This is a genomic window from Arsukibacterium ikkense (genome assembly GCF_000987775.1).
Lineage (GTDB): Bacteria > Pseudomonadota > Gammaproteobacteria > Enterobacterales > Alteromonadaceae > Alishewanella > Alishewanella ikkense.
On record NZ_LAHO01000015.1, the window covers coordinates 1 to 57,671 of the forward strand.

Below are 57,671 nucleotides of genomic sequence, written 5' to 3' on the forward strand. Positions count from 1 at the left end.
ACAGCTGTGAACTGTGTCCAGCTCGGCGGTGCTTAGGGGGGGGCTGGCCAGGTAACGCTGCACCAGCAACGTCCCCTTGTGCAGACTGGTCCAGCGCGACAGCACCTGTTGTGTACTCCAATCTTTGGCCTCTGCGGGATGCAGTTTAACCACCAGGTGCAAGTGATTGGCCATTACCGCATAGGCACAAATATCAATAGCAAACAGCGAGGCCAGCAGGCGGATACGCTGCTCAATCCAGGCGCGGCGGTGCTCGTAGCTCTGGCCGGTATGGCTGTCGATGCCGCACAAAAAGGAGCGGCGCACGCAGCGGGAAACCACATGATAGTAAGGCGTATCCTCGACGGCGATAAGGGCTTTGCGGGGTCTGGGCATATCGCACCTGCATAGCTGTTTAAATATACAGTGGTAAAGTTAGTTGTTGATTACCCGGCTGTCAAGATTCTGAAGATTGTCATTAAGGAGTGTTGTTGTGCCTGTCCATGTGATGGTCCATGTTTTATTGTCATGTTGCATTATGACCTAAATATAAATTAGCCACTTTAAGGTGTTATAAATATGCTTGGCTGCAAAATATGGGCAGGCGACCGGGCCGCCTGCTGTTTTGCTTAAAAACTACATTTATTTACGCCGGCGTTTGCCAGGACGTGCGCTTTTACCTGATTGGTGGGTAGCAGGTTAAAGCTGTAGGGCAGGTTTAGCACTGCCGTGGGCTGCACATTGGGGCCGGCGATAATGCCGCTGCCGGGGTTTTCCTGCCAGGTAACATTGCTAAAGCTGTTACCGCGAGTGTCCCAGTAACCAATATTGTTGGAATAAAACGACACTATTGGGTTTTTGGCATTTTCAAACAGGTTGTTTTCAATACGGATGGTGGCACCCATCCGGCTGTTAATGCCAGTGTCCTGAATATCGTTGTAGTAGTTATTGTAAATATGCCCCTGACCAAAGCGGAACAGCGGCAGGCGCGAATTTACTTTATGCCAGTGGTTGTGGTGAAAAGTGATGCGCCGGTTGTAGTTGTCCGAATCATTGCTGCCCCATAACGAGGTTTTCCAGCTGTCGTGCAGGTAGTTATAGGAAATAGTGACATTATCAATATCTTTTTTACCGCTGATCAGCTCGTCATAAAAATCTTTATCAACATTCAGCCGGTTATAAATTTCGTTATGGTCAATCCAGATATTGCGGGCCGGACCTTCAATGGTGATGGCATCTTTATCGCCGATGTTCACGTAGCGAATGCGCAAGTTGCGGATGATCACGTTATTTGCGCGCCAGATTTTAATACCAATACCGTCAAGCAGCGCATTGTTGCCTACGCCGATAATACTGACGTTATTCATATCTTTAATATCAAACTTGCTTGCACCACCTGAATTGCCAGGCGTAATAGTGCCATTGACCCGGATCGTCAGCGGCCGGTTTACATCTCGGTTATTTAAAGCCGAGACCAGCTGGCTGCCGGTACTTACCGTGACCGTTACGGCATTACTGCCAGCACCGCCAGTGGTGCCGCCATTTAGCGAGGCATAACCTTGCGGCGATGACGCGCACGCATTAACGGGGCCTGGCTCAACCGGGTTAGCGGCATTGCCGTACACTTCAAACTCGGCAATCCTTGGGGCGCTGCTGGCAGTGAGAATTTCCAGATTAAGCTTTTTGGTACTAACCGGATTAAAGTTAACTGTGCGGCTACTGCCAATGCCGGTACCGCTAGCCAGTACAGCCCCGTTATCATGATTTACCAGCCGCCAGCTGGTGACATTACTACCCTGTTCCCTCAGTACCACCTGACTGGCTGTAACCGCACTGCTCCATTTCACCGACACCCGCTGGCCGTTATTGCTGGCTGGCTGCCAGTAACTTTGTAAATTACCATCTTTTACATCACCATAGCTGCTGCCGCTCACTTTGCTGGAGCCATCGGCACCGGCGCCAGGGCCGGTAAGCGCCAGGTTATTGGCTTGCGCCACAGCGCTGATCGCCAGTGCTGTGTTTAAAAGAGATATCCGGAATATTCTGCCAAATTTCATTTGTTTTATCCTCTGTTAAATTATTGTTTTTACACCACCTGGGGCAGGTAATGCCGCTTTAGCCTGCTGCATGGCCGGTAAGGCGGCTATGCCAAATATGGAAGCTCGCGCCGATATCAGAACTTTTTTATGCTATATCACCTAATGCATTGATATTTTAAGGTTATTTTTATGTGAAAAATAATGATGTAATAAATTTATCAGGCAGATATTTTCGCGGTAGCGGCTGTTCTGTTGATTGATCTGTCAGCTGGCTGACATACAATAGCGCCAGTTTAGTTTTGAGGTGCAGTATGAGTAGTAACGCCTTACCAGAGGTAAGCTCTTTTCGATACAAAGCAGGCCATTTCTTGCAGCGTACCAGTGTGCAGCGCAGCTTGCTGGCGCTGATTTTACTTAATGCCGTGTTACTGGGGCTGGAAACATCGTCTGCACTAATGCAGGTTGCCGGCACAGCGTTACGCTTAGTTGATAGCGTTATTCTGGCGGTATTTGTGGTTGAAATTGGCTTACGGATTTATGTGCACCGGTTGGCATTTTTTAAAGATGCCTGGAGTTTGTTTGACTTTATTGTGGTCGGTATTGCCCTGGTACCTGCCAGCGGGCCTTTTGCGGTACTGCGGGCATTAAGGGTGCTGCGGGTGTTAAGGGTACTAACTTTTGTACCGTCGATGCGCAAAATTGTTGGCGCTTTGGTCAAGTCGTTAAACGGCATGTTGTCAATTGCCATGGTGCTGGGGCTGGTGTATTACGTGGCGGCGGTAATGGTCACTAAGCTATTTGGTGAAGCCTTCCCTGAGTGGTTTGGCAGCCTGGGGGCCTCGTTGTATACGCTGTTTCAGATCATGACGCTGGAAAGCTGGTCGATGGGTATTGCCCGGCCGGTTATAGCCGAATTTCCTTATGCCTGGGCATTTTTTGTGCCTTTTATTCTGATTGCTACCTTTACCATGTTAAACCTGTTTATTGCGGTTATCGTTAATGCCGTGCAAAGCATGCACGACGAAGAACATCAGGAAGAACATGATGCAGCCCAGACTGCTCAGCAGCAATTGTTATTACAAATGCAGCAGTTGCAACAGGAGCTGGCGGCGTTAAGAGCGGATTTACATAAATCTACTGCAGAATAAACTCTTCCAGCGGCTGGTTAGTTAATTTGCCTATTTGGGTAAACATATAATAAATGGCGCCCATCAGCATCACCATTACCGGTAGCACTATCACCGGGTAGCTTAGCCAGGTCATCCGGCCCAGTTCTTCGGCATACGCCGTAGTGCCGGGCTGGCTGACAACGATGGCTTTGGCCAGCACATAATTCAGTACCGCCGACACAAAAAACGCCGCCGCTACGATATAACCTGCACGGTTTACCCGCTGTTCAAACAGCTCGCGATTGGCCGCGGCGGCCAGTGCCTGATACAGCTTGTCAATATCCAGTAAATCGGGGTTAATCAGCAGCTTTTTCACCAGCGGAAAAGGGGTGTACTGGCTTGCCAGTACCACTATGCCAATAATCGCCGGGATCATCGCTTCTTTAATCGCAATATAAGCAGGGTCGAGTTGCAGCAGGCTGATGCCACCGGTTAGCAGCACACTGATAATACCCAGAATGGAGTAAAAATTTACCTTGCCCAGCTTCACCAGCTCCCACAGGCCAAACAGTAATGGAAAGGCCAGTGCCACCACCACCCCCCACACCGGGCCCAGCGCGTCTTCGCCGCTAAAGCGGCTAAGTATCACTGCCGGAATCACAATATTAAAAATCATATTGCTTAAAAAGCCGGATTTTTTCTGCTTAACAGGGCGGCTTGGGGGGCTTGCAGGTGTGGTCATGTGTTTCCTAGTGTTTCAAAGTGCTGACGCACTATAGCATGAGTTTATCCTGGAATTTTACGCCATAGTTTACCGGATGAACAGCGATGTCAGCGCGTGGTAATTTGGTCTTACCAATTTCGTTGCTGCCTTGGTAATCTGTCAGTGTTGAGTACCAGTTGATAACAGGCTAGGGTGAAGGTATTCGTGATACTTAATCAAAACAGAGATGCTGAAATGGACCATTACGCTGCACTAAAAACCAATGTTGGCTTGCTGGGTACCCAACTGGGTGAAACCATCCGCCAGCAACTGGGCGACGCTGTCCTGGAGCGGGTAGAACAAATTCGTACCCTGGCCAAGGCGGCGCGCCAGGGCGAGGAATTACAGGCCGATAAGCTAAAGCAGGTGCTACGCGGTTTAAGCGACGACGAGCTATTGCCGGTGGCGCGCGCCTTTGCCCAGTTTTTAAACCTGGCCAATTTAGCCGAGCAACACCATACCATCAGCCGGATTGGCCATGCCAGCATTGAAAAGCCCGAGCCACTGCAAGAGTTATTTAGTTTGCTGGACGATAAAAAGCTCGATGGCGGTAAAGTAAAACAAGCGGTGGCCAATTTATCGATTGAACTGGTATTAACCGCTCACCCCACTGAAGTGTCACGCCGTACCCTTATTCATAAACTGACCGAAATTGCCGGCTGTTTAGCCGAACTGGAGCAGGAGTTAACCGCTGCCCAACAACAAAAAGTGGAGCTGCGGCTCAGCGAGCTGATTGCTCAGGCCTGGCATACCAATGAAATTCGCGAACAGCGCCCGACGCCGGTAGATGAGGCAAAATCGGGCTTTGCGGTGATTGAAAGCTCCCTGTGGCAAGCCATTCCGGATTTTTTACGCGAGCTGGATAGCAAGCTGCTAACGGCTACCGGCAACGGCCTGGCATTAGACGCGGCGCCGGTAAAATTTTCTTCCTGGATGGGCGGCGACCGCGACGGCAACCCCTTTGTCACCGCCAAGGTAACCCGCCAGGTGTTGTTACTCAGCCGCTGGAAAGCCGCCGATTTATTTGCTGCTGACTTAGATTTTCTCAGCAGTGAGCTGTCGATGTATCAGGCCAATGCTGCGTTGCGTCAAATAGCCGGCGAGGCCAGTGAGCCTTATCGTTTGGTGCTGAATCAATTACGGGCAGGCCTGCTGCGCAGCCGTGACTGGCTTACCGAAGCACTGAAACATGACCGCTTACAACGGCCGCAGGAATTAATCTGGCATAATCAGCAGTTACTTGAACCCTTGCTGCTGTGTTATCAGTCGCTGCTGGAGTGCGGCATGGCCGTTATCGCCAATGGCCGGCTGCTGGATACTATTAGGCGCGCCTATGCCTTTGGTTTAACCTTGTTAAAGCTGGATATTCGGCAGGATGCCGGCCGTCATGCTCAGGTATTTGCCGAGTTAACCCAGCATTTGGGCCTGGGTGATTATAGCGCCTGGGACGAGGGCGCCCGCCAGGCCTTTTTGCTGGCCGAACTGGCTAATAAACGGCCATTGTTTCCAAAAAACTGGCAGCCGTCAGCAGATGTGCAGGAAGTGCTGGATACCTGTGACATTGTGGCCCGCCATGGTAGCGAAGCGCTTAGCACCTATGTGATTTCCATGGCCGGTAAACCGTCTGACGTGCTGGCGGTACAACTGCTTTTAAAAGAAGCGGGTAGCAGCTTCCGGATGCCGGTGGCACCACTGTTTGAAACGCTAAGCGATTTGCAAAACGCGCCAGATTGTATGCGCAAACTGCTCAGTATCGACTGGTACCGCGGCTATATTAACGGCAAGCAGGAAGTGATGATTGGCTATTCTGACTCGGCCAAAGACGCTGGGGTGTTTGCCGCAGCCTGGGCGCAGTACAGTGCGCAGGAAGCCTTAGTGGCCATTTGCCAGCAGGCTAAGGTACAACTTACCTTATTCCATGGCCGCGGCGGTACCATTGGTCGTGGCGGCGGTCCGGCGCACGCCGCGATTTTATCGCAGCCACCAGGTTCGTTGGCGGGCGGTTTGCGGGTAACCGAGCAGGGCGAGATGATCCGCTTTAAATTTGGCCTGCCCAAATTGGCCGAGCGCAGCCTGGCGCTGTATGCCAGCGCCGTACTGGAAGGCTTATTACTGCCACCGCCGGTACCCAAACAACGCTGGCGCGAACTGATGCAACAGCTGGCCGACGACTCGTGCGAGGCTTACCGCGCCGTGGTGCGTCACAATAAAGACTTTGTCGCTTATTTTCGCGCAGCTACCCCCGAGCAGGAGCTGGGCCAGTTGCCACTGGGTAGCCGGCCTGCCAAGCGCAACCCCACCGGCGGTGTGGAAAGCTTACGGGCGATACCCTGGATTTTCGCCTGGTCGCAAAACCGCTTAATGCTACCGGCCTGGTTGGGTGCGGGCTCTGCTCTGGCCAAAGCCGTCGAGCAAGACAACACGGCGCTGCTGGACGAAATGCAGCAGCAATGGCCGTTTTTCGCGACCCGCATGTCGATGCTGGAGATGGTGTTTTTAAAAGCCGATAGCGAGATAGCCGCTTACTACGATAAGGTACTGGTACCGGACGAGTTAAAGCATTTAGGCAAGCAGTTGCGCTCTCAGTTAACGGCCGACCGCGAGCTGCTGCTAAAGCTGATCCACAGCGATACCTTAATGGCGCGCGAGGGCTGGATCCGCGAATCGATAATGCTACGCAATACCTACGTTGACCCGCTGCATATTCTGCAGGCTGAGTTGTTGTACCGGGTAAGGCACCAGCCCGAGCGGGTAAACCCGATGATCAGCCGGGCGCTGATGGTCAGTATCGCCGGTATAGCGGCGGGTATGCGCAACTCTGGTTAAAAAAAGCCGTTAAATCATCTCGTTAGTGGTAAATAAAACCGGCATAATCAGCCGGTTTTATGTTGGAGTAAACTTATGGGGCGCTATGCATTGTTGGCGTTGGTTTCGGCAGTGGCGATGGCCAGCAGTGGCATTATTGCCCGTGTTAGTGGTTTGGCGGCTGCTGAGCTGACCTTTTACCGGCTGGCAGTGGGTGGTTTGTGCTTATTGATTTTTGTGTTGGCAACCGGCCAATTGAGGTCGCTACGGGGTAAGCCCGACTGGCGGATGGCGGTAAACGGCGTGCTGCTGGCCAGCTTTATGCTGTGCTTTTTAACGGCGATCAACTTTATCAGCCTGGCCAATGCCATTATGCTGGTGTATCTGGCGCCGCCGTTATCGGCCTTTGTCGCCCACTGGTTGCTACATGAAAAACTCGACGTGGCCGATTCCAGCCTGATCGCGCTGTCGTTCTTTGGTTTTGTCATGTTGCAGCAGTTTAAGTTTGATTTGGTACTGGACACCAGCCAGTTGCCAGGGCTGCTGTTTGGTTTGCTGTCGTTACTGGCTTACAGCAGCTTTTTACTGCTGAACCGCCGGTCACTGCCGGCACATTCTCAGCTGCAACGCACCTTTTATCAGCTGCTGATTGGCGCTTGTTGCGTGCTGCCGTTTTTAACTGGCATCAATCTGCCAACGACAGATAAGCTGATCTGGATAGCATTGGCTGGCCTTTTTCCTGGGTTTATCGCCATTTACTGCGCCATTGTTGCGCTGCAACATCTGCCTACCCGGGTTTATGCCACCCTGGCGTATCTGGAGCCGGTTACCGTTATTCTGGCCGGCTGGGTATTGTTTAATGAAAGTTTAAGCCCATTGCAACTGGCCGGGGTGCTGCTGATTATCCTCACCGGATTAACTCTGGCTATTCGGCATAAACCCGCGCCTGCAGTAGTGGCCGCGGCTGAAGCCGTCAGGTTGTAGCCAAGATCAACACTTAGCCGCGCGGCATAAAATCCAGCACGGTAGCGTTAATGCAATAGCGGGGCTGGCCTTTGGGGCCATCAGGGAAAACATGGCCTAAATGAATGCCGGAAATGGCGGCACGAATTTCAGTGCGGCGCATGCCGTAGCGATTGTCGGGCCGTTCGGTCACAGCGCCGGCAACGGCTTTGGTAAAGGATAACCAGCCAGTGCCGGAATCAAAGCGGTCGCGGGTATCGAACAGTGCAGCGCCACTGAGTTTATCGACAAAAACGCCATCGGGAGTGTTTTTAAAAATTTGATACTCTTTGCAAAACTGCTGATCGGTGCCTTTGTCAAAAGCGACATTAAAGGCTTCGCTGTCACCCAGTTTAAATTTACCTAGCAGCAGGTAAAACTCGTCCGGAGCCAAATAACCTCTGAATGCAAAAACTTCCTGGCCGTCCTGCAGCAAGATGATAGTCGGGGTTGCGCTGGTATCGGTTTTAATGGCTAAGCCGGCAAGCTGGCGGGCAAAACGAAAATTCAGCGGAATATCGCCCTGATAATCATTAGCCACCTCGGCTTTAAACTTTTCGCAGTAAGGGCAGTAACTTTCGGAATCAATCACGACTATCTGCTTGCCGGTTAGCAGCGGATTGTTATCAATTGCCGCAGTTTGTATTGCGCTATCGCGGTTAAAGCGCACGCCGGTTGAGTGGTCCGGACAATAGCCGTTAGGGTTTTTGGCAATATAATCCTGATGATACTCCTCAGCCGGGAAAAACTCAGGCAGTGGTTTTAGTTGGGTCACTATTTTGCCATAACCGGCCGCCGTTAACAGCGGTTGATATTGCTGCAGTACTGCTTGTGCGCGGGCTTGTTGCTCAGGGCTATTGGTCAGAATAATAGAACGATACTGGGTACCAATATCATTACCCTGGCGGTTCAGCTGAGTTGGGTCGTGGCTTTCAAAGTAATGTTGCAGCAAGGCTTCCAGGCTGATTTGTTGCGGGTTAAAGGTAACCTGCACCACTTCAGCATGGTTATTGGGGTTATTTTTATTACTGCGCTGGGTAATGGCCCGATAAGTAGGTTTTACCCCTTGGCCATCAGCGTAGCCCGACACCGCATCAACCACCCCGGCTAGCCGCTCGTAGCGCATTTCGGCGCCCCAGAAGCAGCCAGAGCCCAGTACAATGCTGTCAAGCTGGGCCGTCGACGGTAGCTTGTCGTCGGGCTGCTGCACGGTATACCTACTGCTGACGGCCTGCTCTTGCGCCGGCGCGTTTAACGCCGAAAACACCAGCAACGATAAGAGTAAGGCGACAATAAAACTCAGGTATTTCATCAGATGTTCCTGCGGTTGCTTTGGTTACTGAAACAGTTCGGTTACTGGATCAGACCGGTTAATGGGCGGTTTGCTTGCAAAGGCAGAGCTTAATCTTGACGACAAGTATAAATTACGATGTTAGACCGGGTTGGGATCATAGCCAGTTTTTGCGGTTGCTAGCTTTAAGTTTATGTTGCTCTTATGTACGTTTTGTTGATAATGGCATGTCAAATTATTCCTGTATTAGCCACAACTTAATACGGGTAAGCCTAAGTAACATCATAAAGTGCAGGGAGCCTGATGGCATGATTAGCAAGAACCATGGAATCAGCAGTGTGATATTACTGCTTTGTTGTCATTTTTTGCAGGCTGATGAGATAGTTATCATCGATCAGCTGCCTGTTGATCTGGTCAATCCTGTTAGCCTGGCGCTCGGAGACCAGGCTTTTGCACTGCGTGAAATGAATGAAAAGCGGCTGCAACTTTGGAAATTGTCTGATAACGGCTCGCCTGAATTAACGGCTGAGCTGACTGAGGTTGTTCCGGGTTCTGGTGCGACAGTACAAATGGTTGGTGCCTATGCCAATAACTGGTGGCTAGCGGGTTTGGAATGGGACTATTTTGCTACGGGCAAAGCGAGTCTCATTCATATTAGTCAGTTAAAAGCTGATAACAGCAGAGTTAACATTAGTTTTGAGGCGCCCGCGGCGTTATCCAATAGCAGCATAAGTTTTACGCGCTGGCATTATGCGCCTGCACAGGACAGGCTGTTTGGTCTATTTGGCTTGCCAGGCGCTGAGTCTGTATTTTTACTTAGTTGTATGCAGGCACTGCAACTTGCTGCGGGTAACTGCAACATTACGGCCTTGACCTCAGGAGATTTTTTAGCGCTGGACGATGGATTTGTGCTGTGGGACCGTGGCCACACTAACAGCGGATTTAGTTGGTATCAGTTTGACCAGGAGGCGGAGAATGGGTTGCGTGAACAACACTATCAGCTCGAGCCCAGCCGGATAAGCCACTGGCCGGGAGCCGACAGGCTACAAGTTCAGGTAAGTTCAGTGGACAATGGCCAGATACACCATAGCAACTATGATTTACAACTTAACGGCCCGGCCCGCGGCGCACTCATCAGCCGTAAACTGCCCGGCGTTTACCCGTCGCAACGTTGCCATTATCTAAGCAGTTACCGGGCGCTCTGTCAGTCAGGCAGTTCAATGGTTTTTGTCAATATAACCAACGGTAGCTTGACCCCGGCGCTATTCGATTATATGGGCGAGGCGGCTGATGTCCCCTGGGGTGAAATAGTGGCGGTACAGGGCGACAATACCGTGGTTAAGCTCGGTACTGAGCAATTAACGGTTTATCGTTTACCTTTGCCGCAACTTAGCGTGGTAAGTTTCCCATCAGGCTTTGATCTGACTTATGGTGATACCGCCATGTTGCGATTAACGGATATGCTGGCTGATATTGACCTGAGTAATGTTGATATCCGGGTTATTTGGGATTCGCCACATCAGACCTTACCAACGACTATTTTAACTGAGCTGGCTTATGGTGTGTTTCAGTTTGATACCAGCAAAGCCATTTCCCGCTATAGCCCAACCGGGCAGGTGCTGATAGATATCCACGATAGTAATTGGCAGAGCACTGTGTCGTTGCCATTAAGTATTGCCAACATAAACGAAGCGCCTACTGCTTTATCTGCAGTAATTGACACCGAGCCTTTGGAAATAGGCGAGCGCTACGAATTAGCGCTGAATGATGTGTTTACCGATCCTGATGGCGATGGTCTGACGTTCAGCAGCACAGCGTTACCTGCAGGTTTTGTCCTGCAATCACCATTGATCACTGCAGCACCTCAAACCCCAGGTGCCTTTAGTTTTACGGTGACGGCTATCGATCCATATGGGTTAACTGCCAGCCTGCTGGTGCGGGGAACCGTTAAAGAGAAAAGTTCTGGCGGCACTATGCAAGGTTACTGGCTATTGGGCCTTTTACTGCTGTGGCGCCGCTTTAAAGGCTAACTACTGGCGAATTTGTCAGTTAAAGATAGCGTTCTGTCAATATCAGAACGCTTAATATCCAGATGACACACCCAGCGCAGGCGCATTAAGGCACCTTGTGCTGCCTGATAACGGCTGGCCGTGACGTTAATGCCATGGCCGGCAAGATAGGGCAGTAAGCGCTCGGCCAGAGCCGGGCTAATGTCGGTAAATACGATATTAGTCTGCGGCGCGATCACTGTCAGTGTCTTTAACGCCGGTTGCTCGCTGGCCAGTTGCTGCAACCCGTCGGCCAGTAAGCGGGCATTAGCGTGGTCATCGGCCAGCCGCTCAATATTGTGCTTAAGTGCGTATAAACCGGCAGCTGTCAGTACGCCGGTCTGGCGCATACCGCCGCCCAGCATTTTTCTAACCCGCCTCGCCCGTGCAATAAACTCTTTTGAGCCCAGCAGTAACGAGCCTACCGGGCAGCCAAGGCCCTTAGATAAACATAAGGATACCGAATCATAGCCCTGACAGAGCTCGCGGGCCATTTGCTGAGGGCTAACGCCTTGTTGCGGTGCCAGCGCCACAGCGGCATTCAGCAGCCGGGCGCCGTCGATATGGCAGGCCAGGCCCCGGTCTTGCGCCAGCGCCGCCACAGCACGCATATAGCTAAGTGGCAGCACTTTACCGCCGACGGTGTTTTCAATTACAACCAGCCGGGTGCGGGCAAAATGCGGATCGTCGGGCTTAATTGCCGCGGCAATATCAGTTAGGGCCAGGGTGCCATCAGCTTGCAGCTCCAATGGCTGTGGCTGAATAGAGCCCAGCACAGCCATACCACCGGCTTCCCACTTGTAGGTGTGCCATTGCTGGCCCACTATGGCTTCGTCGCCGCGCTGGCAGTGGCTCATCATCGCAATTAAATTGGCTTGTGTGCCGCTGGGGGCAAACAGCGCGGCCTCAAAGCCCAGTAATTCTGCGCCGTAGCGCTGCAGCTCAAGGGTAGTTGGGTCGTCATTAAATACATCATCGCCCAAAGGGGCGTTGTGCATTGCCTGGCGCATGGCGGCACAGGGTTGGGTTACGGTATCACTACGAAAGTCGGCCATTAGTGGTGCTCTGCTTCTTCAGTTACAGCGGGGTGCTCAATCTACGCAGGCTAAAACGGCAGCGGGGTAAAAAGCAAGGGCGATACGCTGAACGGCATTAACCATAAGAAATAAAAAACCGCCTGATTTAATCCAGGCGGTTTTTGTGAAGGCGGCAACGCTTTAGTAGAAGTTAATCCTAAAATCGACCCCAAATACCCTGGGTTCATTAACAAAACCGGTCATGTTATTAAAGTCGATGGCGCCTTTCAGGTTGTGCTCGTTGGTAATATTGCGACCAAACACGCCCACTTCGTAGTTATGGGCATAGTTGGTGTAAGCCACCCGTAGGCCCGCCTCAAAGTTGTTATTAGAGTTGAACTCGGCTGATTCATACAAAAACAGGTTGGTTTTGCCCTGTAACTGGTAATCCGCATAAACATATATTTCACCGCTTGGAATGGGGAAATCGTAACGGCCATTTAAGGTTAAGATGGTTTTGGGGGCCTGTGGAAACGGATTACCGCTAATAAAGGCCTGGCCGTCACTGTTTACCGGATCCAGCACAGTACACATGCCAGAGCCGCAGGGTGCTACTGTCAGGGTGTCGTCTTTTAATTCGGTTTTGTTGTAGCTGAAACCACCACCCAGGGTGAAATAAGGCGTGGCACGCCAGTCAAAGTCGATTTCAAAACCGTAGCCTACGCCCTTGTCTGCATTGATCAGCTGGTTGCCCTGAGTTTCACCACCAATGGCTGATAGCTGAATGTCATCGATAGTGTAGTAAAACAAAGCGCCGTTTAAACGCAGGGTGTTGCCGAGTAAGTCTGACTTGGCACCCACCTCAAACGAGCTGATGGTTTCAGCATCAGCAACCGATGGCGGTGCTTCAAAGGCGACATCGCGGCCCTGAATCGACTGGGCACGGAAACCTTCAGCCACCCGGGCAAATAAGCTGGTGGTCGGAGTCAACCGGTAGTTAGCACTCAGTTCCCAGCTGATATTGTCGTCTGATACTTTAATGGGGGCATAGTACTGCTCTTCAGCCACACCAATCACCAAGGCAAAGCCGTTTACATTCTGCTGGCCCACGTAGAAGGTTTTTACATCATCGGTGTAGCGGATACCACCGGTGATAGTAAGCTGTTCGTCTACCTGATATGAGCTCTGGCCAAATACGGCCCAGCTGGTATTGCCATGAAATACTTCAGTGGCGCCAAAAAAACCGTCAATACTGTTCACCGCGAAGCTGGAGTCAAAGTAGAAGGCACCGGTTTGCCAGCTCAGGGCATGGTTGGTATCACTGGCCAGTCGTATTTCCTGCGTAAGCTGCTTTAAGCCGCGCAACTGGTCTTCAGTCACGGCCTGAAATGGAATAAAGCCAGGGCCGGTAGGGTTGCCTCCGTCAATATCACCAATGCCGCCACCATTGGCTTTTTCCAGGGCTGAAATGCTGGTTAAAGTCATGCCATCCAGGGCAAAGTCCAGTTTGAGTGAACCACCCCAGGCATCATAGCTTTGCGGGTTATTGCGACCTTCATTGTAAGCTACGGTATTGCGGTCGTAGTTACTATTAAGCTTGTTGCTACCCTGGCTTAAAATGTTCGCGCGGAACAAGGTTGAGGTGCCGTCATAATTGCGGGCATGCAGGTTAAGCAGGGCATCGAAGCCGTCACCTTCATACAAAAACTGTAGCCGGCCAGCCAGTTCGTTGTAGCCACCCATCACATCTTTGTTGTCGTAAAAGCTGTTGCTGACCCAGTCATCCCGGTGGTTTGACATTAATGAAAGCCGGGCTGACAACTCGTCGGTTAAACCACCACCAACGGCGCCCTCCACATTCAGCATGCCCAGGCTACCAGCACTGGTTTTAAAGTAGCCATCAAATTCCTGGCGTGGCTTTACACTGTCAAACTTAATAATGCCGGCCGTGGTATTGCGGCCAAACAAGGTACCTTGCGGGCCGCGGATCACTTCTACGGCCTGCATATCAAACAGTGGAAAGCTTTTTAAGATCACGTTCTCCATCACTACTTCATCCATAATAATGGACACTGGCTGTGATGCCGCTAAGTCGAAGTCGGTGTTGCCTAAACCGCGAATATAAAAACGCGGCGCGGCGCGGCCGTTAGATGTTTCAGCGTACAGGCCCGGTACTTTTACTGCCAGTGCAGTAATATCATCCCCACCAGAGAAAATCGCATTAAACCGCTCCTGGCTGATAGTGGCTACTGAAATAGGCACTTCCTGAATACTCTGGCTGCGTTTCTGAGCGGTAATGGTAATGGTTTCCAGCTTGTTTTCTTGTTGCTCGTTTTCACTTTGTTGTGCTTGCACGGTGGTAGCAAAACCAACAACACCTAGCAAACCGGCGCGGATCGCCAGATTCAGAACAGACTTATGCATGCCTTTCATTAAGTTTAACCTTCATATCATCACTGGGGTGGGGTAAACGTCAGCCGGAGTGATCACGGCTGACTGCAAAATTAAGCATGGTTAATATAGCATTTGGTCGTAATTTTTGCTGCAACTGGCGTAATAAAAGCGCAACTTATGCACATTGTTGAACTTTAGTGGCTAAATAACGTATAGCAAGTTAAAGAGGGTTAATAATGTCGTTATTGTTACGCTGGCAAGCTTGGTTAACCACACTGCTGCTAATCCTGCTGGCTTTATCTGCACAGGCCAGCAGCACTGGCTGGCAGCAGGCGAAGCATATCCGGGCAGAACTGATCAGTGAATTCCAGACAGTAACGCCCGGTCAAACCTTTAGCATTTTACTGCACTTCGAACCGGATCCGGGCTGGCATACCTACTGGCAGAACCCCGGCGATTCCGGTTTGCCTACTACTATTAACTGGAAGCTTCCTGCTGGTGTAAACGTTGGCCATATTCAGTGGCCAACGCCACAAGCCTTTGTTATTCCGCCGCTGGTTAACTATGGCTTTGCCGGCCAGACTTTGCTGTTAACCGAGCTGACCCTGCCTGCTGATTATGCGCAAAATACCCTGACTATTGATGCTGATGTCGACTGGCTGGTCTGTGAAGAAATTTGCATTCCAGCCGATGCCAGCTTTAGTTTAACCCTGGCAGTGGCTGAGCAAGGCAAGTTAGCGACCCAGCAGCCATTATTTGCGCGTGCCCGCGCCAGCCTGCCGCTGCCATTAGACAGCTCAGGAGCGGAGTTTGCGCTGAGCGGTGGCGCTTTTTCGGCGGCCATACCTTATGGGTTACCACTCGCACCGGTAGCGTTTTTTGTCGCCGGAACTGAGCTGGTCGATCATGCGGCTAGCCAGCAAATTGTGTTGCAGGACGGCAACTTGCTGTTGCAGCAAGCTTTGAACACTTACTTTACTGCGGCACCGGCCGCGGTAGAGGTAGTGCTGGTTGATGCCTCAGGTCAGGGTTACAGCGTCAGCTTCCGGCAACAGCAGCAAACAGAGCAGGGCAGCAGTACTGAAATTCTGGTTACTGGCGGTACCCTTAACAGTAACCGGCTATGGCTGATTTTACTGATGGCGGCCGGCGGTGGCCTGATCTTGAATTTAATGCCCTGTGTGTTTCCGGTGTTGTCCTTAAAAGCGCTGAGTATTGCCGCCAATAGCCAACACCGCGATCAGCAGCGACGTGACGCCTTATTTTATACCGCCGGGGTGGTGCTAAGCTTTGTTGCTCTGGCCGGCTTACTGATAGCACTGCGTGCTGCCGGCAATGCTATTGGCTGGGGCTTTCAGCTGCAAAGCCCGTTACTGGTGGGGCTGCTGGCGTATTTATTATTGGCGCTGGGCTTAAGTTTATCCGGCTTGGTGCAGTTTGGCCTGGGCTTAATGAACGCCGGCAGCGGTTTGGCGAGTCAAAGCGGCGGCAAGGGCTCATTCTTTACTGGGGTGCTGGCAGTGATTGTCGCCAGCCCCTGTACCGCGCCTTTTATGGGCACGGCGCTGGGCTATGCCGTAACGCAAAGCCCGCAGGTGGCCTTGCTGGTGTTTGCGGCACTGGGGCTGGGCATGGCGCTGCCTTTCCTATTATTGGCCTATATTCCGGCATTGGCCCGGCTGTTACCGAAACCCGGCGCCTGGATGGATACGTTAAAACAACTGTTAGCCTGGCCACTGTATTTAAGCGCAGTCTGGTTGCTGTGGGTGTTTGGCCGCCAGGCGGGTATTGATGCCATGGCGCTGTTGCTGGTGGGTATGGTGGCACTGGCCGCCGCCTTGTGGCTGTGGGGCCGGGTGCAACTGGGCGCCGGCTGGGGTAACCGGCTGGCCGCCCTGTTGATGTTGCTGCTGGCCTTGGGGCTGGCCTGGCAGGTAACAGCTGTTGCTACAAGCGCTGACCAGCAAAGTAAAGCGAGCGCAACCGCGCAGCACTGGCAAAGCTGGTCACCCGCCAAATTAACTGAGCTGCGCCAGCAGGGGCAGCCAGTGCTGGTGAATATGACGGCCGACTGGTGCATTACCTGCCTGGTGAATGAGCGGGTAGCGTTAAATACTGAGCGCAGTAAAGCGGCGCTGAGTGAATACAATGTCAGTTACTTAAAAGGTGACTGGACCCGGCGCGACAGCGATATTACTGCTTATTTGCAGCAGTATCAGCGCGATGGCGTGCCGCTATATGTGTTGTACTGGCCCGGGCAGCCACCGAAGCTGCTGCCACAAATTTTAACGCCTGATACCCTCAGGCAAACCTTCGACTCATTGAGTCAGTGATCAGTAGTTATTAATTTATTGTTTAATTTACAGCCAAACAGGAGTGATAAAAATGAAATTAGCAAAACTGGTCGTCACCGCAGGTGCAATGTTGTTTGCCGCCACGCTGGCCGCAGCGCCACAAGTAGGTAAACCGGCACCGGATTTTACCGTCAAAGATGCCAATGGCCAGAGCCATAGCTTGCAGGATTTTGCCGGTAAAAATGTGGTACTGGAGTGGACTAACCATGATTGTCCGTTCGTGGTAAAGCATTACACCGGCAATATGCAGCAGTTACAAACCGAACTGACCGGGCAGGATGTGGTGTGGTTAAGTGTGATTTCTTCGGCACCGGGTAAACAGGGCCATATCAGCAGTGCCAAGTCAGCCGAGTTAACCAGCAGCCGCAACGCCAGCCCCACAGCTGTGTTGTTTGACGAAAGCGGTGCCATGGGTAAAGCCTATGATGCTAAAACCACACCTCATATGTATGTTATTGATAAAGCCGGTGTACTGCAGTATATGGGCGGTATCGACAGCATCCCTTCTGCCAAAGCAGAAGATATTGCCAAGGCCACACCGTACTTTGCCAATGCGGCCAAAGCGGTACTGGCCGGTAATACACCCGACCCGGCCGTCACCCGGCCTTATGGTTGTAGTGTGAAGTATTAAGCAAAAGCTGCTCAGCCAGTAGCCACTGGCTGAGCAGTGTTTGTTAGCCGGCTAGGGTTACTGCAGTGAAATAAATACTGGTTTTGCCCTCATGCGACGAGTAGTAGCTGATATAAAGCGTTGTATCACGCAGTACCATGCCAGCATAGCTGCAGTCGCCACCTGATGGCAGGCGTTGCCATTCGGTTAGTTTGCCGCTTTGCCGGTTAATCCAGCACAGGCTGGTGCGTACCGTCTCGTCATATAACCGTATACAAGCCAGCAGGCGGCCATCGGCCAGCTGCAGCCATTGCGGGCCGCCAATCCGGCAGCCGACATCCTGCCATTGCCACTCAGTGTAGGGCGGTTTGCTCTGGCCGAATAGGCCATGGTCCGGGTCGCGGCGCAGTAAACACAGCGCCGTGCCATCAGGCTCAAACAACAAGCCGCTTTCATTGGCGTAGCTGCTGCTGTGTAAATCGGTTAGTGGCGCAAGCTGGAACGGGCTTTCGCCCTTATATAAGCGGACCAGCCGGTTTTTGCCTACCCGGTAACCTACTGCGAAACAGTTCTGCTGCTGCCACGCCATCCGCCACAGCCAGATATTGGGCTCACCAATCGGCTGCGCCGCCGACCAGTGGTAGCCATCGTTCGATTGCCAGATATAAGATTGATGCGATTGCTGTTCGCGGTTATGCAGAGCGCCAGCGCCAAGTAACAGCAAGCTGCCATCGGGCTGAACACTCAGCTTACCATCCCGTAAATCCGCATCACTGGCGCTGATCAGTGCTGCACTGTGCCAGCTTTGGCCAAGATCCGCTGAACGCAACAGCCGGAAGGCGCCATCGGGCGACACATGCGCACTGCCTTCGCGAAACACACACCACAACGCCTGCCCAAACCAGATCAGATCGGTAAACGCATTATGCTCAGCCTGTTGCCAGATACAACGTGCAGTTAACATGGTGACTCCTGATAGCTGCCGGTGCGGCTAAGCCAACCTTGATTATAGTCTGGCTGGCACATTATTCAGTTTGCACTATTCACTCTGGAGGGCCGTGATCGGATCCAGCTCTGAGGCTTTAATTGCCGGATATACGCCAAAGGCCACGCCGATTAAGGCACAGATACTAAACGACAAACCAATGGCTAACAGTGACCAGCTAACGGCCCAATCGGAATAAAAAGCGATAAGTTCTGACAGTAAAATGCCAAACACTATACCCAGCAAGCCGCCAAGGATAGCAATAGCGAAGCTTTCGGCCACAAACTGAATTTTAATGTCGCGCCGGGTGGCACCAATGGCGCGCAGCAGGCCAATTTCCTTAGTACGCTCCAGTACTGTCGCCAGCATAATATTCATAATGCCAATGCCGCCTACCAGCAACGAAATGCCGGCTACGCACGACATCACAATATTAAAGATTTGCTGGGTTTGCTTTTGCTGCGCCAGCAGGGCCGCCGGCACAATAATATTATAGTCGTCGATATCGTTGTGGCGCTGCTTTAGTAAAAAATCCAGCGCCCGCGCGCTTAAGGCGTTATTGGCATCTTCAGCTAACTGTAAGCGGAATGAGGTAAGCTCAGCGCTTAGTGGCTCGGCTTTAAAGCGGGTTTGCGCGGTATTCAGTGGCATAAACAGCTGGTTTTGCTCGCCACCCAGTTTAATGCCCTGAAATTCATTACTGCCGGCATAGGGTTCAGCCAGTACGCCGACAACCTGCAGCCAGACATGGTTTACTTTCACCGGTTTACCCAGCGCGTCGCCGTTGGGGAATAAGCTTTGTGCTACCCGGGCCCCAAGAATGGCAACCTGGGCGGCATAGCGGTTTTCCTGCTCGCTAAAATTACGGCCACTGACAAACTGCAGCTTGCTCAGCGCCATATAGCTGGGCGATACGCCAATAGCGATGCCATCGCTTTTGCCGTCATGGCTGTAAATGCCATGGGTATCGATAGTGCGCTCGGCACTGTATGAGATAACGCCGGGAATGGTGGCCACTGCGGCATCAATATCACTTTGGTTCAGGCCCAGCGAATGTTTACGCTGCTCTTGCAGGGTTTTTTCGTCAAACTTGCGCCCTTCGACAATCAGGTTGCGCAGGCCCATGGTTTCAATGGTTTTTAAGGCTTCGCGCTCGGCACCCTCACCAATGTTCAGCATGGCGATTACCGCGCCGACACCGAAGATCATCCCCAGCAGGGTTAGAAAAGTACGGAGTTTATGCTGTGCCAGTTCGGCCAGGGTATCTTTAATTAAAGGCGTATGTTTCATGGTGTCAGCTTTCCGGATTAATAAGGGCAATTTCATCGCCAACAGCAACACCAGTACTGATTTCAGCATGGCTCAGGCTTTTGCTGCCGAGGCTAATCGGTTGTTTTACAAAGCGGCTGCCTTGGCGTTTATAAACAAATAACTGTTGTTGTTCGCTGAAAATAGCCTGCAACGGTACTTTTAACACTCCGGGTTTTTCATTCAGCCACAAGGTGGCAATGACTTTGATGCCCGGCATAAAGCGCGGGTCTTGTTGCTCGGGGGCGACGATCACTTCAATATATTTGCGCGGGTCGCGCCGCTCACGCGACTGGGCGATGGCGCCAACGGTCACGATTTGCCCAGTTAGCTCGCTGTCGGGCCAGGCCGCCAGATAAAAACTGACCCGCTGGCCGGGGGCCAGGCCAATAGCCTCCTGCTCTATCACCTGCAACTTTAAATGCTGCAAACTGAGATCGGGAATACTGCCAATTTTGAAACCAGGAAACACCATGCCGCCCACTTCCGGTTTTTCGCCGCGCCAGTTGCTCTCAAACAGTAAAATGCCGGCATGCGGTGCTTTCACTTCCAGTTCGGCCAGGCCACTTTCAGCCTGTTGCAACAGGTTTTGCTGCTGGCCACGTTGCAGCTGCAATAGCTCCAGCTCACCACTGCTGCGCTGACTGAAACTTTGCTCCTGCCAGCCCAGATACTGTTGTTTCTCGCCCAGGTATTCTTTGTTTTGCATTGAATCGAGAATTTCCAGCCTGGAGCGAATTTGCACGTTGTCGATACTGAAACGGTCGGCAAAGGTAAACTCCTGAGTGATCAGGCTTTGATCCAGGCCCAGGGCCCGTTGCTCATTTTGCTGTTCAGCCAGCTTTTGCTGCTCGTCAGCCAGCACACTGCTCAGGCCGGTATTGGCTTTGCGCTGCGAACGTTCCAGCTGGCTGGCATCGAAAGTAACCACTACGTCACCCGGTTCTACCCGGCTGAATTCCCGGGCCAGGCTGGCAATAAAGCGCGGCCCCTGTACATTGCGCGGGGCGTTAATATTGACCGAGTTCACCGCAAATAACTCACCTTCACTATGCACTTTATGCAGCAGAGTCGCGGGGGCAACCTGATAAACCGGCACTTGTATTTCTGGCTCATTGCAGCCGGTCAGGGCTGCAACCAGGCCGAGGCTGAGTAAGATGGGTAGCTGCTGCAGGCGATGTTTAGTTGGCATTGCGCGCTCCTTGCACTGGCGTCAGGCTGATATTCAGGCGAGCGGTCATGCCCGGGCGCATCAGTTCGGTATCTAAATCATTCAGGCTTACGCTGGCATCCACCACCCGGCGTAAATTATCGTTCGATTTATCCCGCACCGCATTACCCAGGCTTTGCAGCACGCCGTTAAAGCGCCGCTCGGGGTATGCATCCAGGGTTATTTCTACTGCCAGGCCCGCTTGTAACCGCTTTAAATCTATTTCATCAATTTCTGCTTTGATATACAGACTATCGAGTTGGCTGACCTCAGCCACTGGCTGGCCAAACTGGGCACTGTCGCCAGCCGAAAATTTTTCACCATTGAAACCCATGCTATAAACCATCACACCGGCAAAAGGTGCTTTGACCTGCATGCTGGCAATGTTGCGTTGCAGCAGGCCGACTTCGGATTGCAGGCGGCTGACTTTCGCCACCAGCATTTGCTCTTCTGCCAGGCGTTGCTGCTGATGGCTGGCCAGGCGGGCTTGCGCCAGCTGGTATTGGTTATCAGCAATGGTAAAGTCGATTTGCGCTTTGCGCCGATCGTTGGCTGAGCGTGATTGATCAACAATTTCGGCTTTGCGTTGTTCGCGGTCGTATTCCATTTTGCGCTCGGCCAGAGTCAGCTTAAGCTCTTCAAAGGTTTGCTCGTCGCTACGCAGGCGATTAGCCAGTTCCTGCTCGGCACTTTTTAGTTCGATGCTTTTACTGTTTAGTTCGTCCACCAGTCGCTGGCCATCGAAAGCCACCACCAATGCACTCTCGGTTAACATGCTGCTCTCTGGTGCCAGCTGTTTAATATTGTATTGCCACATATTGCTGACACTGGGCGGTGAGGCTTTAAAAGAATTGGCGGCGGTGAGCTCGCCGGTGGCGCGCACATGGCTGGCAAGCACGCTGGCGGGCGGGCTGGCGCTGTCTTGCTGGCAGGCGCTAAGCAGCAAAACGCTAAGCAACACGGCAAGGCAACGAATAGTGGGGGTAAGTGTCTGTTGTAGCATTATTGAGCCACCTCTATCAGCATACCCATGCCTAGCATCGGGTTGGCGGCCGGCAGGCTGCTGGCGCTAAACGAGGCTTTGTAATACAAGGCATTGCCCCAGCGCTGGCGCTTTTCGCCCTGTTGTGCCAGCTCGGTTAGTGAAATAGCAAAAGGTTGATCGGGAGCAATATCAAAACGGGCTTGCAGTGCTTGGGCTTGTTGTAAGCGCGGTAAATCGGTTTCATGTACCCAGGCTTCAATAAACAAATTGTCTTTACGGTTTACCTCGGCAATCAGCCAGCCAGGCTGCGCGGTAACACCGGCGTAAATCTTGGTGCCATGCCAGGGGTGGTTACCATAACTGATGCTGCCATCCTGGGTGGCATAGACGCTCATCCGGCTCAGCAGGTTTTCGGCATCGGCCAGTTCAGCCTGAGTTTGGCTGATTTGCAGCTGTTGCTTACTTAACGCTGCCCCGGCAGTGATGCGGGCCACCGCCAGCTGCTCTGCAGCTTTACTGGCTTCGGTGCGGGCCCGTTTTTGTTCCAGTTGGTATTGTTCGTAGTCGTACAGGCTTAAATTGGTTTTCGGTACGCTGGCATCAATACCGGCTTTTTCCAGTAGCAACTGGCGCCGGTTCAGTTCATATTCGGCTTCCATCACACTTTGGGTATGTTGGCTTTTTAATTGGTTTAAGCGCTCTTCGTGGTTAATCAGGCTGCTTTTTAGCTGCTCTATTTGCGCCTGGGTATTGCCGGCATCAAACACTGCAATTAAGTCGCCGGTTGTAACCGGTTCGCTTTCGCTTTGCAGCCATTGTACCTGTACCCGCCAGTTGTCGGTCATCGGCGCGACAATGCTTTGCCGGTCGGCCGATTGTAAGGTGCCGGTAAGCAACAGCGGTAAGTCACTGCTGCCAGGTGCGGCGCTAAGCTGGCTGGCAGCCAGCAGTGCTAAGCTGAGCGTGCTACGGAGCATGCGCTGTCCTCCATGATCTGGCCATCGCGCATCCGGATCACCCGGCCGGCATAGGCGGCTATTTCGTCTTCGTGGGTTACCATTACTATGGTATTGCCCTGCTGATGCAAATCGCATAGCAACTGCATAATTTCTTTGGAGGTTTTGCTATCGAGGTTGCCGGTAGGTTCGTCGGCAAAAATCACTTTGGGCCGGTTAACCAGGGCGCGGGCAATGGCCACCCGCTGCCGTTGGCCGCCCGACATTTCGTGGGGTTTATGGTCTTTGCGATGCCCCAGCCCCACCTGATCCAGCAGATCATTGGCCCGGGCAATGGCTTGCTCGGGTTCAATCTCGGTGTAACGCAGCGGCAAGGCGACATTCTGCGCGGCGGTAAGCCTTGGCAATAAATGAAATGACTGAAAAATAAAACCGATATGCTGATTGCGCATCGCCGACAGGCTAACATCATCCAGCTGGCCGATGATTTGCCCCGCCAGCTGATACTGGCCGCTGCTGGGCGTATCCAGGCAACCCAGAATATTCATCAGGGTTGATTTGCCTGAACCTGAGCTGCCCATAATGGCCACAAATTCGTTTTCGGCAATGCTCAGGCTAACATCACGCAGTGCCTGCACCTGGCTGTCGCCGCTGCCAAAGTTTTTATAAAGGCTTTTCGCCGTAATCATCCGTTTAACCTGCTTGTGGTTAGAATCGCTACAGTTTGCCATAAGCTAATGTATGCCGATAGCCGGTTATGCCCAACCAGGTTGATTAATTGTAAGCAGATGTAATATAGCCCAGCCCGTTTTGCCAGCGAGCATCAGCTGGTATGTTGATAACGCACCAGCGTCTGTAACTGGCTGATATTACTAAGTTCGCCGCGTTGCATAATCAGCTCGCGGCCCAGCTTTAATGCCAGTCGCTGACAATCTGCCCGCTTACCGGCATCGCTGATGCTGTCAAGGTCAGCGACATGCGCCAGGCCAACGGTACGGCGGATCAGCTCACAGCCGGCATAGCCAATAGCATCGCTGAATACCTGCTGTAAAAAGCGGCGCTGATATAAGCTGTTGTCCAGCGCCGGGTCCTGGGTTTCCCGGCTCATTAATTCAGTAAATGTTTGGCTAAAGTGTTGCCACAGTTGTTCGGCTTGTTGCAGCAGATAGGCTTGCTGCTCCGCAGCATCTTCGGCCTGATGCAGGCCGGGACAGGCAATGTAATTCAATAGCAAATTCCCCAGCAAGGAGCCGACATCAAAACCTATCGGGCCATAAAAGCCAAACTCGGCGTCGATAACTTTACAATTCTCCTCATCGATAAAAATACTGCCGCTGTGCAAATCGCCGTGCAACAAGGCTTGTGGCTTGCTCAGAAAATCTGCTTTTAACGCGGCGACTTCGGCTTTTAATGCTTCGTCGTGCCACAGAGTTTTGGCCTTTTCCAGAATAGCAGGCTCAATATTGTTTCGCTCGTGGTTGCAGTAGGGGTCGGTAAAAAACAAATCTTCGGTAATCAGGCACAGCTCAGGGTTTAAAAAGCGCGCCACTTCGGCTTTTTTGTGCTCGCTGCTTAGCACAAAGTCACTGGTATAAAATAAGGTGTTGGCCAGGTATTTGGCCATTTGTGGCGCTAAATGGTTAAACTTTTTGCCAGCGTTCAGCTCAGTGCGCAAAATGCGGTAGGCTTTTAAATCTTCCATTAAAATGGCGCAGGCTACCGGGTCAAAATAGCGTACCTCTACTGTATGCCCGGGGCAAAAGCGGTGGTGCATTTTCAGCACTTCTGCTTCTATCCGCGCCCGGTCAGTCGTTAACGGCCAGCTTTCGCCCACGCAGCGGGCATAGGGCAGCGCCTGTTTTACAATCAGCGAGGTACCTTTATCGTTCTCTACCCGGAATACCAGGTTCAGGTTGCCGTCGCCAAACTCCTTGGCAGTTAATTTGCTATGGTCGCCAAACAGTTCGCTATGCTTGTCGGCAAAGGCCATTGCTTCATCGGCACTAAAGGTTTTGTACTCGCTCATCAGGGGACACCGTTACTTGTAAAGACAAAAGCAGGGCTGCATAATCGCAAACCCGATAGCCGTCTGCAATATCTAACAAAAAGTTAAGCAGGAATAAGTCATGCAAAATTTAACCGCACTCAGCCTGAAAACCGAACAAGGTAAACTTCAGGTGCTGGACCAAACCCTGTTACCGCATCGCCAGCAATGGCTGAATTGCGCCACGGTAGCAGAGATGGTAGGCATGATTAAAAAGCTGCAGTTGCGCGGCGCGCCGGCCATTGGCATTGGTGCCTGTTTGCTGCTGGCAGTGCGGGCAGAGCAGGGAGTAAGCCGCGAGCAACTGCGCCAGGATGCGGAAATTTTACGCGCTGCCAGGCCCACCGCCGTGAACCTGATGAACAATATCGACAGTATGCTTAAGGCGCTAAGCGAGCCCGATTATGCCAACGCTGCTGTGGCCTGCGCCGAGGCACTGTTTTTTGAAGATGTAGCGCTTTGCCAGCAAATGGCCGGCCATGGCGCGGCCTTAGTGCAACCCGATGAGCAGCTGTTAACCCATTGCAATACCGGCGGCCTGGCCACTGCCGGGGTTGGCACCGCACTGGGGGTGATTAATTTAGCCCATCAGCAGGGGAAAAATATCCGGCTGTGGGTAGATGAAACCCGGCCGCTATTGCAAGGCGGGCGCTTAACCGCCTGGGAGTGCCAGCAACTGGGTATTCCGTACCAGCTAATTTGTGACAATATGGCCGCCATGCTAATGGCCCGCGGCCAGGTCGACCGCATTTTTGTTGGTGCCGATCGCATCGCCGCCAATGGCGACTTTGCCAATAAAGTGGGTACTTACTCGCTGGCGGTGTTAGCGCAGTATCATCAGGTGCCGTTTTACGTGGTAGCCCCCCACACTACGGTAGATTTAAACTGCCCCGATGGCAGTGTAATCCCTATTGAGCAACGCGACGGCAATGAAGTACGCGGCGTCAGCGGCGGCTTCGGCCAAAGCATTTGGGCGCCGGAAGATGCCCCGGTATTTAACCCGGCGTTTGACGTTACCCCCGCCAGTTTAGTCACCGGCTGGGTATTGGATACCGGAGTTTATAGTAAGGCAGATATCGCCAGTGGTGTGCTAAAGCAGTTTGCGTAAAGAACGACTGCCTATAATGGGATAAAAAAAGCCCGGTTAAATTAACCGGGCAAAGGACGAGGGTAAAACGGGGTAAAACTTGTTACAGTTAAATCAGGTTGCGCTTAATAACAGCGTAAAACAGCTTATTCAGCGCTGTTATACGCGAATTGATTGGTTTCGATGCCGTTAATATCGGCCGTTAAGCGCGCCAGGTTGTGCTGGTTAATATCACTGGTTTTTAACGATACTGCGCGTTTAAAATCGTCCAGTGCGGCAACCCGGTCGTTGGCCAGTACATGCATAACACCACGGTTGCTGTAAGCCAGGGCGCGCATTTCACGCTTGGCGTCGCTTGGTATGGCCGGGGTGCTTTGCGCCAGGCTGACTGCCTTGCTGCAAGCGCTTTGCGCCTGGTCAAGCTGGTTTAAGCGGCTGTAGGCTACGCACAGGCTCATGTGTAATGAAAAGCTGTCTGCATCTGCACCGCGATAGCTGGTTACTTCGCTGATACCTTGCTGCAACTGGCCGGCCTGAATGGTAGTAACGCCCGGGGTGTCTTCAATTAACACCATTTTGTAACCATTGCTCGCAGCTGAAGCGAGAAATGGACTTGAGGCCAGCACGCTCAGTGCCACGGCAGTAGCAAATTTTTTGGCTGTGAATGTCATGTCGTATTCTCCCTTGGTTTAAATTCGGGTCGCCGCTGTTACTGGTAAAGAGTATTGCGGCGACAGGGATACTTTAGCCAAGGCCAACTGGTCTGACAAACGAGATAAATCACACTGACAGGTTAAAAAAATTCACTTATGATCCGCCGATAGCAGCGCAGCCATTGTCATAAACAGGTGTTAAACGTATGCGGGTTTCAGCTATTCACTGGCTGAAAGCTTTTAAGTACCCATTCAATCAGCAACTGAATTTCCGGCCGGTTGGCATCGCCATCGTGCCTTACCAGATAATAGCGATCGCGGCTTAGCAGCTCTTGCTCAAATAAGCGCACTAAGCTGCCGCTGCTAAACCAGCTTTGGCTGATAGGCAGCGGAATAAGGGCTACGCCCAAGCCCTGCTGGGCAGCACGGGCCACGCTGAACATGCTGTCGAGCTGAATAATTTGCTTCGGTTTAAAGTTATGGTAACCGACATGCTCGGCCCATTGGTGCCAGGCATGTGGCCGTGCCTGATGCAGGATAAGCGGGGTTTTTTCCAATGCCCGGTAGCTTTTGCCATGAATTTGTTCATACAACTTAGGGTTGCAGGCGGGTACATAGCTTATCGGGAATAAATCATAGGCCTGGCTTTCATCAGGCTGTTTACCGGATAAAATAATCGATAAATCGGTGTATTTTGGGCTGTCGCGGCGCGATTTTACCGTTTCCAGCTTTAAGTTAATGTTCGGGTATTGCGCCGACCAGCCAATTAACTTCGGCACAAACAGTTCGCTGGCAAAAAACTCCGGCATCGAAATGCTGACTTCCTGCATCCGTTCTACCTGGCTGAACTGGGCAATGGTATCGGCCAGCTGCGCCAGCAATGGCTGAACTTCCTGGTAAAAGCGCTTGCCGGTCTCTGTTAAAGCAATAGCGCGGGTTTTGCGCTCAAATAAACTGAGGTTTAAGTTATCTTCCAGTTGTTTTATCTGGTGGCTAACCGCTGACGGCGTTAAGTACAGCTGCTTAGCGGTTTCTTTAAAACTTAAACACTCGGCGGCGACGCAAAAACAGCGCAAGCCACGAAGTGGCGTATGAATAGTCATAGTCGGTAATACCTGGTGTTCAATACAGGCTAGTATACTAGCCTTAAATGACAAACTGGCTGCAAAAGTTAAACCACTTTGCAGTATGAACTAAAGTTTAGCTAAAACAATAGCATAGCTTTTTGTTATTGGTGGTAGTTTGCAAGCTTGCACCAATCTGGCGCGGTAGCGCAGGCGCATTGCAGCAGTGAGACTACTGTGCTGCGCTAAGCCAATAGCGGAAACGTGGTGGCAATAGCGCTGCCGGTAAAATGAGCCACCCAGCCATCGGGGTTATTAAACAGCCGAATGGCGGTAAAGTCGGGCTCGCTGCCCATATCGAACCAGTGCGGGGTATTGGCTGGCACGCTGATTAAATCGTTTTGCTGGCACAGTACCTGATACACCTTAGTGCCAATATGCAGGCAAAACAGGCCCTGGCCGCGTACAAAAAACCGTACTTCATCTTCGCAATGGATATGCTCGGCCAGAAATTTCTGCCGTAGTAGCTGTTTATCCGGGTGGTTCGGGCTTAACGAAATGACATCCACCGTGATATAGCCATGCGCCTGTTTTAGCCGCTCGATATCATGGCTGTAAGCTGTCAGGATTTGCTCCTGGCTGCTGTCGGCATGAATAGGCGCGTTGGCCTGCCACTGCGCAAACTGCACGCCAGCGGCCTGCAGCTGTTGCCGGATAACCGTTACATCACTGCTATCGAGCAATACCTGTTCAGAGTCAGTGTCGCTAAATACCATTAGCCGGCTCATTGCATCATCTCCTGCAGCTGATAAAAATCGTGGGCGGTTGGATGCTTGCCAGCGCTCTGGCCGTCGCGGACAAGTTGCACTGTTGCGATCCCCAGCTGGCCGGCAGCATCAAGCTCGGCGGTGACATCAGATAAAAACAGCACCTGGCGCGGTGGTATTTGCAACTGCTGCAAAATAGCAGCATAGGCTGATACCTCGCGCTTGGCACCGATACGGGTGTCAAAGTAGCCACTGAACAGCGGCGTTAAATCACCAAAATCGCTGTGTTTAAACAGCAGCTGCTGCGCTGCGACGGAGCCTGAGCTGTACACATATAACTTAATGCCCTGGCGCTGCCAGTCGGCCAGCTTGGCGGCGACATCGGGGTAAATATGGCCCTGAAAAGCGCCGTTTTGATAGCCGTCGGCCCAGATCATGCCCTGCAGGGTTTTCAGTGGCGTTGCTTTCTGATCTGCAGCCAACCACTGCAGCAACAATGTAATGCAACGCTCGGTATCGGCGGTGGGTTCGCCACTTAGTATGCGAACTTGGTGAAGTTCGCTGGCAACAGCCGGCGTATGCTGCTCGCGGCGGATAAAATCGGGTAAATGTTTAGCCGCATAGGGGAACAGTATCTCAGTAACAAAGCTGATGCGGCTGGTGGTGCCTTCAATATCGGTAATAATGGCGCGGTAGTTCACGGTAAGCCTGCAATTTTAAAACGTTCCAGCTCGCAGTTTATAAGAAATTCCCAGCCTTCTAAATGCCTTTTTGCCTGCTCCAGGCTATTACCCCAGACATACAGGCCATGACTGCGCACCAGTAAGCCATAATGAAAAGAATCATTAAGAGAATGGTTGAGCGACTGGCTAAGCGGCTGTTTTTGCCAGCGGTGTTTAAGCTCTTCAGCCAGCGCCGGGATGTCCTGAGTATTGTCAAAAATCGGCAGTGACAATAGCTGTTGGTGGCTGCTGATGCCGCTGATGGCTTTTTGCATTTCATAGCCGGCAAACAGGTAGTTATCCTGACTAATCAGCCGTGAAAATACCGTGGCCTGCACCGAATGGGTATGCAGCACCGCTTTGCTGGCGGGGTTTAGCTGGTACAGCATGGCATGCAGGGCGGTTTCGGCTGACGGGGTACCGCTGCAACTCAGCTGCTGATCCTGCCAGCTAACCGGCAGTAAATCCTGCGGGCTTAGCTCGCCTTTGTCTTTACCCGAGGCGGTAACCAGGGCGCTGTTGTCGCTGGTGCGGATAGAAAAATTACCACCGGTAGCGGGCACCCAGTGCCGGCTGGCAATCCAGCGGCCAAGCGCACAGAGCGCAATGGCATTAGGGTTAAGTTGATGCAGCTGTGCCGTATTGTTCATAAATGCCTGTCATAAAAGCTCGTGATAAAAGCCTGTTATAAAAACCTGCTCTGCCAATAACGCTCCGACAGCTAAACGTTTAACCATTTAGATGTCTATACACTAAACAGGCTGAATGATAGCATTCAAGCTGGTTTTGGCAACTTTTTCTGAGCATATGGCCTTATTATCAAAACTGCCGGCAGTGGGCAGCAGTATTTTCAGCCAGATGAGCCAACTGGCAACTGAACAGCAAGCGATTAATTTATCTCAGGGTTTTCCTGACTTTGCGCCGGATAGCTACTTACTGGCGCGGCTGGCCTATCATAGCCAGCAGGGTGCTAACCAATATGCGCCGATGCCAGGCATTTTACCGCTGCGCCAGCAAATCAGCGATTTAGTGGCGCGCTGTTATCAGCGCAGCATTAACCCCGCTAGCGAGATCACGGTAACCTCGGGCGCAACTGAGGCATTATTTGTGGCGATTCAGGCCGTGGTGCAGCCGGGCGATGACGTTATTCTGTTTGATCCGGCTTACGACAGCTATGCGCCGGCGGTGCAGCTGGCCGGTGGCACCAGCATACATTTAAGCCTGCAGGCACCGGGTTTTAAGGTTGACTGGCAGCAGGTGGCGGCCGCTGTTACCCCGCGTACCAAACTGATTATAGTTAACAGCCCGCACAACCCCAGTGCTACCGTCTTTAGTGATACTGACTGGCAGGCGTTACAGCAGCTGGTGTGTCAGCATGGTTTATATTGCCTGAGCGACGAAGTGTACGAGCATATGGTGTTTGATGGTGCGCCCAGGCTTAGTGCCCATTGCTACCCGGCGCTGGCTGAGCGCAGCTTTGTGGTGTCATCTTTTGGTAAAACCTTTCATGTTACCGGCTGGAAGCTTGGCTATTGTATTGCGCCGCCAGTACTGAGTGCTGAATTTCGGAAAATTCATCAGTACGTTACCTTTTCCAGCTTTACACCGGCGCAGTATGCCATTACCGATATGCTGGCCAACTATCCGGCACACGTCAGCGGCCTGGCGGCGTTTTATCAGCAAAAGCGTGACCAGTTTGTTCAGGCACTAAGTGGCAGCCGCTTGCGCTTAGTACCCAGCGCCGGCACCTATTTTCAGCTGGCAGATTACAGCCTGATTTCTGACATGGCCGATGTTGAATTTTGTCGCTGGTTAACCATAGAGCACAAAGTCGCCGCCATACCGCTAAGTGTATTTTATCGCCAGCCACCGGCTGCGCGACTTATCCGCTTTTGTTTTGCTAAAACGCCGGCAACCTTAAGCCAGGCAGCGGAGGTACTATGTCAGTTGTAACAGTCAGCCTGCTGCAGACTGAACTGCACTGGCAGCAGAGCGCGGCGAATCTGGCGCAGTTCAGCCAGCTGCTGGTGACACTGGAGCCAACCGATTTAGTGGTACTGCCAGAGATGTTTAGCAGCGGTTTTAGCATGCAAAGCGCAGCGATTGCTGAAACTGAGCCGGGGCCGGGCTTAGCCTGGCTCACCGCGCAAGCTAAAGCGTTAAACGCTGCGATAACCGGTTCGCTGGCCGTTAAAACCGCCAGTGGTAGCTATGTAAACCGGTTGTATTTTGTGACGCCGGATGGCGCGGTCAGTTATTACGATAAAAAACACCTGTTCCGGATGGCGGGCGAGCACCAGGCTTACCAGGCTGGGGCCGGGCGGGTGATCGTGCGCTGGCGCGGCCTGCGGTTTTGCTTGCAGGTGTGCTACGACCTGCGCTTTCCGGTATTCAGCCGTAATCGCAACGATTACGATGTGCTGATTTATGTCGCCAACTGGCCGGCGGCGCGCCGTCATGCCTGGACCAGCCTGCTATTGGCGCGAGCCATTGAAAACCAGGCCTTTGTGTTAGGCGTAAACCGGATTGGCCAGGATGGCAATGATATTTATTACAGCGGTGACAGTGTAGTAATCGATTATCAGGGCCAGCTGCTGGCCAGCCTCAACAAAGGTGAGGCGGGTGTGCTTAGGGCAACGCTGGACGGCAACACGCTGGCGCAGTACCGCCAGGTTTTTCCGGCCTATTTAGATGCAGATAGCTTTACACTTGATTAACCAACAGGCTTGACCTGAAGCGGTTTCGCGGCAACACTGTACGGCCGTAATTAAGCAGGTTTGAACGCGTGACAGCAATTAACTGGGCAGCTCTGAATGCTGCCGCCAAAGCCGCCTCAGAGCAGGCATATGCTCCTTATAGTCATTTCCCGGTTGGTGTGGCCGTGCAAGCCAGCAGTGGCAAAATTTATCATGGTTGTAATGTCGAAAATGCTTCTTATGGCGGTACGGTGTGTGCTGAGCGCAACGCCATTGCCGCGGCTGTGGTGGCAGGTGAGCGCAAATTTGTTGCCCTGCTGGTGTATACGCCACAAAGCAAACTGACTCCACCTTGCGGTATTTGTCGCCAGGTCATCGCCGAATTTTTTATGCCAGAGGCGCCTGTTGCCAGCAGCAACCATTTAGGTCAGCAACAAAGCTGGACGTTACAGCAACTGCTGCCAGATGCCTTCACGCCAACTTATCTGGCCGCCAGCAATAAAATAAATAAGGATAGTTAATAATGGCCATTCCACAGGAAATTATTAAAACCAAACGTAATGGTCAACCATTAAACCAGGCTGAGATCCGCCAGTTTGTTAAAGGGTTAACCGACGACAGCTTCAGTGATAGCCAGGCGGCAGCGCTGGCGATGGCCATTTACTTAAATGGCATGGCAGTTAACGAAATTGTCGAGCTGACGCTGGCCATGCGTGATTCTGGTACTGTGCTGAACTGGCAGGGGCGGCTGAATGGCCCGGTGGTGGATAAACACAGTACCGGTGGCGTTGGCGACAAGGTCACGTTGATGCTGGCACCGATGGTCGCTGCCTGTGGTGCCTTTATGCCAAGTATTGCCGGCCGGGGCCTGGGCCATACCGGTGGCACTGTCGATAAACTGGAAGCTATTCCGGGTTACAGCTGTACCCAGAGCTTAAGCCGGATTGAGCAACTGCTGCCTCAGCTGGGTTGCCTGATTGTCGGCCAGAGCAGTGAGCTGGCACCGGCTGATCGCCGGCTGTATGGCATTCGTGATGTCACTGCGACGGTAGAATCTATACCGCTGATTACAGCTTCTATTTTATCAAAAAAACTGTCAGAAGGGCTGGATGCGCTGGTGATGGATGTCAAAGTAGGCAATGGCGCCATTATGGCCACTGCCAATGATGCAACAGCGCTGGCCAGCAGTATTGTCAACACCGCCACCGGTGCCGGTGTTGCCACCAGGGCCTTGATCACCGATATGAACCAGATTTTAGGTACTACGGCAGGTAATGCGCTGGAAGTGATGGAAACCCTCGATTATTTAAGCGGTAAATACCGCGAGCCGCGCTTGCATCAGTTAACGCTGGAACTGGGCGCCAATATGTTAATGCTGGGTGGGCTCTATAGCGATAAAGCGGCTGCCATCGCCGCGCTGGAGCACAGTTTAAGCTCGGGTAAAGCTGCAGAAATTTTCAGTAAAATGGTGGCTGAGCTGGGCGGCCCGGCTGATTTACTGGACAAGCCACAACAGTATTTAGCCAGTGCGCCGGTGGTGCAGGATATAATCGCACCACAAAGTGGCTATCTGCAATACCATAATACCGTTGGTCTGGGCATGGCGGTGGTGCGCTTAGGCGGCGGCCGTTCGCATCCTAGCCAGCAAATTAACCCGGCGGTTGGCTTTAGCCATATTCTGCCAACAGGCAACAAGGTGCAGCAGGGTGATCGCCTTGCTAGCGTGCATGCTGCCAGCACTGACGCTGCTGCCATTGCCTGCCAGGAATACCTGGCTGCATTAACGGTGTCGCAGGAAAATACAACGGCGCTGCCTCTGGTGCATCATACTATTGGCTAAGGTTAGCATGAACAATACTGGGGCTATTTATGGTAGTTAAAATGTTTCTTGGCAGTGTTTGCACCCTGCTGGTTTTTGATCTGCAGGCAAAGCCGATGCTGACCTGGCTGCAAACCGACTGGCCACCACATCAGATTGTCAGTGGGCCTTATCAGGGGCAGGGCACCTTTGATTTATTACAGCTGCAGATCACTGCACGGCTACCGCAATTTAATCATCAAACCCGGCTGGTGAGTCTGCCAAGGCTCGAACAGGTATTTGCTGAGGGCGAAGCGAGCCACTGTACTGTTGGTACCCTTTACTCTGAGCAGCGCGCCAGCAACCGCTTGTTTTCCCACCCCATTGCGGCCGGACCAGCGTTGGCGGTAGGTTATACCGGTGGCCGGTTAAATGAACATCCGGCCATGCAGGCCGACGGTGCTGTTATCGGGCAGTTGGTGCAAGACCCTGAGCTTAGCGGGGTGTATCAGCCAAACCGCTATTATCCGGATATCATTATGGCTGCTATGCGGCTAACCGATAGTAATCTAAATAGCTATCCGTTTACCGGTGAAGTGAATGCGGTGGCACTGCTGGCCAGCAGTAGGGTAGATTATGTGGTGGAGTATCCAGAGCGGTTAGAGTATTTCAACAAGCTGTTAGCTGAGCATGTTGCGCTGGAACACCGGGCAATAGTTGGCGCCAATATCGCCAGTGTCTCTTATGTCACCTGTACCCTCGATACTGCTGGTGCCGCCGCCATTGCTGCCGTAAACCAGGTATTGCCGGCGCTGTGGCAGCAAGCAAGCTATGTTGAGGCGATGCAGCGCTGGTTGGATAACAGCGCCCGGCGCAGGCTGAGCGCTGACATTAACCAGCTGCAGCAACATGCGTTAATGCAGCTTCAGCCGGGGCCGGACAATGCGGTTAATCCGGGCCACCAGTGAAATAACCAGCATTTTCAACCAGCCATGTAACGCTACCTGATGCATCCGGTACAATGAAATATACGCCAGACGGGCAATTCGGCCTTCGATCATCATAGCGCCACCCACCAGATTCCCCATTAAGCTACCGACAGTGCCAAAGCGGCTTAACGAGATCAGCGAACCATGGTCTTTATACTGAAATTCGCGCAACGGTTTCTGGTTTATGGTGGCAATAAGATTATGGGCAACCAGGCTGGCCATCTGATGCGCGGATTGCGCCCGGGGGGGAACCCATTTACCTTCTGCTAGCGGGCAGGCGGCACAATCGCCAAGCACATAAATATCGGGGTCACGGCTACTTTGTAGGGTCGGGCCCACCAGCAGCTGGTTAATGCGGTTGCTTTCCAATCCGGCCAATTGCTGCATAAAATCCGGCGCCTTAATACCGGCCGCCCACACCATTAATTCTGCATCCAGGTGTTCATTGCCCAGTTGCAGACCGTGGCTATCGGCGGCGGTAACCCGGGTGTTTACCCGCACATCCACGCCCAGTTTCTGCAGTTCTTTGTGGGCAGCACTGGCAATCCGCTCTGGCAGGGCCGGCAGAATTCTTGGGCCGGCTTCCACCAGCCGGATGTTCAGCCGCTCAGAGCGCAAGTCAGCAAAACCATATAAATTGAGCTCTGCCGCCGCATGGTACAGCTCTGCCGCCAGTTCAACTCCGGTGGCACCGCCGCCGACTATGGCGATGTTAAGTTTGTCTTTAGGGTGCTCAGGTGAGTTTAGCTTCAGGTAAGCATCCAGTAAGCGTCGCTGAAAACGATGTGCCTGGCCCGGGCTGTCGAGGAAAATACAATGCTCAGCAACGCCCGGGGTATTAAAGTGGTTGGAAATACTGCCAATGGCTATCACCAGATAATCGTAGCTGAGTTGGCGTTCTGGCAATAGCTGCTCGCCATCGCCTGAGGCTATAGCCGCCAGGGTAACGGTATGGTTATGCCGATCTAAGCCGGTAAACTGGCCGAGCTGAAAGTCAAAACCATGGCTGGCGGCGTGCGCCCGGTAGCTCAGCTGGTCAATCTCAACATCCAGTGTGCCAGTGGCTACCTCATGCAGCAGCGGCTTCCAGATATGGGTGTGGTTGCGGTCTACCAGGGTGATATGGGCGCGGTTTTTCCGGCCCAGTTTATTGCCAAGCCGGGTAGCGAGTTCCAGGCCGCCGGCGCCACCGCCAATGACCACGATGCGAGGGGGTGTCATGTTACACTTTCCTTTTATCAATACAAAAATCGGCTGCTGATTTCAGGTATAAAAAAACCGGCGCGAAGGCCGGTTTTGGGAGTCAGGATTTTTGCCGTTTCATGGCATCAAAGAACTCGTCGTTGGTTTTGGTCATCGACAGTTTGTCGATTAAAAACTCCATGCAATCACCTTCATCCATCGGATGCAGAATTTTGCGCAGGATCCACATTTTCTGCAGCTCTTCCGGTGAGGCCAGCAGTTCTTCACGGCGGGTGCCTGAACGGTTAAAGTCGATAGCCGGGAATACCCGGCGTTCGGCAATTTTGCGCGATAAATGCAGCTCCATATTGCCGGTGCCTTTAAACTCTTCGTAAATAACTTCGTCCATCTTCGAGCCAGTATCAATCAGCGCAGTGGCAATAATGGTTAAACTGCCGCCTTCTTCCACGTTACGGGCTGCACCAAAAAAGCGTTTTGGCTTGTGCAGGGCGTTAGCATCAACACCACCGGTTAATACCTTACCTGAGCTTGGAATTACTGTGTTGTAAGCGCGGGCTAAGCGGGTGATGGAGTCAAGCAGGATAATCACATCTTTTTTGTGTTCAACCAGTCGCTTGGCTTTTTCAATCACCATTTCCGCTACCTGAACGTGGCGGCTGGCCGGTTCGTCAAAGGTTGAGGCGATAACCTCACCTTTTACCAGGCGCTGCATTTCGGTAACTTCTTCCGGCCGCTCGTCAATTAGCAGTACCATCAGCACACATTCCGGATGGTTGGCGGCAATCGACTGGGCAATGTTTTGCAGCAAAATGGTTTTACCAGCTTTCGGCGGTGCCACGATCAGGCCACGCTGGCCGCGGCCAATAGGTGACGCTAAATCCAGCACCCGGGCGGTAATATCTTCGCGGCTGCCATTGCCTCGCTCCATCCGCAGCCGCGAATTAGCATGCAGTGCAGTGAGGTTTTCGAATAAAATTTTGTTGCGGGCTTGCTCCGGCCGGCCAAAGTTAACTTCGTTAACTTTTAACAGGGCAAAGTAGCGCTCGCCTTCTTTTGGCGGCCGGATTAAACCGGATATGCTGTCACCGGTGCGCAGGTTAAAGCGACGGATCTGGCTGGGTGAGACGTAAATATCATCGGGGCCGGCTAAATAGGAGCTGTCTGATGAACGTAAGAAGCCGAAACCATCCTGCAGAATTTCCAGTACGCCGGCGCCAAAAATTTCTTCACCGTTCTTGGCGTGCGCTTTTAAAATGGCGAAGATAATGTCTTGTTTGCGCAAGCGAGCCATGTTTTCCTGGCCCATAGACTCGGCCAAATCAACCAGTTCGCTAATTGGTTTCAGTTTCAGTTCTGTTAAATGCATATTTGATGGGTTCTTGTTGGTAAAAACAGAAAATGCTTATCGGCTCGATAATAAAGGTTTGGAAGTAGGTTTATTCGACAGACAAGCGTGGTTTAAGATATTTGCTTAGCCACACAATAGCAGCAGATGTTTGGTACGTCCAGCCGCAGATAGCAAAAAGGCGTACAAAAATACGCCTTTTTTTGCAATTATCAGATATTGCTATCTAAAAACTCTTTTAACTGGGTTTTTGATAGGGCACCAACTTTAGTGGCAGCAACCTGGCCATTCTTAAATAACAGCAAGGTTGGAATACCACGAATACCAAATTTTGGTGGGGTGTTCGGGTTTTGGTCAATGTTTACTTTGGCAATACTGACTTTACCACTGTATTCAACGGCAACGTCTTCCAGAATAGGTGCGATCATTTTACAGGGGCCACACCATTCTGCCCAGAAGTCGACCAGTACTGGCACTTCGGCTTTTAAAACATCTGCTTCAAAACTGTCGTCAGAAACCTGTAAAATTTGTTCGCTCATCTATTTCTCCGTTCAGGCTGTGCAGTTACACTGCAAAAATGTGTTATCAATTTAAACGTGGCTGTTTCTTATTGCAAGCGTAACAGTTATGCTAGGCAGGTATGAATAAAACTCACTTAACCTCACATAAATTCGCCGATTTCGCATTGGCACCACAGGTTCTTGACGCCTTAGCGGCGCAAGGTTACAGCTATTGTACGCCAATTCAGGCCCAGTGTTTACCCCTGGCGCTGGCTGGCAAAGATATAGCGGGTCAGGCGCAAACCGGTACCGGTAAAACCCTGGCTTTTTTAACCGCAACTTTTCATTATCTGCTTAACCATGAGCCGAAAGGTTCTGGTCAGCCTCGTGCCATTATTATGGCTCCTACGCGGGAACTGGCGGTGCAGATCCATAACGATGCTGTAATGCTGGCCGAAAAAACCAATTTACGGCTTGGTTTGATATATGGGGGCGAGGGTTACGATAGTCAACGCCAGTTGTTGCAACAAGGTGTGGATATTTTAATTGGTACCACCGGCCGCTTAATTGATTATTTAAAACAAGATTTATACGACCTGAGCCAAATTCAGGTTGTGGTGCTGGATGAGGCCGATCGGATGTTCGATTTAGGCTTTATTAAAGATATTCGCTTTATGTTTAACCGGATGCCACCTGCCACCGAACGGTTAAGCTTATTATTTTCTGCCACGTTGTCGTACAAGGTACAGGAGCTGGCGTTCGAGAAAATGAACGAGCCGGTGCATATTCATGTGGCGCCGGATGAGATGACCGGCAGCCAGATCAGTGAAGAGCTATTTTACCCGGCGCACGAGCATAAAATGAAGTTGCTGCTGACGCTGATGGAAGAAGACTGGCCCGATAAGGCCATTGTTTTTGCCAATACCAAGCATGCCTGTGAAGATGTGTATGCCTGGCTGGAAGCTGATGGCCATCGGGTAGGGATGTTAACCGGCGACGTGATCCAAAAGAAGCGGCTGAAAATTCTGGATGACTTTACTACCGGTAAGTTGGATATTCTGGTGGCTACCGATGTTGCCGCGCGTGGTTTACATATTCCGAAAGTAAGCCATGTGTTTAACTTTGATTTGCCTGATGACTGTGAAGATTATGTGCACCGTATAGGCCGCACCGGTCGTGCCGGTGAAAGCGGTAAAGCCATTAGCTTTGCCTGCGAACGCTATGCCCTGAATCTGACCGCTATTGAAGATTATATCAGGCACCCAATAGCATTAACCCAGTATGATGCTAATGCCTTGCTGGATGACTTAACGGTACCCAAGCCAAGGGTGCGCCGTCGGCCGGGGCAGGCTCGCAGTGGCCCGGGTCGAAGTAGCAGTGGACGCAGCAGCAATGGCCCAAGAAACCCTCGCAGCCGGCCTCGCTAGCGCTCCGCCGGCGCCAGCAGCTGGCGGCCTGAGCGAAACGTCACCGCATAGTGATATCTATGCGGTGATTGATCTTGGTTCCAACAGCTTTCACATGTTAATGGTCAAAGTGGTCGGTGGCTCGGTGCAGGTGATTGGCCGGGTAAAGCGCAAAGTGCGGCTGGCCGCAGGCTTGAACGACAATTTAGTGTTAAGCCGCAAGGCAATGAAGCGGGGCTGGGAATGTCTGGCTTTGTTTGCTGAACGACTGCAAGACATACCGGCCAGCAATATCCGGATTGTTGGTACAGCCACGCTACGGCTGGCCCAGAATGTAAAAACCTTCCTGAAAGAAGCCGAAATTATTCTCGGTCAGAAAGTCCAGGTTATCAGCGGTGCTGATGAGGCCCGGATTATCTATCTGGGCGTCGCCCATACCTCTAATTGTGATTCCAATCGTTTAGTGATTGATATTGGTGGTGCCAGCACTGAAGTGGTGGTAGGCCGGGGTTTTACTCCTGAACTGCTGGCCAGTTTAAACATGGGTTGTGTGACTTATCTGGAGCGCTACTTTGGTGATGGTGAATTAAGCGAACAGAATTTTAATCAGGCCATTAGCGCCGCAGCGCAACAGGTTGACACTATTTGTGCTGATTTTCTGGCCAAGGGCTGGCAAATTGCCGTAGGGGCGTCGGGCACTGTGCAGGCGATGCAGGAAATTCTGGTTGCTCAGGGCAAAGACGAAGTGATAACGCTGGGCAAGCTGGAAGACATTATGCAACAGGCGATGGCTTGTGGCCCAATCAGTCAGCTCAGTATTATTGGTTTAGCACAAGAGCGTAAGCAGGTGTTTGCGTCAGGTTTAGCCATCCTGATAGCCTTGTTCCGGCAGTTACATATCCATGGCATGACCTTATCGGGTGGCGCTTTACGCGAGGGCGTGTTGTACAGCATGCTGCCGCAGCTGCAGCATAGCGATGTGCGTAATCGTACCGTAAGCAGCCTGATGGTGCGCTACTTTATTGACCAGCGCCATGCTGAACGCGTAGCTGAGATGGCCGTTGAGCTGGCCGCGCAATTACAAAGCAGCTGGGATTTACAGAAGTTTGAAGGCCACAGCATGTTACGCTCGGGTGCCTTATTGCATGAGCTGGGCTTATTAATCGAGTATAAAAACCACCATCATCATGGTGCCTATATTATCAACCATTCAGATTTGCCGGGCTTTACCCGCGCCCAGCAGCAGCTGGTAATGGCGCTGGTATACAACCACAGAGCGGATATCAGTCGTGAGGTGATCTCCCGTCAAACCATGACCTCAGTGTTGCTAACGGTAAGACTGACGCGTATTTTACGGCTGGCGGTGATTTTATCGATGCGCCGCCGTCATGAAGTGTTACCCGAAGTGAAAATCACCACCAAAGCTGAAACTCTGACTTTGCATATGCCAGCTAACTGGCTGGAGCAGCATCCGCTAATGCGTGCCGAGTTAGAGCAGGAAGTGCAGTATCAGCAACAGGCTGGTTGGCTGCTATTGATAAAATAAGTCTTTGTTACCCCCGTTGTGCAGTAAATCTTAGCGCAATCGGCTGTAATTTTTATTACCACACGCCAGTTATCAGCTATACCTGTTGTAGTGTTTAACACCCCAGCGAGTTTGCATGTTACCGCCAGTGTCCCCCTCGCATCGCAAAACGGCTGCGCGCGCTAAAACCAGCCGTCAAAAGTCAGCCTGGCTTGGCCTGGCTGGCAGTATTGTTTTTGTTGCAGGTGTTCTGGCCGTAATGGTGTATTTTGGGGTGCACGCGCAAGTGCTGCATTTGCTGCAGTGGTTCAAGCTGCAAGGGATCTGGGCACCGTTGCTGTTTATGCTGATTATGGCGGCCGTGGTGGTATTGCTGTTACCCGGTGCACTTTTTACGATAGGCGCTGGCTTTGTATTTGGCGTGCTGCAAGGCTCGGTGTATGTGCTGCTGGGGACCACCTTAGGCGCAGTCATCGCCTTTTTGCTGGCGCGCTATTTGTTTGGCGATCGTGCTAAACGTTTTATTATGGCCAGAGCAAAACTACGGCTGGTCAATGATGAGTTCAGTAAAAACGACTGGAAAATAGTGTTGCTCACCCGGTTGATCCCGTTTTTCCCGAGTAAAATCGCGAACTATTTTTTTGGTTTAAGCCGTTTTTCCCTGCGCGGTTATATTATTGGTTCACTGCTGGGCTTTATTCCCTTTACGGTTCATAACGTGTATCTGGGGTCGTTGATTGCAGATATTACGACATTTGAATTTGGCCAGCAGCAGCGCTCTGGTTGGGAATGGGCTCTGTATGCAGGCGGTTTAATGGCGGCGATAGCCATTATTGTTTATCTGAACCGGCTGGCCAGCCGGGCGCTGGCTAAATATACCGAGCAGCATGCCGAACAGGAGGTTGACTGATGACCTGGTTTAAATGGCTACCCTGGCGCTATGTGGTGCGTTATGCTGCCCACAAACATGGCTTTATAGACCCTGTTGCCTTACTGGTACGGCTGCATAATTTTGCTCAACCTTCTGAAGTGGGGGAACCGATTGAATTACTGCGGGCCGGGGTGGTGTTTCATGCCCGTGGCCTGATTAACAGCCGGGTTATTCAGCATAACCTGGATTGGGTTTGGCCCTATTGGGTTGAGCGACAGTTTGACCCTTACGACAACTCATTTATTCCGCGTGCATTTTCTATTACCCATATTAACCTGACCCACCGCAACTGGACTGCCATCGGCTATCCGGATTGTGCTGAGTTACCCATAGTTGATCCGCGGGGGTTGCTAACGCCTTTTTTAGACGGTTGGTCACTGGATGGCTGGATTATGCCAGAGCATGGCGAATGCCTGCTGCCGTCCAGGTCAGATAACTGCCAGCAACAGTATAAAGTTGCCGGCGATGTCAGGATTGATACCACCATCAGCCAACCCGGTATGACGCTGCACAGCCGGGCTTCTGTCGAGCTTGAGGGGGGGGTGCCGGTGGCGAAGCTGCGGTTGCGGGCAACCTCTGATCAGCCGGGCTATCTGGTGCTGGCGCTACGGCCGCAAAACCCGGAAGGGGTCAGTTTTATTCATAAAGTGGCACTGAATAAGCAAGCTGATCAGTGGCTGGTAGATAATGATAAACGGATTATGTTCAGTCGCCCTGCTGATCGCCATCACGTGTCAACTTACCAGCAGGGGGATGTCTACATTCACCTTAATGATGCGCAACAACAAGCTGAGGGGGGATGTGATGTTGGTATGGTCACGGCGGCTGCGTTGTTTAAATTATCCGCAAACGACTGGCAAGAACTGGTAGTGACTATTCCATTAACGGCGGCCAGCCAGCCTGAGTTACCAGCTGATGCCTGGCGGCTGGAGCAACAGAAACTGTGTAAGTTGGTCTGCCCTGAGCCGCTTTATCAGTTTTTATATGATGCAGCGACCACCTCGTTGATTCTGCACTCGCCGCAAGATGTTTATCCCGGCCCTTACACCTACCGGCGGTTCTGGTTCAGAGATGCTGCTTTTATTATTCATGCTTTGCTTTGCGTGGGGTTAACTGAGCGTGCTGCCCGGGCTTTACAGCAGTTTCCTGGCCGGCAGACGTTGCTGGGGTATTTTTGCTCGCAGGAAGGAGAGTGGGATGCCAATGGTGAAGTGCTATGGATCTTAAAACGTTATGCCGAGCTCAGCGGGCGTGAGTTGTCACCAGATTGGCATGGTCCGCTTAAAAAAGGTGCAAGTTGGATCATTAAAAAGCGTTTATCAGCCAGCTTAGACACGCCACATGCAGGCTTATTACCCGCGGGCTTTAGTGCCGAGCATCTGGGCCCGAACGATTTTTACTACTGGGATGATTTCTGGGGGGTGGCAGGCTTACAGGCCGCCGCTGAGTTGTTTAAGACGGTTAAGCCTAAGTTGCAGCGGGAGTTTAGTGCCGCGGCGCACGATTTTACTGTGGCTATAGAGAACAGTCTGATGCACTGCGCTGCCCGGTTAAAAAGGCCGGCGATGCCAGCTTCACCATACCGGCGGCTGGACGCCGGAGCCATTGGCTCGCTGGCAATAGGCTATCCTGCGCAGTTGTGCGCTGCTGACGATCCGCGGCTGCTGGATACCGTCGAATTTTTATTACAGCGCTGCTTTGTTAAAGGTGCATTCTATCAGGATATGATTCACTCAGGGCTGAATGCTTACTTAACGCTGCACGTGGCGCAAGTGCTGTTGCGCGCCAATGACCCGCGTTATCTGGAATTGATGGACGCGGTAGCAGCGCTGGCATCGCCGACCGGACAATGGCCTGAAGCCATTCATCCCGCGACAGGCGGCGGCTGCATGGGAGATGGTCATCATGTCTGGGCAGCGGCAGAATGGGTGTTAATGCTACGACATTGCTTTGTCCGTGAAGAGAATGAGCGGTTGGTGCTTTGCGCTGGTGTACCCGGGCGCTGGCTGGCCAGTGCTCAGGACATCCGCTTTGGCCCCGCGCCGACCAGCTTTGGTAGCATTACCCTGGTTATTCGCGCTGGCCCTGGCCAGCAGACAGTAGTTGACTGGCAGGCTGACTGGCATCAGCAAGTGGGCCCGCAACTGGAAATCAGCTTGCCGGGCCATTCCAGTATCACTATAGCCACAACAGCGGCCACAGGTAGTGCTACTTTGAGCACAACGGAGAGTTAACAGATGAACATTGTTATCTTTACTAACACCTATATTCCGCATGTTGGTGGTGTGGCGCGTTCGGTTGAGGCTTTTGTCACTGAATATCGGAAACTGGGCCATCGGGTGTTAGTCGTCGCCCCGGAATTTGCCGATATGCCCAGTAATGAAACTGATGTGGTAAGAATTGGCGCCATTCAGAACTTTAATGCGACAGATTTTTCAGTAGCCTTACCGTTTCACCACAAACTCAGTGGGATCCTCGATGAGTTCGCTCCGGATATTATTCATTCGCAGCATCCATTTCTGCTTGGGATGAGCGCCCTGCGCACCGCTCGCTATCGAAAGCTACCACTGGTGTTTACCCACCATACCTTATACGAACAATACACGCATTATGTACCTGGCGACTCGCTGACGATGCAGCATTTTGCCATTGAGCTGGCAACCCGTTATGCCAATTTAGCGGATCAGGTTATAGCGCCAAGCGAGAGCATCGCTCAATTGTTACAGCAACGGGGGGTTACCAGCCCGATTGAAGTGATCCCAACCGGGGTTTATGTCGAGAGGTTTGCCGTAGGGGACGGCAGCAGGGTGCGGCAGCAACTGAGTATTCCGAAGCAGGCATTTGTGATTGGTCACCTTGGCCGGCTGGCACCGGAGAAAAACCTGGAGGTGCTGGCTCAGGCTGCTGCCAGAGCCATTGGCGCTCGTGCAGCAGCGCATTTCCTGGTGGTCGGTACCGGTCCGTCCGAGCAGGTTATTCGGCATATTTTCGCAAAAGCCGGCATTGCCGGCAAACTCCATATGCTGGGCATACTACAACAACAACAACTTACCGATGCATTGCATGCAATGGATATTTTTGCCTTTGCCTCTGCCAGTGAAACGCAGGGCATGGTGCTAACCGAGGCAATGGCTGCCGGTTTACCCGTAGTGGCCTTTGATGCACCTGGCGTGCGTGAAGTGGTTGCTGACGGCAGCAATGGCCTGAAGTTAATGCACAACACCGCAGAGGCAATGGCTGATGCGCTATGCCAGCTGATTGATGCTTCGCCTGCCGAGCTGGCACTTTTGCGCCATGGTGCCCGTCAAACCGCTGAGGCGTTCGCTATGCCCTGCTCTGCTACGAAAGCTATAAGGTGTTACCGCGCCCTGCTGGACGCGCACCCGGGTACCGTCGTTAAAACCGAACGGGACTGGGAAGATGTGCTGGCCTGGGTTAAGGCTGAATGGGATATTCTGCGAAGCGTCGCCGTGGCAGGCGGTAATGCCGTTGGCAGTGGTCTATTTAATGATGATACTCATTAATGTAGCAAGATACTGCAGCGTGCAAATCGGCAAGAGTAGCAAGGCTTGCGGGGAGGGTTATGATTAGTCGGGTTGAAGTGTGGTTGCGCTGGGCAAGGCGCAGCCTAAGCCGCAGCCATTGGTTAACCCGGCTGCTGCAATTAACCGTGTCTAAGGGCTCAGGGATAAGGCCGGGCCTTATTATGATCCAGCTGGATGGTTTATCCCAGCCGCAGTTACAGCAGGCACTGAAGTGCGGCAGAATGCCGTTTTTACGCCGCTTGCTACAGCGGGAGCATTATATTTTACAAGCACTTTACTCGGGATTGCCGGCAACAACGCCTGCGGTGCAGGCTGAACTGTTTTACGGGGTGAAAACAGCGGTGCCTGCATTTTCGTTTCGCGATAAGCAATCTGGCGAGTTAGTTAAGATGTTGCAGCCTGAGACCGCTGCCCAGGTAGAAGCCAGCCTGAACGAACTGAGCCCTGCGCCCCTGCTGCAAGACGGCAGTGCCTATGCCAATATTTATACTGGTGGTGCGGCTGAGTCGCATTTTTGCGCTGCCTCGATGGGCTGGGGGGCCGCACTACGCGCCGCTAACCCGCTGGTGTTATTGGTGCTTGTTGTTAGTAATTTATACAGCGTGCTGCGGATTATTGGTTTGTTTTTTTTAGAGCTTGCTTTGGCGGTAGTGGATTTTTGTCGCGGCATTATTAAAGGCCAGGATTTTGTCAGTGAATTGAAATTTATCCCGGCGCGGGTTGCTGTGTCGATCGTGTTGCGCGAACTTTGTGTGATCGGCGGCAAAATTGATATCAGCCGAGGTTTGCCTGTCGTGCACATTAATTTACTGGGTTACGACGAGCAATCGCACCGGCGCGGACCCTCATCGTTGTTTGCTCATTGGACGTTAAAGGGTATTGATAACAGTATTGAGCGTTTATGGCGCGCAGCGCAGCACTCGCAGTGGCGCAGTTATCAGTTATGGCTGTACTCTGATCACGGTCAGGAAAAAGTGATGCCTTATCACCGGCTGCAGGGTTACCCGTTGCAGCAGGCGGTTGCCCTGAGCTTTGAAAAACTCACCGCCTCACCAGCAATATTGCGGCGGAAGGTGACTGGCAGCGTGCACACTCAGCGCGCCAGATTGTTGGGTGGCAGCAAGGTGCAGCGCTTGCTGGTAGTGGGTAATAATGATGATACCCACCCAGCCGACAGCGAGCTAAAGGTAGCGGCGCAGGGGCCTGTGGGCCATATCTATGCCGCCGCGTCGCTGAATCAGGCTGACAGCCGCTTTATCGCCACTGAGCTGGCAAGTGTGCATAAAGTACCGCTGGTATTGGTGCTGGAGCAACCTGAACGGTTAAGAGCCACCACCGCCGCTGGCGATTATTATCTGCCAGAGGATAAAGCCATTATTTTTGGTGCGGATCATCCGTTTCTGGACAGTGTCAGTGACGATATATTGCGGCTATGCCAGCACCCCAATGCCGGCGATGTAGTGATAATGGGCTGGTGCAAAGGCGTAGAAGCTTTGTCGTTTGCCGATGAAAATGGCGCCCATGCCGGAGCAACGCCGGCTGAAACCCATGGTTTTGCACTGCTGCCAGAAGCGTTAGCGTTGGCTCCGGCACAGCATGATTATTTACGACCAACAGATATCTATCATGCTGCTTTGCGGTATCTGGGGCGCTCACCACGGCATTTGCCTGCCCGAGCCAGCACTGCGCAGCCACCAAAAGATAGCCTGAGGGTAATGACGTACAACGTTCATAGTTGTATTGGCCTGGACGGCAAAGTGGATGTGGAGCGCATAGCCAGAGTGATTGCCCAGGGCAACCCTGACGTGGTGGTGTTGCAGGAGCTGGATGTTGGCCGGGACCGCAGTTTAGGCCTGGATCAGGCAGAACTCATCGCCCGTTATCTGCAGATGGAGTTTCATTTTCATCCGGCCATGCACATAGAGGAAGAACAATATGGTGATGCCATTTTAACCCATTTGCCGTTAAAGCTGGTGAAAGCCGCTGCTCTGCCCGGCTTGGATGATAAACCACAACTGGAACCGCGTGGCGCGATTTGGGTTACCGTAGAAATGCATGGGCAGCAGCTGAATATTATTAATACCCATTTGGGCTTGCAACCGCGGGAGCGACTGGCACAAATTGATGCTTTATTGGGAGCAGAGTGGCTGGGCCACCCGGATTGCCGCGGCCCGGTGATATTTTGTGGCGATCTGAATGCTCAGCCGGCATCGGAGGTATATAGGCGGCTCAGCCAGACCATGACAGACGCCCAAACCATGCTGAAAGGGCATAGGCCCAGAGGCACCTTTCCCAGTCGCTTTGCTGCCATCCGGATTGACCATATTTTTGTCAGCGCGGCCTGGCAGGTGACAGCAGTTGACATCGCCGGCTCTTATCAGGCAAAAGTGGCGTCAGATCACTTGCCTCTATTGATAGAGCTGACCATACCGCAGTTAGACATCTGAGCAGGTCAGGTCTATGTTAACTCTGCGGTTGTTTTAACCAGATAGCCACTCTTTTAGCAAAGTAAGTGAGAATGCCGTCGGCACCCGCCCGCTTAAATGCCAGCAGCGACTCCATCACTACTGGCTGCTCAGCCAGCCAGCCATTCTGGATAGCGGCCATGTGCATGGCATATTCGCCGCTGACCTGATAAGCAAAAGTGGGCACGCCAAACTCGTCTTTTACCCGCCTGACAATATCCAGGTAAGGCATACCCGGTTTTACCATTATCATATCGGCGCCTTCTTCTAAATCCATCGCCACTTCGTGCAGCGCTTCATTGCTGTTGGCCGGGTCCATCTGGTAGTTCTTTTTATTGCCACCCTTTAAATTACCGGCAGAGCCCACGGCATCCCGAAAGGGCCCGTAGTAGCTGGAGGCATATTTGGCAGAATAGGCCAGAATGCGGGTATTTACAAAGCCAGCATCTTCCAGTGCTTCGCGAATAGCGCCGATGCGGCCATCCATCATATCGGAGGGGGCAACAATGTCGGCTCCGGCTTCGGCGTGGGACAACGCCTGTTTCACTAATGCTGCGGTGGTGATGTCATTCTGAACATAACCATGTTCGTCAATAATGCCATCCTGACCATGCGTGGTAAAAGGGTCTAAGGCCACATCGGTGATAATGCCAAGCTCAGGCGTATGCTGTTTTAATAAACGCACGGCGCGCTGCGCCAGCCCGTCCGGGTTCCAGGCTTCTTCGGCTTGCAGTGATTTAACGTCAGCCGGGGTGACCGGAAACAACGCGATGGCGGGGATGCCCAGCGCGACCAGTTCTTTCGCTTCGCTCACCAGTAAATCGAGGCTCAGCCTTTCAATCCCGGGCATAGAGGCAATGCTTTGCCGCTGGTTGTTACCTTCAATGATAAACATCGGGTAAATAAGATCGTTTACACTAAGCTGATGCTCTGCCATTAAGCGGCGGCTGAAATCATGCTCACGCAGCCGGCGCGGCCGGCTGGCGGGGAAAAAACGGTTAGCTTTCATTGACAGGTTCCTGTGATAAAGCGGTAACATGAGAGGTGGCGCTGGCTGTGCGGTTACGGCCCTGACTTTTCGCCTGGTACAGGGCGCTGTCGGCGGCGGCAATATAATCTGTGCTGACGCTGGCTGCGTCGGCTACGGCGGCGTAGCAACCCGCACTAAGGGTTACTGGTAAGCTCAGCGAGCCAATGTGTATTGGCGCAGCGCTGATTTGCAGCCTTACCTGTTCTGCCAGTTCGATACAGCCTGCTATCGGAGTGCCTGGGAGCAATAAGGCAAATTCTTCACCACCGTAGCGAAATACTGCATCACTGCTGCGTTTTAAACTGGCTGCCAGCGCAGCGGCAATCTGCTGAATAGCGGCGTCACCGGCTAGGTGGCCGTGGGTATCATTAATTTTCTTAAAATGATCAATATCAATAAACACCAGGCCTAGCGGGGTTTTTTCGCGCCGGCTGCGCTTTAATTCACTGCGCAGCCTTTTATCGAAACAGGCGCGGTTATAAATACCACTTAAGGTATCCAGCATGGTTTGCTGTTCCAGCAGGCGGTTTTTCTCAGCCAGCTCATCCAGGGCGATTTGCAGCTCCAGATTATGACTCAGCAGTTTAGACTCCAGTTGCTCAGTGCTTTGCCGTTGCTTGCGCTGCCAAAGCCAGTAGCCAATGACAGCTGTCATCAGGCTACCTAGTGCTATGCCGGCCAGCAACCACAACAGATTAAGCAACATAGGGCGCACCCGTGTTAAACAGCTTATGGCTATTGGCAACGCTGGCAGCAGCCAACTGTTGCATACTAATGTTTTTTAAATGGCAGATGTGCTCAGCAATGGCTGGCAGTAAAGCCGGTTCATTATATTTAGGGCGTGGTTTAATGGTGCGGGGCAGTAAATAAGGGGCATCCGTTTCCAGTAACAGCCGGTCTAACGGCAGATACTCAATAGCTTGTTGCAGGCTCTGGCTGCGACGCTCATCACATATCCAGCCGGTAATGCCAATATATAAACCTAAATCCAGATAGGCTTTCAGCTGAGCAGTGTCGCCAGTAAAACAATGGGCAACACCATGGTTAATATGCTGCTCTGTCAGCATTGCCAGCTGGGTTGGGAAGGCATCCCGCTCGTGCAGATATAAGGGTTTTTGCTGTTGCTTTGCCAGTTGTAGCTGACTGGCAAACACCTGTTGCTGCGCCGGCCTTGGGGAGAAGTCACGGTTAAAATCCAGACCACATTCACCAACAGCGACCACAGAGGGCTGTGTCAGCAGCTGACTGAGTTGTGCCAGCCAGTCATGTGTAACCAGGCCAGCCTGATGTGGATGCACGCCCGCTGTGGTATAGCACTGCGGATGAGTAATACAAAACTGCTGATTCTGCTGGCTTTCGCTGATGTCGGACCCGATCAGCAGCATACCACTGACCCCGGCGTGTTGTGCTCTTTGCCAGATATGCTGCTCTATGCCGGTAAACTGCCGGCAAAACAAATTAACGCCACTGTCAAACCAGCTTAGCTGAGCTTCTGCTGTGGCCATGTTAGTTGACCCGGCGAACCTTGATGTTGCGGTTGTTATCATCGTTACCAAGCGTAAAAGAATTCAGCATGCCGCGCTTTATAAAGTGCCGCTCGCCGACGGCGATGGGGTAGTTGCCGCTACCAGTCTGACGCCAGGTCTGGCCATTATCAAATTCAACAATCAGTTCTTTACGTGGGCTGTAGCTGATACTGCTAACGGTAAGATACAGCTGATCGGTTTGCTTATCTGCCGTTTTTTTATGTTCTAAGCCAAAATCTTCTGCCGCTGGTGGCGCTTTCGATAATGGTGCCCGGTTCACTGCAGGCGCCGGCAGTGCCGGTGGCTTGCCATGCGTTGGGGTAGCTTTTGCTGAGGCTTCATTGGCGGGAGTTCTGGCAGGCGCTGCTGGCTTGACACTGGTTGTTGCAAGGTTGATTTCATCATAACAGACCAGTCGCTTTAAGGCGTTTTGCTGTTGCCGGCATTCATTCAGCGCCTCAGTTAGCGGGTCGGCGTTAGCTGGTAAACTCAGCAGACTGCTGACAGCCAACGCCAGTAGCGTGGCCAGATAATGTGGTTTGCTCATTGTTGTTCTTCCTCTGTAGCTGGTTCGGGATCTGGCTTGGGCGTATAAAAGCGGCTTAGCCACAGGCCTGCTTCAAATAGCAACCACATCGGTACCGCCAGCAATGTTTGTGATAAGACATCAGGTGGGGTAAGGAACATGCCCAAGACAAAAGCACCAACTATGATATAGGGCCGTTTACTGGCCAGCGTGGCAGGAGTCACGGTACCTGTCCAGACCAGTAGCAAAATGGCTACCGGTATTTCAAAAGATAAACCAAAGGCAAAAAACAGCTTTAACACAAAGTCGAGATAGCTGCTGATATCGGTGGCCACTGTTACACCCTCGGGCGCGACGCTGGTAAAAAAGGCAAATACGATGGGAAAGACCACGAAGTAGGCAAAGGCAATACCAGCGTAAAACAGCAGGGTGCTGCTGATGACTAATGGTGCCATCAGGCGTTTTTCTTTGCCATATAAGGCTGGCGCAATAAATTGCCATATCTGCAACAGAATATAGGGGATCGCCAAGCAAATAGCGACAATAAAGGTAAGCTTAAAGGGGGCAAAAAAGGGTGCTGCAACGTCGGTGGCGATCATACTGCTGCCTGCGGGCAGCACGGCAATTAACGGCGCCGCCAGCAACTGATAGATGTCAGCGGCAAAATAGGCCAGGGCGGCAAAAACCAGTAGTACTGCAATAACACAACGTAATAAACGATTGCGTAGTTCCAGTAAGTGGCCTAGCAGGCTGTCGGCTTCCGGTTTAGTTTTCATCTTTAGGATCAACTGACTTATGGCTATGGTTAGATATGGCTGGCGCAGGCGTTTTTGGTTTTGTCAGTTCTGCCACGGGCGGGTTGACCGATTTAGCTGCGGCACGCAGCTCGTCTAAAGCGGCCTGTTCGTCAGCGGTCAGATTCAGCAGGTTTTTGCTCTCAGCGTCTTTTAATTTCTGATGCAGCTCGTGGACCCGCAGGTTCTCACTTAGCTCAGCCTGCATCTGGGCGCCAAACTGTTTAACACTGCGTACCGTTTTGACTGCACTGCGAATAGCGCCGGGCAGCCGCTCCGGGCCCAGCACCAATAAGGCAATCACGCCAATAACCAACAGCTCCCAGAAACCCATTTAGTGTTTATCTTTGTCAGTTTGCTTGGTTTGCTCAGGTTGGCTGTCGTTTTGGCTGCGTTGTGAATCAGCCAGTTGCTCGGGTTTATCGTCGTCTTGTGGCTCTTCATCTTTAATAGAGCTGCGAAAGCCCTTAATGGCTGAGCCCAGATCAGTACCAATACCACGAAGCTTCTTGGTGCCAAATAACAATACTATAATTGCCAGTACAATAAGCAATTGCCAAATACTAAATCCACCAACACCCATAATAATACCCTCTGTAATCTATGCTGAAATCGCCGCGCCAGTTTGCAACAAGTTTATGACAATAGTGCTTTTGCGCTGAAAAAGATAGCCCCGCCCAGTAAGGCGCCACCCAGCCATAGTGCGCCAAAGCTAAGGGCTATAGTACCACTTATCAGGGTGCCAGCCGCAAGCGCCGCAGCAATAATTTGCTGGCTGGCTTTATGCTGCTGTAACTGCAGCAGTTGCAGCTGTTGTACCAGCATGGCCTGCTGTTTTGGCCCCTGCTCCAGATAACGATGCAGTAAGGTTGGCATTTGTGGCAGTTTTTCTGCCCAGTAAGGCGCGTTGTCTTTTACCTGGCGCCATAGTGCCGGTACGCCTACCTGCTGTTTTACCCAGCTCTCTAAAAAGGGTTTGGCTGTTTTCCAAAGATCAAGCTGCGGGTAAAGTTGCCGGCCCAGCCCTTCGACATACAACAGGGTTTTTTGCAGCAACACCAATTGTGGTTGCACCTGCATGTTAAAACGCCGGGCAGTGCTGAATAAATTCAGTAGCACATGGCCAAAGGAGATGTCGGCCAGCGGTTTTTGGAAGATGGGCTCGCAAACGGTACGAATAGCGCTTTCGAATTCTTCAACATTGGTATCTATCGGTACCCAGCCAGAATCAAGATGCAGCTGGGCCACTTTGCGATAGTCGCGATTAAAAAACGCCACGAAATTTTCGGCCAGGTAGCGTTTGTCTTCACTGTTTAAGGTACCGACGATGCCGCAATCAATGCCGATATACTTCGGATTTTCAGGGTGTTCACGGGAGACGAAAATGTTGCCAGGGTGCATATCGGCATGAAAGAAACTGTCACGAAACACCTGAGTAAAAAAGACTTCTACCCCGCGCTTGGCCAGCAATTCCATATCTGTATGCTGTGCGTTCAGCGCAGCGATGTCTGATACCGGGATGCCATAAATCCGCTCCATCACCATCACATTGGGCCGGCTGAAGTCACTGTGTACATAAGGAATGTACAGTGAGTCGGAGCCTTCAAAATTGCGCCGCAACTGAATGGCATTAGCCGCTTCCCGTTGTAAGTCGAGCTCGTCGAGGATCGTTTTGCGGTATTCCGATACCACTTCGCGCGGCCGCAGGCGTTTGCCGTCGGGCAAATAGCGGGCTGCAATGGCAGCCAAACCATCCATTAAATCCAGATCAGCAATAATTTGTTTGCGAATATCCGGCCGGATCACTTTAATCACCACATCGGCTTCGCTGCCATCAGTCAGGCGCAGCACCGCTGCATGCACTTGTGCGATCGATGCTGATGCCAATGGCGTAACACTGAAACTGCTGAATAGCTCACTGATGTCATTTAGCTCCAGTGCGTGTTCAATCATGCGCTGGGCTTGCTCACCCGGGAATGGATCGACTTTGTCCTGCAGTTTAGCCAACTCATCAGCGATGTCGGCCGGCAGCAGATCGCGCCGGGTAGATAGCATCTGGCCGAATTTGATCCAGACCGGCCCCAGGCTTTGCAGCGCCAGTCGCAGCCGCTTGCCAATGGTGTAGGCTGGGTAACGGTTGCGTAACCAAAAGGCGCTGCTGCGTGTGGCCCTGGCATACCAAGGTAGCCAGGCTGGCGGGATTAGCTCATCCAGGCCGTATTGCAGTAAGGTTTTTTGAATTTGGTAAAAACGGCTGAATCGCACCTGTTACTCCTTGGGGCCGGGCAGCGAGGCAGCCAGGCGCTCAACCCGGGCACTGAGCTCACTGACCTGCTGGCTAAACTGTTGCAATTCAAGGCTGCCGGGAGTGAGTAATAACTCGTCCTGCGCCAGCATAGTGACGCTCTGATCCAGCAAGCTGGCTTTGTCGCTAAGATAATGTTGCAACTGGCGAATACTTAAGCCAATTTTATGAGCCAGCGCATCGCCGACATAGCCTGACAAGGCTTCCTGCCAGTCGGGATTAAGGCTTTGCAAAAAATAGCTGTATTGCTGGGCGACCTGAATATCGCCATCAATTTGCAGCGCATCGGCTTTAATTAAACGGGTAAGCTGACTGGCATCACGCAACTGACGCAAGCTGGCCAAGTCGGTGCTGATCGCACAATCAACCACTTCATGATGTTGATTAAATAACAAGCGGTCAGTGCCTGCGGTCAGCACCAGGCGCAGTTTAAATTCCCGTAGGGTAAAAGCCAGTTGTTTACCTTGTAACTTTTTCAAACGCGCTGCTGCACCGCTATCCATACTAATCAGGCTATGGCAAAGTTTTTCAGCCGTGCCACAAAGAAGCTGGGGCAGCAGGGTGGGCAGCATCAGAATTTGAAACCGCGGTGCAATGCTACAATACCACCCGTCAGGTTATGGTAACTCACTTCAGCAAAGCCCGCGTCAACCATCATGGCTTTTAAGGTTTCCTGATCAGGATGCATCCGGATAGATTCCGCCAGATACTGATAACTTTCCTTATCGTTTGCGATTAACTGGCCCATAATGGGGAGCAATTTAAATGAGTACATATCATAAACTTTGCTGAGCCATTGTTGTTCCGGTTTTGAGAATTCCAGCACTAACAGACGGCCACCGGGTTTTAAAACCCGAAACATCGATTTTAACGCCGCCGCCTTATCCGTCACGTTGCGCAGGCCAAAGCCGATGCTGATGATATCAAAGCTGCTGTCAGCAAAGGGCAGGGCTTCGGCATTGGCCTGGACAAATTCAATGTTATTGATCAGGCCTAAATCACGTAACTTATCACGGCCAACATTGAGCATGGACTCATTGATATCAGCCAGTACTACTTTGCCGGTGGCGCCGACCCGGCGTGAAAACAACGCCGCAATGTCCCCTGTGCCGCCCGCCAGATCAAGCACCTGCTGGCCAGGCCTGACACCGCTGCAGTCCAGGGTGAAACGCTTCCACAACCGATGAATACCCAATGACATCACATCGTTCATTACATCGTATTTGGCCGCAACCGAGTGAAACACATTGGCTACCAGCGATACTTTTTCAGCAGCCGGCACCGTTTTGTAGCCGAAGTGAGTCGTGTCGTGTTGTTGTTCAGTCATGGGGTTGCCTGTTTCAGCGCTAAAAGAATGAATAGTGTAAAAGAATTGGCTGCGCTAGCCAACAGCTGTATATACGCAACAGCTAACGGCAGGTTCAACCAGGTTGTAACATTAATTCGTCGGCCACCTGGTTGCGGCCACGTTCTTTAGCCAGTTTCAGCACTTGTGAGCTGCGCGCTAAAAATTGATACCAGCTCTCTTTGGCTTGAAACAAAGACACACCAAGCGAAATTGTGATCTTCGGCAGGCTTTTTTTATCTCTGGACGACACAAACCGCAGTTTTTCGACACCTTTGCGTACTTGCTCCGCTATTTCGTTAGCAGTGCGCAAGTCGACATCAGGCAACAGCAATATAAACTCTTCGCCACCGGAACGCACGGGCAACCCACTGGCTTGCACGTAACTGCCTACTTTACGGGCCACCTTGCTCAGAATAACATCACCAATAGTGTTACCATAGTCCTGATTAAAACGGCTGAAGTGGTCGATATCAATGACGATGGCGGCAATTTGACGCTGCGGCTGTTCGGTTAGCCAGATATCTACCTGATTTTGCATAGCAATGCGGTTATACAAGCCGGTTAACGGATCCTGCATTTTTTGTAACTTAAGCTGTTCCAATTCATGTCGCAACTGGTGGCTTTGTTGATTCGCCATGGCCAATTGCTGATGTAGTTGTTGTTGTTGCTGCTGATAAGTATGAGTCTGCGTTTTGATAGCTGCGGCTATTTCACCGAGAGCTGCAGGTGTTGCGGCCAGCTGATGAAGCTGCTGATCTAATTGCTGAATAAACAAGCCGGTTGCTTCGGCGGCCAGATCAGTATACCCAGACAGGCGGCCCACTATGCCGGTGACATCCTGCAGTAGTTGTTCTTGCTCAGCATTTTCGTCTGCCAGCCAGCGCTGATAAAGCTCGGCCATAATAAAATCATCAAAACCAGCTTTGCTGGCCAGCTTCTGCTCAATGGCCTGGCATAACTCGGCATTGTTGCCGCTGATATAGTCGTATGCCACCGCATAGTTTATCGGGTGAATCGCCAATTGGTTGTGCTGCAGGAAAGCTTTGACTAAGCCCGCTTTTTCCAGCGCTTGTTGCAGCGTATCCTGATACTTCATAAGACGATGTTTAGCTCCGCGGCCAATCACTCTATTTTTATTATTCGTTCCCATAGTAACCGAATCCGGCTCGCTGGCAACCTGCGATGTTAACAAAATCGCTCAGTCGCTGAAAATAGCGACAAATAACCCGGAATATCTCAGCTCAGTGGTCTGTTTTGTCAGTTTAAGCGGCTTTTATCTCAGCTAAATAAGGTTACAATCGATGATATGACATCCAGAGAGATTTAAAAAATGCGGATATTACTTACTATTATCATCCTGACAATCGGCCTGGCTGGCTGCAGTACCACCCCGGAGCGGGCTGACGCGGATCAGCGGTTCGAGCAACTGGCCAGGCAAATTTGGCAGGCTGAGACCAGACTGACCGCAACTGAACCCGACCGTTTGCCTGACATGTCGGCGGCGGCACTCAGTACCCAGCAGCAACAGCGCCTGGTCTGGCAGCAGCAGCTTGCGCAGCTGAGCCCGACGCAACTTTCTGAGCAAAACCAGATCAATCACGCCATTTTACAGTACCGGCTGGCCAATCACATTGATGGTTATGTCTACAACGCCCATTTGATGCCATTAACCTCAGAATCCGGTTTTCATACGTCGGTGGCGATGATGATGCAGCGCAGCGCCCTGCGCCAAGCAGCTGATTATGAGAGCTATTTGCAAAAGCTGGCGACCGTGCCTACCTATATGCAGCAGCAGACTGACTGGATGCGCCAGGGCCTGTTAACTGGTATCACTCAGCCGAAGGTGGTACTGGCCGGATTTGAGCAAAGTATCAGTTCGTACATTACTGCCGATATCAACAACAGTGTGTTCTACCGGCCTTTTACAACCAAACCTGATCATATTAGCAGTACCGACTGGCAACAACTGCAGGCCCGGGCGCAGCAACTGATCAACGAAGAGCTGAACCCCGCCTATCAGGCATTTTATGATTTTATGGTGAAGGAATATATCCCGGGTGCCCGCAGTACTATTGCGGCCGGGGATTTGCCTGATGGCGCGGCGTTTTATCAAAACCGGCTGGAGCATTACACTACACTTAGTTTAACACCGCAGCAGGTACATAACACCGGTCTGGCGGAAGTGAAGCGCATTCGCGCTGAGATGCAGGCGATTATTGATCAGTTAGAATTTAGCGGTAGTTTTGCTGATTTTATTCAGTTTTTACGCACCGATCCGCAGTTTTACCCTAAAACTGAGCAGGAGTTAATGCGCTATGCCGCCTGGTTATCCAAGCAGGCTGACGCCGAGTTGCCGCGATTGTTTAAAACACTGCCCCGCACACCTTATGGCGTAGTGCCCGTACCGGCAGAAATTGCACCCAAATACACTACTGGTCGTTATGCCGGAGCGTCGCGTGATGATCAGGCAGGTTTTTACTGGGTGAATACCTACGCCCTGAACCGGCGGCCATTATATGAAATGCCGGCGCTCACCCTGCACGAGGCA

General features: G+C 52.1%; 50 protein-coding genes and 1 pseudogene (1 of these 51 running past the window's edge). 19 read left to right on the top strand and 32 right to left on the bottom strand.

Features of this window, described 5'->3' with window-relative positions:
• Positions 1-375: pseudogene (locus tag WG68_RS14555) on the bottom strand (hypothetical protein); the annotation flags it as partial.
• 233 nt (positions 376-608) lie between these two features.
• Positions 609-2,036, bottom strand: a complete 1,428-nt coding sequence (locus tag WG68_RS14560) for a pectate lyase family protein (protein ID WP_046558450.1) — start codon at positions 2,034-2,036, stop codon at positions 609-611.
• A gap of 293 nt (positions 2,037-2,329) precedes the next feature.
• Between WG68_RS14560 and WG68_RS14565 the strand changes: the two genes are divergently transcribed.
• On the top strand, positions 2,330-3,166 hold the full coding sequence (locus WG68_RS14565) for an ion transporter (RefSeq protein WP_046558451.1): 837 nt from the start codon (positions 2,330-2,332) through the stop codon (positions 3,164-3,166).
• Here WG68_RS14565 and WG68_RS14570 read toward each other — a convergent pair.
• Positions 3,153-3,869 (bottom strand): VC0807 family protein, encoded by a 717-nt coding sequence (locus tag WG68_RS14570; protein ID WP_046558452.1) that lies wholly within the window; start codon positions 3,867-3,869, stop codon positions 3,153-3,155. The genes WG68_RS14565 and WG68_RS14570 overlap by 14 nt on opposite strands.
• A gap of 216 nt (positions 3,870-4,085) precedes the next feature.
• On the opposite strand from WG68_RS14570, the gene ppc reads away from it, so the two are divergent.
• The gene (gene ppc, locus WG68_RS14575; RefSeq protein WP_046558453.1) at positions 4,086-6,716 is read left to right on the top strand and encodes a phosphoenolpyruvate carboxylase; all 2,631 of its coding nucleotides are present in this window, start codon (positions 4,086-4,088) and stop codon (positions 6,714-6,716) included.
• Positions 6,717-6,791: 75 nt separating this feature from the next.
• Complete coding sequence (locus WG68_RS14580; RefSeq protein ID WP_046558454.1) at positions 6,792-7,679, top strand: DMT family transporter; 888 nt, start codon at positions 6,792-6,794, stop codon at positions 7,677-7,679.
• A gap of 13 nt (positions 7,680-7,692) precedes the next feature.
• Here the strand turns inward: WG68_RS14580 and msrA are convergent, their stop codons facing one another.
• Complete coding sequence (gene msrA / locus WG68_RS14585; RefSeq protein WP_046558455.1) at positions 7,693-9,009, bottom strand: peptide-methionine (S)-S-oxide reductase MsrA; 1,317 nt, start codon at positions 9,007-9,009, stop codon at positions 7,693-7,695.
• A 287-nt stretch (positions 9,010-9,296) separates the two neighbouring features.
• On the opposite strand from msrA, the gene WG68_RS14590 reads away from it, so the two are divergent.
• Positions 9,297-11,018: a putative Ig domain-containing protein gene (locus tag WG68_RS14590; RefSeq protein WP_046558456.1), complete on the top strand. Its 1,722-nt coding sequence runs from the start codon at positions 9,297-9,299 to the stop codon at positions 11,016-11,018.
• Here the strand turns inward: WG68_RS14590 and ltaE are convergent.
• Positions 11,015-12,091, bottom strand: a complete 1,077-nt coding sequence (ltaE, locus tag WG68_RS14595; RefSeq protein ID WP_046558457.1) for a low-specificity L-threonine aldolase — start codon at positions 12,089-12,091, stop codon at positions 11,015-11,017. The two genes, WG68_RS14590 and ltaE, sit on opposite strands and share 4 nt — an antisense overlap.
• A gap of 162 nt (positions 12,092-12,253) precedes the next feature.
• A complete protein-coding gene (locus WG68_RS14600) occupies positions 12,254-14,476 on the bottom strand; it encodes a TonB-dependent receptor (RefSeq protein WP_235357746.1) in 2,223 nt (740 codons plus the stop codon).
• A 206-nt stretch (positions 14,477-14,682) separates the two neighbouring features.
• Here WG68_RS14600 and WG68_RS14605 point away from each other — a divergent pair, with 206 nt between their 5' ends.
• Positions 14,683-16,779, top strand: a complete 2,097-nt coding sequence (locus tag WG68_RS14605) for a protein-disulfide reductase DsbD family protein (protein WP_046558459.1) — start codon at positions 14,683-14,685, stop codon at positions 16,777-16,779.
• Between the two features lie 52 nt (positions 16,780-16,831).
• Complete coding sequence (locus WG68_RS14610) at positions 16,832-17,431, top strand: redoxin domain-containing protein (RefSeq protein ID WP_046558460.1); 600 nt, start codon at positions 16,832-16,834, stop codon at positions 17,429-17,431.
• Positions 17,432-17,474: 43 nt separating this feature from the next.
• On the opposite strand, the gene WG68_RS14615 is transcribed toward WG68_RS14610, so the two are convergent.
• The 7 genes from WG68_RS14615 to mtnK form a co-directional block, all read right to left on the bottom strand.
• The gene (locus WG68_RS14615; RefSeq protein ID WP_046558461.1) at positions 17,475-18,374 is read right to left on the bottom strand and encodes a hypothetical protein; all 900 of its coding nucleotides are present in this window, start codon (positions 18,372-18,374) and stop codon (positions 17,475-17,477) included.
• Positions 18,375-18,449: 75 nt separating this feature from the next.
• Positions 18,450-19,754, bottom strand: coding sequence for an ABC transporter permease (locus WG68_RS14620; RefSeq protein ID WP_235357747.1), 1,305 nt, complete (start codon positions 19,752-19,754; stop codon positions 18,450-18,452).
• Positions 19,690-20,895 (bottom strand): efflux RND transporter periplasmic adaptor subunit, encoded by a 1,206-nt coding sequence (locus tag WG68_RS14625; RefSeq protein ID WP_046558462.1) that lies wholly within the window; start codon positions 20,893-20,895, stop codon positions 19,690-19,692. The genes WG68_RS14620 and WG68_RS14625 overlap by 65 nt, the downstream gene beginning before the upstream one ends.
• Positions 20,885-21,916, bottom strand: coding sequence for an HlyD family secretion protein (locus WG68_RS14630; protein WP_046558463.1), 1,032 nt, complete (start codon positions 21,914-21,916; stop codon positions 20,885-20,887). The genes WG68_RS14625 and WG68_RS14630 overlap by 11 nt, the downstream gene beginning before the upstream one ends.
• Entirely contained in the window at positions 21,916-22,875 is a 960-nt protein-coding gene (locus WG68_RS14635) for an HlyD family secretion protein (protein WP_152663127.1), read from the bottom strand. Before WG68_RS14635 ends, WG68_RS14630 begins: the two co-directional genes overlap by 1 nt.
• Positions 22,851-23,543 carry an ABC transporter ATP-binding protein gene (locus WG68_RS14640; protein ID WP_046558464.1) on the bottom strand — a complete coding sequence of 231 codons (693 nt, stop codon included), beginning with the start codon at positions 23,541-23,543 and terminating at the stop codon, positions 22,851-22,853. The genes WG68_RS14635 and WG68_RS14640 overlap by 25 nt, the downstream gene beginning before the upstream one ends.
• 134 nt (positions 23,544-23,677) lie before the next feature.
• Positions 23,678-24,880, bottom strand: a complete 1,203-nt coding sequence (gene mtnK / locus WG68_RS14645) for an S-methyl-5-thioribose kinase (protein WP_046558465.1) — start codon at positions 24,878-24,880, stop codon at positions 23,678-23,680.
• A gap of 100 nt (positions 24,881-24,980) precedes the next feature.
• On the opposite strand from mtnK, the gene mtnA reads away from it, so the two are divergent.
• Complete coding sequence (mtnA, locus tag WG68_RS14650; protein WP_046558466.1) at positions 24,981-26,006, top strand: S-methyl-5-thioribose-1-phosphate isomerase; 1,026 nt, start codon at positions 24,981-24,983, stop codon at positions 26,004-26,006.
• Between the two features lie 125 nt (positions 26,007-26,131).
• On the opposite strand, the gene WG68_RS14655 is transcribed toward mtnA, so the two are convergent.
• The 5 genes from WG68_RS14655 to WG68_RS14675 form a co-directional block, all read right to left on the bottom strand.
• Positions 26,132-26,656 carry a tetratricopeptide repeat protein gene (locus tag WG68_RS14655; RefSeq protein ID WP_046558467.1) on the bottom strand — a complete coding sequence of 175 codons (525 nt, stop codon included), beginning with the start codon at positions 26,654-26,656 and terminating at the stop codon, positions 26,132-26,134.
• A gap of 197 nt (positions 26,657-26,853) precedes the next feature.
• Positions 26,854-27,741 (bottom strand): LysR substrate-binding domain-containing protein, encoded by an 888-nt coding sequence (locus WG68_RS14660; RefSeq protein ID WP_046558468.1) that lies wholly within the window; start codon positions 27,739-27,741, stop codon positions 26,854-26,856.
• Between the two features lie 206 nt (positions 27,742-27,947).
• The gene (locus tag WG68_RS14665; RefSeq protein ID WP_046558469.1) at positions 27,948-28,490 is read right to left on the bottom strand and encodes a 1,2-dihydroxy-3-keto-5-methylthiopentene dioxygenase; all 543 of its coding nucleotides are present in this window, start codon (positions 28,488-28,490) and stop codon (positions 27,948-27,950) included.
• Entirely contained in the window at positions 28,487-29,170 is a 684-nt protein-coding gene (mtnC, locus tag WG68_RS14670; RefSeq protein ID WP_046558470.1) for an acireductone synthase, read from the bottom strand. The genes WG68_RS14665 and mtnC overlap by 4 nt, the downstream gene beginning before the upstream one ends.
• Positions 29,167-29,841: a methylthioribulose 1-phosphate dehydratase gene (locus tag WG68_RS14675; protein WP_046558471.1), complete on the bottom strand. Its 675-nt coding sequence runs from the start codon at positions 29,839-29,841 to the stop codon at positions 29,167-29,169. Before WG68_RS14675 ends, mtnC begins: the two co-directional genes overlap by 4 nt.
• Before the next feature lie 115 nt (positions 29,842-29,956).
• Between WG68_RS14675 and WG68_RS14680 the strand changes: the two genes are divergently transcribed.
• The 5 genes from WG68_RS14680 to WG68_RS14700 all read left to right on the top strand — a co-directional run bounded on the left by WG68_RS14680 (position 29,957) and on the right by WG68_RS14700 (position 34,653).
• On the top strand, positions 29,957-31,144 hold the full coding sequence (locus WG68_RS14680) for a methionine aminotransferase (protein ID WP_324292084.1): 1,188 nt from the start codon (positions 29,957-29,959) through the stop codon (positions 31,142-31,144).
• Positions 31,132-31,908 (top strand): amidohydrolase, encoded by a 777-nt coding sequence (locus WG68_RS14685; protein WP_046558472.1) that lies wholly within the window; start codon positions 31,132-31,134, stop codon positions 31,906-31,908. Before WG68_RS14680 ends, WG68_RS14685 begins: the two co-directional genes overlap by 13 nt.
• 68 nt (positions 31,909-31,976) lie before the next feature.
• Positions 31,977-32,408 (top strand): cytidine deaminase, encoded by a 432-nt coding sequence (locus WG68_RS14690; protein ID WP_083981908.1) that lies wholly within the window; start codon positions 31,977-31,979, stop codon positions 32,406-32,408.
• A gap of 2 nt (positions 32,409-32,410) precedes the next feature.
• On the top strand, positions 32,411-33,727 hold the full coding sequence (deoA, locus tag WG68_RS14695; protein ID WP_046558473.1) for a thymidine phosphorylase: 1,317 nt from the start codon (positions 32,411-32,413) through the stop codon (positions 33,725-33,727).
• A gap of 29 nt (positions 33,728-33,756) precedes the next feature.
• Positions 33,757-34,653 carry a hypothetical protein gene (locus WG68_RS14700; protein ID WP_052749123.1) on the top strand — a complete coding sequence of 299 codons (897 nt, stop codon included), beginning with the start codon at positions 33,757-33,759 and terminating at the stop codon, positions 34,651-34,653.
• On the opposite strand, the gene WG68_RS14705 is transcribed toward WG68_RS14700, so the two are convergent.
• The 3 genes from WG68_RS14705 to trxA all read right to left on the bottom strand — a co-directional run bounded on the left by WG68_RS14705 (position 34,600) and on the right by trxA (position 37,761).
• The gene (locus WG68_RS14705; RefSeq protein ID WP_046558474.1) at positions 34,600-35,895 is read right to left on the bottom strand and encodes an NAD(P)/FAD-dependent oxidoreductase; all 1,296 of its coding nucleotides are present in this window, start codon (positions 35,893-35,895) and stop codon (positions 34,600-34,602) included. The genes WG68_RS14700 and WG68_RS14705 overlap by 54 nt on opposite strands.
• 82 nt (positions 35,896-35,977) lie before the next feature.
• Complete coding sequence (gene rho / locus WG68_RS14710; protein WP_046558475.1) at positions 35,978-37,243, bottom strand: transcription termination factor Rho; 1,266 nt, start codon at positions 37,241-37,243, stop codon at positions 35,978-35,980.
• A 191-nt stretch (positions 37,244-37,434) separates the two neighbouring features.
• Positions 37,435-37,761, bottom strand: coding sequence for a thioredoxin TrxA (gene trxA, locus WG68_RS14715; protein WP_046558476.1), 327 nt, complete (start codon positions 37,759-37,761; stop codon positions 37,435-37,437).
• 101 nt (positions 37,762-37,862) lie between these two features.
• On the opposite strand from trxA, the gene rhlB reads away from it, so the two are divergent.
• The 6 genes from rhlB (at position 37,863) to WG68_RS19590 (ending at position 47,576) form a co-directional block, all read left to right on the top strand.
• Complete coding sequence (gene rhlB / locus WG68_RS14720; protein WP_046558477.1) at positions 37,863-39,149, top strand: ATP-dependent RNA helicase RhlB; 1,287 nt, start codon at positions 37,863-37,865, stop codon at positions 39,147-39,149.
• Positions 39,115-40,674, top strand: coding sequence for a guanosine-5'-triphosphate,3'-diphosphate diphosphatase (gene gppA, locus WG68_RS14725; protein WP_083981909.1), 1,560 nt, complete (start codon positions 39,115-39,117; stop codon positions 40,672-40,674). Before rhlB ends, gppA begins: the two co-directional genes overlap by 35 nt.
• 115 nt (positions 40,675-40,789) lie before the next feature.
• Positions 40,790-41,563, top strand: coding sequence for a TVP38/TMEM64 family protein (locus WG68_RS14730; protein WP_046558478.1), 774 nt, complete (start codon positions 40,790-40,792; stop codon positions 41,561-41,563).
• The gene (locus WG68_RS14735) at positions 41,563-43,818 is read left to right on the top strand and encodes a glycoside hydrolase family 15 protein (RefSeq protein ID WP_046558479.1); all 2,256 of its coding nucleotides are present in this window, start codon (positions 41,563-41,565) and stop codon (positions 43,816-43,818) included. The genes WG68_RS14730 and WG68_RS14735 overlap by 1 nt, the downstream gene beginning before the upstream one ends.
• Before the next feature lie 3 nt (positions 43,819-43,821).
• Positions 43,822-45,108, top strand: a complete 1,287-nt coding sequence (locus WG68_RS14740; RefSeq protein WP_046558480.1) for a glycosyltransferase — start codon at positions 43,822-43,824, stop codon at positions 45,106-45,108.
• 59 nt (positions 45,109-45,167) lie between these two features.
• Positions 45,168-47,576 (top strand): endonuclease/exonuclease/phosphatase family protein, encoded by a 2,409-nt coding sequence (locus WG68_RS19590; RefSeq protein WP_046558481.1) that lies wholly within the window; start codon positions 45,168-45,170, stop codon positions 47,574-47,576.
• Positions 47,577-47,592: 16 nt separating this feature from the next.
• On the opposite strand, the gene hemB is transcribed toward WG68_RS19590, so the two are convergent.
• The 11 genes from hemB to WG68_RS14800 all read right to left on the bottom strand — a co-directional run bounded on the left by hemB (position 47,593) and on the right by WG68_RS14800 (position 56,219).
• Positions 47,593-48,603, bottom strand: a complete 1,011-nt coding sequence (hemB, locus tag WG68_RS14750; protein ID WP_046558482.1) for a porphobilinogen synthase — start codon at positions 48,601-48,603, stop codon at positions 47,593-47,595.
• Positions 48,593-49,330 carry a GGDEF domain-containing protein gene (locus tag WG68_RS14755; protein ID WP_046558483.1) on the bottom strand — a complete coding sequence of 246 codons (738 nt, stop codon included), beginning with the start codon at positions 49,328-49,330 and terminating at the stop codon, positions 48,593-48,595. The genes hemB and WG68_RS14755 overlap by 11 nt, the downstream gene beginning before the upstream one ends.
• Positions 49,320-50,129 carry a TatD family hydrolase gene (locus WG68_RS14760; RefSeq protein WP_046558484.1) on the bottom strand — a complete coding sequence of 270 codons (810 nt, stop codon included), beginning with the start codon at positions 50,127-50,129 and terminating at the stop codon, positions 49,320-49,322. Before WG68_RS14760 ends, WG68_RS14755 begins: the two co-directional genes overlap by 11 nt.
• A gap of 1 nt (position 50,130) precedes the next feature.
• Positions 50,131-50,697 carry a hypothetical protein gene (locus tag WG68_RS14765; RefSeq protein ID WP_052749124.1) on the bottom strand — a complete coding sequence of 189 codons (567 nt, stop codon included), beginning with the start codon at positions 50,695-50,697 and terminating at the stop codon, positions 50,131-50,133.
• Complete coding sequence (gene tatC, locus WG68_RS14770) at positions 50,694-51,452, bottom strand: twin-arginine translocase subunit TatC (protein WP_046558485.1); 759 nt, start codon at positions 51,450-51,452, stop codon at positions 50,694-50,696. Before tatC ends, WG68_RS14765 begins: the two co-directional genes overlap by 4 nt.
• Positions 51,442-51,804: a Sec-independent protein translocase protein TatB gene (gene tatB, locus WG68_RS14775; protein WP_046558486.1), complete on the bottom strand. Its 363-nt coding sequence runs from the start codon at positions 51,802-51,804 to the stop codon at positions 51,442-51,444. The genes tatC and tatB overlap by 11 nt, the downstream gene beginning before the upstream one ends.
• The gene (tatA, locus tag WG68_RS14780; RefSeq protein WP_046558487.1) at positions 51,805-52,053 is read right to left on the bottom strand and encodes a Sec-independent protein translocase subunit TatA; all 249 of its coding nucleotides are present in this window, start codon (positions 52,051-52,053) and stop codon (positions 51,805-51,807) included.
• A gap of 53 nt (positions 52,054-52,106) precedes the next feature.
• Positions 52,107-53,735, bottom strand: a complete 1,629-nt coding sequence (ubiB, locus tag WG68_RS14785; RefSeq protein WP_046558488.1) for a ubiquinone biosynthesis regulatory protein kinase UbiB — start codon at positions 53,733-53,735, stop codon at positions 52,107-52,109.
• A gap of 3 nt (positions 53,736-53,738) precedes the next feature.
• Positions 53,739-54,347: a ubiquinone biosynthesis accessory factor UbiJ gene (locus WG68_RS14790; protein ID WP_046558489.1), complete on the bottom strand. Its 609-nt coding sequence runs from the start codon at positions 54,345-54,347 to the stop codon at positions 53,739-53,741.
• Positions 54,347-55,102, bottom strand: coding sequence for a bifunctional demethylmenaquinone methyltransferase/2-methoxy-6-polyprenyl-1,4-benzoquinol methylase UbiE (gene ubiE / locus WG68_RS14795; protein ID WP_046558490.1), 756 nt, complete (start codon positions 55,100-55,102; stop codon positions 54,347-54,349). Before ubiE ends, WG68_RS14790 begins: the two co-directional genes overlap by 1 nt.
• 94 nt (positions 55,103-55,196) lie before the next feature.
• Positions 55,197-56,219, bottom strand: a complete 1,023-nt coding sequence (locus tag WG68_RS14800) for a GGDEF domain-containing protein (protein WP_046558491.1) — start codon at positions 56,217-56,219, stop codon at positions 55,197-55,199.
• Positions 56,220-56,453: 234 nt separating this feature from the next.
• Between WG68_RS14800 and WG68_RS14805 the strand changes: the two genes are divergently transcribed.
• Positions 56,454-57,671, top strand: partial view of a DUF885 domain-containing protein gene (locus WG68_RS14805; RefSeq protein WP_046558492.1) — the 5' portion only. Its footprint extends 516 nt past the window's final position; the window shows 1,218 of its 1,734 coding nt (coding positions 1-1,218); it begins with the start codon at positions 56,454-56,456; its stop codon lies beyond the right edge, outside the window.

Excerpts from the sequence above, each read along its gene's own strand:
- WG68_RS14560 (WP_046558450.1), bottom strand. The coding sequence starts at position 2,036 with ATGAAATTTGGCAGAATATTCCGGATATCTCTTTTAAACACAGCACTG.
- WG68_RS14565 (WP_046558451.1), top strand. The coding sequence starts at position 2,330 with ATGAGTAGTAACGCCTTACCAGAGGTAAGCTCTTTTCGATACAAAGCA.
- WG68_RS14570 (WP_046558452.1), bottom strand. The coding sequence starts at position 3,869 with ATGACCACACCTGCAAGCCCCCCAAGCCGCCCTGTTAAGCAGAAAAAA.
- ppc (WP_046558453.1), top strand. The coding sequence starts at position 4,086 with ATGGACCATTACGCTGCACTAAAAACCAATGTTGGCTTGCTGGGTACC.
- WG68_RS14580 (WP_046558454.1), top strand. The coding sequence starts at position 6,792 with ATGGGGCGCTATGCATTGTTGGCGTTGGTTTCGGCAGTGGCGATGGCC.
- msrA (WP_046558455.1), bottom strand. The coding sequence starts at position 9,009 with ATGAAATACCTGAGTTTTATTGTCGCCTTACTCTTATCGTTGCTGGTG.
- WG68_RS14590 (WP_046558456.1), top strand. The coding sequence starts at position 9,297 with ATGATTAGCAAGAACCATGGAATCAGCAGTGTGATATTACTGCTTTGT.
- ltaE (WP_046558457.1), bottom strand. The coding sequence starts at position 12,091 with ATGGCCGACTTTCGTAGTGATACCGTAACCCAACCCTGTGCCGCCATG.
- WG68_RS14600 (WP_235357746.1), bottom strand. The coding sequence starts at position 14,476 with ATGCATAAGTCTGTTCTGAATCTGGCGATCCGCGCCGGTTTGCTAGGT.
- WG68_RS14605 (WP_046558459.1), top strand. The coding sequence starts at position 14,683 with ATGTCGTTATTGTTACGCTGGCAAGCTTGGTTAACCACACTGCTGCTA.
- WG68_RS14610 (WP_046558460.1), top strand. The coding sequence starts at position 16,832 with ATGAAATTAGCAAAACTGGTCGTCACCGCAGGTGCAATGTTGTTTGCC.
- WG68_RS14615 (WP_046558461.1), bottom strand. The coding sequence starts at position 18,374 with ATGTTAACTGCACGTTGTATCTGGCAACAGGCTGAGCATAATGCGTTT.
- WG68_RS14620 (WP_235357747.1), bottom strand. The coding sequence starts at position 19,754 with ATGCTGAAATCAGTACTGGTGTTGCTGTTGGCGATGAAATTGCCCTTA.
- WG68_RS14625 (WP_046558462.1), bottom strand. The coding sequence starts at position 20,895 with ATGCCAACTAAACATCGCCTGCAGCAGCTACCCATCTTACTCAGCCTC.
- WG68_RS14630 (WP_046558463.1), bottom strand. The coding sequence starts at position 21,916 with ATGCTACAACAGACACTTACCCCCACTATTCGTTGCCTTGCCGTGTTG.
- WG68_RS14635 (WP_152663127.1), bottom strand. The coding sequence starts at position 22,875 with ATGCTCCGTAGCACGCTCAGCTTAGCACTGCTGGCTGCCAGCCAGCTT.
- WG68_RS14640 (WP_046558464.1), bottom strand. The coding sequence starts at position 23,543 with ATGATTACGGCGAAAAGCCTTTATAAAAACTTTGGCAGCGGCGACAGC.
- mtnK (WP_046558465.1), bottom strand. The coding sequence starts at position 24,880 with ATGAGCGAGTACAAAACCTTTAGTGCCGATGAAGCAATGGCCTTTGCC.
- mtnA (WP_046558466.1), top strand. The coding sequence starts at position 24,981 with ATGCAAAATTTAACCGCACTCAGCCTGAAAACCGAACAAGGTAAACTT.
- WG68_RS14655 (WP_046558467.1), bottom strand. The coding sequence starts at position 26,656 with ATGACATTCACAGCCAAAAAATTTGCTACTGCCGTGGCACTGAGCGTG.
- WG68_RS14660 (WP_046558468.1), bottom strand. The coding sequence starts at position 27,741 with ATGACTATTCATACGCCACTTCGTGGCTTGCGCTGTTTTTGCGTCGCC.
- WG68_RS14665 (WP_046558469.1), bottom strand. The coding sequence starts at position 28,490 with ATGAGCCGGCTAATGGTATTTAGCGACACTGACTCTGAACAGGTATTG.
- WG68_RS14675 (WP_046558471.1), bottom strand. The coding sequence starts at position 29,841 with ATGAACAATACGGCACAGCTGCATCAACTTAACCCTAATGCCATTGCG.
- WG68_RS14680 (WP_324292084.1), top strand. The coding sequence starts at position 29,957 with ATGATAGCATTCAAGCTGGTTTTGGCAACTTTTTCTGAGCATATGGCC.
- WG68_RS14685 (WP_046558472.1), top strand. The coding sequence starts at position 31,132 with ATGTCAGTTGTAACAGTCAGCCTGCTGCAGACTGAACTGCACTGGCAG.
- deoA (WP_046558473.1), top strand. The coding sequence starts at position 32,411 with ATGGCCATTCCACAGGAAATTATTAAAACCAAACGTAATGGTCAACCA.
- WG68_RS14700 (WP_052749123.1), top strand. The coding sequence starts at position 33,757 with ATGGTAGTTAAAATGTTTCTTGGCAGTGTTTGCACCCTGCTGGTTTTT.
- WG68_RS14705 (WP_046558474.1), bottom strand. The coding sequence starts at position 35,895 with ATGACACCCCCTCGCATCGTGGTCATTGGCGGTGGCGCCGGCGGCCTG.
- rho (WP_046558475.1), bottom strand. The coding sequence starts at position 37,243 with ATGCATTTAACAGAACTGAAACTGAAACCAATTAGCGAACTGGTTGAT.
- trxA (WP_046558476.1), bottom strand. The coding sequence starts at position 37,761 with ATGAGCGAACAAATTTTACAGGTTTCTGACGACAGTTTTGAAGCAGAT.
- rhlB (WP_046558477.1), top strand. The coding sequence starts at position 37,863 with ATGAATAAAACTCACTTAACCTCACATAAATTCGCCGATTTCGCATTG.
- gppA (WP_083981909.1), top strand. The coding sequence starts at position 39,115 with ATGGCCCAAGAAACCCTCGCAGCCGGCCTCGCTAGCGCTCCGCCGGCG.
- WG68_RS14730 (WP_046558478.1), top strand. The coding sequence starts at position 40,790 with ATGTTACCGCCAGTGTCCCCCTCGCATCGCAAAACGGCTGCGCGCGCT.
- WG68_RS14735 (WP_046558479.1), top strand. The coding sequence starts at position 41,563 with ATGACCTGGTTTAAATGGCTACCCTGGCGCTATGTGGTGCGTTATGCT.
- WG68_RS14740 (WP_046558480.1), top strand. The coding sequence starts at position 43,822 with ATGAACATTGTTATCTTTACTAACACCTATATTCCGCATGTTGGTGGT.
- WG68_RS19590 (WP_046558481.1), top strand. The coding sequence starts at position 45,168 with ATGATTAGTCGGGTTGAAGTGTGGTTGCGCTGGGCAAGGCGCAGCCTA.
- hemB (WP_046558482.1), bottom strand. The coding sequence starts at position 48,603 with ATGAAAGCTAACCGTTTTTTCCCCGCCAGCCGGCCGCGCCGGCTGCGT.
- WG68_RS14755 (WP_046558483.1), bottom strand. The coding sequence starts at position 49,330 with ATGTTGCTTAATCTGTTGTGGTTGCTGGCCGGCATAGCACTAGGTAGC.
- WG68_RS14760 (WP_046558484.1), bottom strand. The coding sequence starts at position 50,129 with ATGGCCACAGCAGAAGCTCAGCTAAGCTGGTTTGACAGTGGCGTTAAT.
- WG68_RS14765 (WP_052749124.1), bottom strand. The coding sequence starts at position 50,697 with ATGAGCAAACCACATTATCTGGCCACGCTACTGGCGTTGGCTGTCAGC.
- tatC (WP_046558485.1), bottom strand. The coding sequence starts at position 51,452 with ATGAAAACTAAACCGGAAGCCGACAGCCTGCTAGGCCACTTACTGGAA.
- tatB (WP_046558486.1), bottom strand. The coding sequence starts at position 51,804 with ATGGGTTTCTGGGAGCTGTTGGTTATTGGCGTGATTGCCTTATTGGTG.
- tatA (WP_046558487.1), bottom strand. The coding sequence starts at position 52,053 with ATGGGTGTTGGTGGATTTAGTATTTGGCAATTGCTTATTGTACTGGCA.
- WG68_RS14790 (WP_046558489.1), bottom strand. The coding sequence starts at position 54,347 with ATGCTGCCCACCCTGCTGCCCCAGCTTCTTTGTGGCACGGCTGAAAAA.
- ubiE (WP_046558490.1), bottom strand. The coding sequence starts at position 55,102 with ATGACTGAACAACAACACGACACGACTCACTTCGGCTACAAAACGGTG.
- WG68_RS14800 (WP_046558491.1), bottom strand. The coding sequence starts at position 56,219 with ATGAAGTATCAGGATACGCTGCAACAAGCGCTGGAAAAAGCGGGCTTA.